At 36.2% G+C, this 48,278-nt stretch carries 50 protein-coding genes and 2 tRNA genes; 1 reads left to right on the top strand and 51 read right to left on the bottom strand.

All coding sequences use genetic code 11. The features are described from left to right. Positions 1-317 precede the first annotated feature (317 nt). The 42 genes from lysS to metG form a co-directional block, all read right to left on the bottom strand. Entirely contained in the window at positions 318-1,817 is a 1,500-nt protein-coding gene (gene lysS / locus DN389_RS24785; protein ID WP_000369672.1) for a lysine--tRNA ligase, read from the bottom strand. A gap of 159 nt (positions 1,818-1,976) precedes the next feature. Further along, on the bottom strand, positions 1,977-2,975 hold the full coding sequence (dusB, locus tag DN389_RS24780; protein ID WP_142343577.1) for a tRNA dihydrouridine synthase DusB: 999 nt from the start codon (positions 2,973-2,975) through the stop codon (positions 1,977-1,979). 23 nt (positions 2,976-2,998) lie between these two features. After that, entirely contained in the window at positions 2,999-3,202 is a 204-nt protein-coding gene (locus DN389_RS24775) for a helix-turn-helix domain-containing protein (RefSeq protein ID WP_000387029.1), read from the bottom strand. Then, positions 3,154-3,669, bottom strand: a complete 516-nt coding sequence (gene folK / locus DN389_RS24770; protein ID WP_001059453.1) for a 2-amino-4-hydroxy-6-hydroxymethyldihydropteridine diphosphokinase — start codon at positions 3,667-3,669, stop codon at positions 3,154-3,156. Before folK ends, DN389_RS24775 begins: the two co-directional genes overlap by 49 nt. Continuing rightward, positions 3,666-4,028: a dihydroneopterin aldolase gene (folB, locus tag DN389_RS24765; protein WP_000358076.1), complete on the bottom strand. Its 363-nt coding sequence runs from the start codon at positions 4,026-4,028 to the stop codon at positions 3,666-3,668. Before folB ends, folK begins: the two co-directional genes overlap by 4 nt. Further along, a complete protein-coding gene (gene folP, locus DN389_RS24760) occupies positions 4,029-4,889 on the bottom strand; it encodes a dihydropteroate synthase (protein WP_046958124.1) in 861 nt (286 codons plus the stop codon). Next, positions 4,864-5,736: an aminodeoxychorismate lyase gene (pabC, locus tag DN389_RS24755; RefSeq protein WP_098191162.1), complete on the bottom strand. Its 873-nt coding sequence runs from the start codon at positions 5,734-5,736 to the stop codon at positions 4,864-4,866. Before pabC ends, folP begins: the two co-directional genes overlap by 26 nt. Further along, positions 5,730-6,317, bottom strand: a complete 588-nt coding sequence (gene pabA, locus DN389_RS24750; RefSeq protein WP_000602298.1) for an aminodeoxychorismate/anthranilate synthase component II — start codon at positions 6,315-6,317, stop codon at positions 5,730-5,732. Before pabA ends, pabC begins: the two co-directional genes overlap by 7 nt. A 5-nt stretch (positions 6,318-6,322) precedes the next feature. Next, a complete protein-coding gene (pabB, locus tag DN389_RS24745; RefSeq protein ID WP_001189683.1) occupies positions 6,323-7,720 on the bottom strand; it encodes an aminodeoxychorismate synthase component I in 1,398 nt (465 codons plus the stop codon). A gap of 219 nt (positions 7,721-7,939) precedes the next feature. Then, entirely contained in the window at positions 7,940-8,863 is a 924-nt protein-coding gene (gene cysK / locus DN389_RS24740) for a cysteine synthase A (RefSeq protein ID WP_087983740.1), read from the bottom strand. Between the two features lie 113 nt (positions 8,864-8,976). Then, a complete protein-coding gene (hslO, locus tag DN389_RS24735) occupies positions 8,977-9,852 on the bottom strand; it encodes a redox-regulated molecular chaperone HslO (protein WP_075313525.1) in 876 nt (291 codons plus the stop codon). A gap of 6 nt (positions 9,853-9,858) precedes the next feature. Further along, a complete protein-coding gene (locus DN389_RS24730) occupies positions 9,859-10,647 on the bottom strand; it encodes a type III pantothenate kinase (protein WP_000578367.1) in 789 nt (262 codons plus the stop codon). 224 nt (positions 10,648-10,871) lie between these two features. Beyond that, positions 10,872-12,773 carry an ATP-dependent zinc metalloprotease FtsH gene (gene ftsH / locus DN389_RS24725; RefSeq protein WP_001079657.1) on the bottom strand — a complete coding sequence of 634 codons (1,902 nt, stop codon included), beginning with the start codon at positions 12,771-12,773 and terminating at the stop codon, positions 10,872-10,874. Between the two features lie 85 nt (positions 12,774-12,858). Continuing rightward, complete coding sequence (hpt, locus tag DN389_RS24720) at positions 12,859-13,401, bottom strand: hypoxanthine phosphoribosyltransferase (RefSeq protein ID WP_000981845.1); 543 nt, start codon at positions 13,399-13,401, stop codon at positions 12,859-12,861. Next, positions 13,398-14,828, bottom strand: a complete 1,431-nt coding sequence (tilS, locus tag DN389_RS24715; RefSeq protein WP_149237712.1) for a tRNA lysidine(34) synthetase TilS — start codon at positions 14,826-14,828, stop codon at positions 13,398-13,400. Before tilS ends, hpt begins: the two co-directional genes overlap by 4 nt. A 233-nt stretch (positions 14,829-15,061) precedes the next feature. Then, the gene (gene spoIIE / locus DN389_RS24710) at positions 15,062-17,533 is read right to left on the bottom strand and encodes a stage II sporulation protein E (protein WP_142343578.1); all 2,472 of its coding nucleotides are present in this window, start codon (positions 17,531-17,533) and stop codon (positions 15,062-15,064) included. A 260-nt stretch (positions 17,534-17,793) separates the two neighbouring features. Further along, positions 17,794-17,865 (bottom strand) — tRNA-Glu (locus DN389_RS24705). A gap of 13 nt (positions 17,866-17,878) precedes the next feature. Further along, a tRNA-Met gene (locus tag DN389_RS24700) sits at positions 17,879-17,952 on the bottom strand. 160 nt (positions 17,953-18,112) lie between these two features. Further along, entirely contained in the window at positions 18,113-18,601 is a 489-nt protein-coding gene (locus DN389_RS24695; protein ID WP_000021454.1) for a S1 domain-containing RNA-binding protein, read from the bottom strand. An 87-nt stretch (positions 18,602-18,688) separates the two neighbouring features. Then, on the bottom strand, positions 18,689-19,048 hold the full coding sequence (divIC, locus tag DN389_RS24690; protein ID WP_001208737.1) for a cell division protein DivIC: 360 nt from the start codon (positions 19,046-19,048) through the stop codon (positions 18,689-18,691). Continuing rightward, complete coding sequence (gene yabQ / locus DN389_RS24685) at positions 19,045-19,698, bottom strand: spore cortex biosynthesis protein YabQ (RefSeq protein WP_000059764.1); 654 nt, start codon at positions 19,696-19,698, stop codon at positions 19,045-19,047. Before yabQ ends, divIC begins: the two co-directional genes overlap by 4 nt. Continuing rightward, positions 19,695-20,003: a sporulation protein YabP gene (yabP, locus tag DN389_RS24680; protein WP_001059101.1), complete on the bottom strand. Its 309-nt coding sequence runs from the start codon at positions 20,001-20,003 to the stop codon at positions 19,695-19,697. Before yabP ends, yabQ begins: the two co-directional genes overlap by 4 nt. A 58-nt stretch (positions 20,004-20,061) precedes the next feature. Beyond that, the gene (locus DN389_RS24675; protein WP_001234876.1) at positions 20,062-20,337 is read right to left on the bottom strand and encodes an RNA-binding S4 domain-containing protein; all 276 of its coding nucleotides are present in this window, start codon (positions 20,335-20,337) and stop codon (positions 20,062-20,064) included. Positions 20,338-20,351: 14 nt separating this feature from the next. Next, positions 20,352-21,812 (bottom strand): bifunctional methyltransferase/pyrophosphohydrolase YabN, encoded by a 1,461-nt coding sequence (yabN, locus tag DN389_RS24670; protein WP_000014264.1) that lies wholly within the window; start codon positions 21,810-21,812, stop codon positions 20,352-20,354. 12 nt (positions 21,813-21,824) lie between these two features. Continuing rightward, positions 21,825-23,426 carry a putative polysaccharide biosynthesis protein gene (locus DN389_RS24665; RefSeq protein WP_088121091.1) on the bottom strand — a complete coding sequence of 534 codons (1,602 nt, stop codon included), beginning with the start codon at positions 23,424-23,426 and terminating at the stop codon, positions 21,825-21,827. Positions 23,427-23,658: 232 nt separating this feature from the next. Continuing rightward, on the bottom strand, positions 23,659-24,195 hold the full coding sequence (gene spoVT / locus DN389_RS24660) for a stage V sporulation protein T (RefSeq protein WP_000648312.1): 537 nt from the start codon (positions 24,193-24,195) through the stop codon (positions 23,659-23,661). A 136-nt stretch (positions 24,196-24,331) separates the two neighbouring features. After that, positions 24,332-27,862 carry a transcription-repair coupling factor gene (mfd, locus tag DN389_RS24655; RefSeq protein ID WP_000579706.1) on the bottom strand — a complete coding sequence of 1,177 codons (3,531 nt, stop codon included), beginning with the start codon at positions 27,860-27,862 and terminating at the stop codon, positions 24,332-24,334. A gap of 105 nt (positions 27,863-27,967) precedes the next feature. Further along, positions 27,968-28,192 (bottom strand): anti-sigma-F factor Fin family protein, encoded by a 225-nt coding sequence (locus DN389_RS24650; RefSeq protein ID WP_000399441.1) that lies wholly within the window; start codon positions 28,190-28,192, stop codon positions 27,968-27,970. A 70-nt stretch (positions 28,193-28,262) separates the two neighbouring features. Beyond that, the gene (pth, locus tag DN389_RS24645) at positions 28,263-28,823 is read right to left on the bottom strand and encodes an aminoacyl-tRNA hydrolase (RefSeq protein WP_078183735.1); all 561 of its coding nucleotides are present in this window, start codon (positions 28,821-28,823) and stop codon (positions 28,263-28,265) included. A 72-nt stretch (positions 28,824-28,895) separates the two neighbouring features. Continuing rightward, positions 28,896-29,849 (bottom strand): ribose-phosphate diphosphokinase, encoded by a 954-nt coding sequence (locus tag DN389_RS24640; protein ID WP_000107420.1) that lies wholly within the window; start codon positions 29,847-29,849, stop codon positions 28,896-28,898. Positions 29,850-29,867: 18 nt separating this feature from the next. Beyond that, positions 29,868-31,247 carry a bifunctional UDP-N-acetylglucosamine diphosphorylase/glucosamine-1-phosphate N-acetyltransferase GlmU gene (glmU, locus tag DN389_RS24635; RefSeq protein ID WP_000071045.1) on the bottom strand — a complete coding sequence of 460 codons (1,380 nt, stop codon included), beginning with the start codon at positions 31,245-31,247 and terminating at the stop codon, positions 29,868-29,870. A 325-nt stretch (positions 31,248-31,572) separates the two neighbouring features. After that, positions 31,573-31,866: a septation regulator SpoVG gene (gene spoVG, locus DN389_RS24630; RefSeq protein ID WP_000454042.1), complete on the bottom strand. Its 294-nt coding sequence runs from the start codon at positions 31,864-31,866 to the stop codon at positions 31,573-31,575. A gap of 152 nt (positions 31,867-32,018) precedes the next feature. After that, positions 32,019-32,393, bottom strand: coding sequence for a RidA family protein (locus DN389_RS24625; RefSeq protein WP_000869826.1), 375 nt, complete (start codon positions 32,391-32,393; stop codon positions 32,019-32,021). A 124-nt stretch (positions 32,394-32,517) separates the two neighbouring features. Continuing rightward, on the bottom strand, positions 32,518-33,366 hold the full coding sequence (purR, locus tag DN389_RS24620; RefSeq protein WP_000702481.1) for a pur operon repressor: 849 nt from the start codon (positions 33,364-33,366) through the stop codon (positions 32,518-32,520). A gap of 54 nt (positions 33,367-33,420) precedes the next feature. Continuing rightward, positions 33,421-34,290: a 4-(cytidine 5'-diphospho)-2-C-methyl-D-erythritol kinase gene (ispE, locus tag DN389_RS24615; protein WP_000772096.1), complete on the bottom strand. Its 870-nt coding sequence runs from the start codon at positions 34,288-34,290 to the stop codon at positions 33,421-33,423. Between the two features lie 196 nt (positions 34,291-34,486). Then, positions 34,487-34,666 (bottom strand): acid-soluble spore protein SspF, encoded by a 180-nt coding sequence (gene sspF / locus DN389_RS24610; RefSeq protein ID WP_090918113.1) that lies wholly within the window; start codon positions 34,664-34,666, stop codon positions 34,487-34,489. 91 nt (positions 34,667-34,757) lie between these two features. Then, entirely contained in the window at positions 34,758-35,018 is a 261-nt protein-coding gene (gene veg / locus DN389_RS24605) for a biofilm formation stimulator Veg (protein WP_098191168.1), read from the bottom strand. A gap of 238 nt (positions 35,019-35,256) precedes the next feature. Then, positions 35,257-36,120, bottom strand: a complete 864-nt coding sequence (gene yabG / locus DN389_RS24600; protein ID WP_001173738.1) for a sporulation peptidase YabG — start codon at positions 36,118-36,120, stop codon at positions 35,257-35,259. A gap of 110 nt (positions 36,121-36,230) precedes the next feature. Beyond that, entirely contained in the window at positions 36,231-37,109 is an 879-nt protein-coding gene (gene rsmA, locus DN389_RS24595) for a 16S rRNA (adenine(1518)-N(6)/adenine(1519)-N(6))-dimethyltransferase RsmA (RefSeq protein WP_088121089.1), read from the bottom strand. After that, a complete protein-coding gene (rnmV, locus tag DN389_RS24590) occupies positions 37,106-37,663 on the bottom strand; it encodes a ribonuclease M5 (RefSeq protein ID WP_000692830.1) in 558 nt (185 codons plus the stop codon). The genes rsmA and rnmV overlap by 4 nt, the downstream gene beginning before the upstream one ends. Positions 37,664-37,857: 194 nt before the next feature. Next, entirely contained in the window at positions 37,858-38,625 is a 768-nt protein-coding gene (locus DN389_RS24585; protein WP_000895837.1) for a TatD family hydrolase, read from the bottom strand. Between the two features lie 165 nt (positions 38,626-38,790). Continuing rightward, the gene (metG, locus tag DN389_RS24580; protein ID WP_098191169.1) at positions 38,791-40,773 is read right to left on the bottom strand and encodes a methionine--tRNA ligase; all 1,983 of its coding nucleotides are present in this window, start codon (positions 40,771-40,773) and stop codon (positions 38,791-38,793) included. Between the two features lie 520 nt (positions 40,774-41,293). Between metG and DN389_RS24575 the strand changes: the two genes are divergently transcribed. Continuing rightward, positions 41,294-41,578 carry an AbrB/MazE/SpoVT family DNA-binding domain-containing protein gene (locus DN389_RS24575; RefSeq protein WP_000843039.1) on the top strand — a complete coding sequence of 95 codons (285 nt, stop codon included), beginning with the start codon at positions 41,294-41,296 and terminating at the stop codon, positions 41,576-41,578. 20 nt (positions 41,579-41,598) lie between these two features. Here the strand turns inward: DN389_RS24575 and rsmI are convergent, their stop codons facing one another. The 9 genes from rsmI to DN389_RS24530 all read right to left on the bottom strand — a co-directional run bounded on the left by rsmI (position 41,599) and on the right by DN389_RS24530 (position 48,103). Continuing rightward, entirely contained in the window at positions 41,599-42,474 is an 876-nt protein-coding gene (gene rsmI / locus DN389_RS24570; RefSeq protein WP_000267812.1) for a 16S rRNA (cytidine(1402)-2'-O)-methyltransferase, read from the bottom strand. Beyond that, a complete protein-coding gene (locus DN389_RS24565) occupies positions 42,443-42,733 on the bottom strand; it encodes a GIY-YIG nuclease family protein (RefSeq protein ID WP_000414343.1) in 291 nt (96 codons plus the stop codon). The genes rsmI and DN389_RS24565 overlap by 32 nt, the downstream gene beginning before the upstream one ends. Further along, the gene (locus tag DN389_RS24560; RefSeq protein ID WP_088079977.1) at positions 42,720-43,460 is read right to left on the bottom strand and encodes a tRNA1(Val) (adenine(37)-N6)-methyltransferase; all 741 of its coding nucleotides are present in this window, start codon (positions 43,458-43,460) and stop codon (positions 42,720-42,722) included. The genes DN389_RS24565 and DN389_RS24560 overlap by 14 nt, the downstream gene beginning before the upstream one ends. Positions 43,461-43,581: 121 nt before the next feature. Continuing rightward, positions 43,582-43,935 (bottom strand): DNA replication initiation control protein YabA, encoded by a 354-nt coding sequence (yabA, locus tag DN389_RS24555; RefSeq protein WP_000412057.1) that lies wholly within the window; start codon positions 43,933-43,935, stop codon positions 43,582-43,584. Positions 43,936-43,949: 14 nt separating this feature from the next. Beyond that, positions 43,950-44,777: a PSP1 domain-containing protein gene (locus tag DN389_RS24550; RefSeq protein WP_000272429.1), complete on the bottom strand. Its 828-nt coding sequence runs from the start codon at positions 44,775-44,777 to the stop codon at positions 43,950-43,952. Between the two features lie 5 nt (positions 44,778-44,782). Then, on the bottom strand, positions 44,783-45,766 hold the full coding sequence (gene holB / locus DN389_RS24545; protein ID WP_046954526.1) for a DNA polymerase III subunit delta': 984 nt from the start codon (positions 45,764-45,766) through the stop codon (positions 44,783-44,785). Between the two features lie 35 nt (positions 45,767-45,801). Further along, positions 45,802-46,428 (bottom strand): dTMP kinase, encoded by a 627-nt coding sequence (gene tmk, locus DN389_RS24540; protein ID WP_098191171.1) that lies wholly within the window; start codon positions 46,426-46,428, stop codon positions 45,802-45,804. A 1-nt stretch (position 46,429) separates the two neighbouring features. Continuing rightward, positions 46,430-47,851 carry an aminotransferase class I/II-fold pyridoxal phosphate-dependent enzyme gene (locus DN389_RS24535; protein ID WP_149237711.1) on the bottom strand — a complete coding sequence of 474 codons (1,422 nt, stop codon included), beginning with the start codon at positions 47,849-47,851 and terminating at the stop codon, positions 46,430-46,432. 72 nt (positions 47,852-47,923) lie between these two features. After that, complete coding sequence (locus tag DN389_RS24530; protein ID WP_000647291.1) at positions 47,924-48,103, bottom strand: sigma factor G inhibitor Gin; 180 nt, start codon at positions 48,101-48,103, stop codon at positions 47,924-47,926. Positions 48,104-48,278: the final 175 nt, after the last annotated feature.

The raw sequence follows: 48,278 nt of genomic DNA, 5'->3' as shown, positions 1-48,278 counted from the left end.
TTCAGTTTTCAAAGAACTAATCTGCCGCTCAGAAGCGACTTTATTAATATAACATTTCGTTATATTTTCGTCAACAACTTTTTTCAATAAGTTGTTTTTCGTTTGTTTTGCTTGTTACCTTTCGTGGCAACGAATATAAATATACCAGTTTGATTATTAAAATGCAATAGTTTTTCTAATAAAATTTTTAACTTAGTAAAAAAGTATAAAAACAGCACATTTCTTCTATATAAATATAATTTCTCGCACCATCAAGAGCTACTATCCCTACGTAGCTCATAATCAAATAAAAAAAGCTTTGGAGAAATCTCCAAAGCTTAGTCTTGTTTATGACGCATAGCAGGGAATAATAATACATCACGAATAGATGGTGCATTCGTTAACAACATAACAAGACGATCAATACCAATTCCTAGACCACCTGTAGGAGGCATACCGTACTCAAGAGCTTCAATATAATCATCATCCATCATGTGAGCTTCATCATTACCTTGTTCGCGCTCTTTTAATTGCGCTTCAAAGCGTTCTTTTTGATCAATCGGATCATTTAGCTCAGTGAATGCATTTGCATGTTCACGTGCAACGATAAATAATTCGAAACGATCTGTGAATCGTGGATCTTCGTCATTCTTTTTCGCAAGTGGCGAAATTTCTACCGGATGACCGTAAATAAATGTTGGTTGGATTAATTTATCTTCTACTTTTTGTTCGAAGAATTCGTTTATAATATGACCAACTTCCATCGTATCCTTAATACCTACATTATGTTCTTTTGCAAGTTCACGCGCTTCTTCTACACTCATTGGATTCCAGAAATCTGCTCCAGAATGTTCCTTGATTGCATCTACCATATGAAGACGTGTCCATTCTGGTTCTAGATTAATTTCATAATCACCATATTGGATTGTTGTTGTACCTAGTACTTGCTTCGCAATATGCGCAACCATATTTTCTGTTAGTTTCATAATATCTTTATAATCAGCATACGCTTCATATAATTCAATCATTGTAAACTCTGGATTATGACGAGTTGATACACCCTCATTACGGAATACACGACCGATTTCATAAACTTTTTCTAACCCACCCACAATAAGGCGTTTTAAATGAAGTTCAATTGCGATACGCATGTATAATTCCATATCTAACGCATTATGGTGCGTAATGAAAGGACGCGCAGAAGCTCCACCTGCAATTGCATGCATCATAGGTGTTTCCACTTCAAGATAACCATTGTCATCTAAGTATCTTCTCATTTCACGAATGATTTTACTGCGAGTAACGAATGTTTCACGGCTTTCCATACTTGTGATTAAGTCTAAGTAACGTTGACGGTAGCGTTGTTCAACATCTTTTAATCCATGATATTTATCCGGTAATGGACGAAGAGATTTCGTTAATAGTGTAAAGCCCGTTGCTTTCACCGAAAGTTCTCCAACGTTCGTTTTGAACACTTTACCTTCAATACCTACTAAATCACCTAAATCTGCTGTTTTAAACAATTCGTACTCTTCATCTCCAACAGCATCTTTACGAACATAAATTTGAACTTGTCCATGTAAATCTTGAATATGTGCAAATCCAGCTTTTCCTTTACCGCGTTTTGTCATAATACGACCAGCGATAGAAACAGAGATTTCTTTCTCTTCTAATTCTTCTTTAGAGAACTCTCCATATAAGCTTAATAAGTCATTTGTTGCATTTGTACGTTCAAATCGTTTACCAAACGGATCGATTCCTTGCTCACGTAAGTTATGTAACTTTTCACGACGAACAAGCAATTGGTCGTTTAATTCTTCGTGGTTCATGTTATCCATGGTATTGATATCACTCCAGCTCTATTAATTTTTACAATATATACAGTATAGCATTTTCTACTCAACTAGAAAAACTGCCAGCAACTAGCTGGCAGTTCTTCTTTCTTTCACGTAATTATAGGAAGTGTATAGAAGAATGTCAATCTTCCCTATCTATTATTAACCAACGTGAATTGTTTGTTGTTTCGCTTCTACTTCTTCTACAAATGCACCTAATACATTCGCAAGGTCCTCACGCGTATTACAAGCATTGATACCATTACGTACAGTTGCATTACCACGAACACCCTTTAAATACCAAGCTGCATGCTTTCTCATCTCTCTTACAGCGACATTTTCGTTCTTTAAATCGATAAGACGATCTAGATGCAACATACATACGTCAATTTTCTCACGCACTGTCGGTTCCGGCATTAATTCACCTGTTTCCAAATACTTTACCGTACGATAAATCATCCACGGGTCCCCAAGGGCAGCGCGACCAATCATAACACCGTCTACACCAATTTCATCAAGCATACGCTTTGCATCTTGTGGCGTTTCGACATCACCATTTCCGATAACCGGGATATTTACAGCTTGCTTTACTTGTTTAATAATATCCCAATCCGATTTCCCTTCATACATTTGTACTCGTGTACGTCCATGAACTGCTACTGCTTGTCCGCCAGCACGCTCAACAGCTTTTGCATTCTCAATTGCAAAAATATGATCTGCATCCCAACCAATACGCATCTTAACTGTAACCGGCTTTTCAACAGCATCTACAACTGCCGCTACCATTTCATATATTTTATTTGGGTCTAAAAGCCACTTTGCTCCCGCGTCACACTTAATGATTTTCGGTACTGGGCAACCCATATTAATATCAATAATGTCTGCTGTCGTATATTTATCTACGTATTTCGCAGCATCTACAAGAGTTTCTTTCTCTCCACCAAAAATTTGTAAACTTAATGGCTTTTCTCTTTCATCAATATATAACATATCTAATGTTCTTTTGTTATTAAGTAATATCGCTTTATCACTTACCATTTCAGCACAAACTAAACCTGCACCAAATTCTTTTACTGTCAAACGGAATGCAGAGTTACACACTCCCGCCATCGGTGCTAATACAACCGGGTTTTTCATCTCAATATTTGCAATCTTTAACACTCGACTTACTCCTTCCTTCATAGTCACTTCGGCATTAATTCCTCCACTGAAACCTTTAATGCCTTAGCAACTTCCACTACAAAATCTTGGGAAGGCGATCGATTCCCTCTCTCAACTTCACCTAAAACAGATACAGATACCCCTAACTCTTTCGCAAAACCTTCTTGTGTATAACCTTTTAGCTTTCGAAAAGCACGAATGCGTCTTCCCCATTTTTCTGCTTCCATACCGTTACTCCCTCTCGCCTTTTCATTTCTTCTACTTGTGAACGTGAAATGTTTTGTTTTATATCTTGATTAATCTCTAACAACGGAACGATAACAAAAGCTCTTTCGAACATCCGCGGATGCGGAACAATAAGATTCTCTGCTTCAATATTTTCTTGATTATATAGTAAAATGTCAAGGTCGATGGTCCTCGGACCCCATCTAATTTCCCTTTTTCTTCCTAAATCATTCTCTACTCTTTGTGTAATTTTCAATAATTCTTGCGGTGATAAATTGGTAGAAATTTTTATAACTAAATTTAAAAAGCAACTTTGGTCAGTATAGCCAACTGGCTCTGTTTCATATACAGATGAAATATCGTTAACTTGGATATACGGGTTTTTGTTTAAAAACTGAATCGCTTCAGTTAAATACGTATAACGTTCTCCTATATTTGAACCTAATGCAATGTAAGCTATATTATTCATGGACGTTCTCTCGTAATTTCCACTGCTACAGCACGATAATGCCCAGGTATCGGCGGATCTGGTTTAATTACTTTAATTGTACAACGGAAAATACTCTCATATTGTTTTAATATATCTGCAGCGATATTTTCAGCGATACTCTCTACAAGCTTATACGTTCTATCTTCAACAACTTTTCTACATAACTCGAAAAGCTCTCCATAATTGACAGAATGCTCTAAGTCATCACTTTCTCCTGCCTGTTTCAAATCCAACTCCACCGTTAAGTCCACTTTAAATCTCTGACCCAATTTATTTTCCTCTGGGAATACACCATGATAACCGTAAAACTCCATATCATGAACATAAATTTTATCCAATTACTTTACCCCCTTACCAATCATCGCATCCATCATCTTAGCCATACGTGCCATTTCCTTCACATCATGAACACGAACAAACTCACAACCCTTTTCAATGCCGAGACAAACGGTAGCTCCTGTTCCCTCAAGACGTTCCTCTACCGGTAAATCTAACACATGTCCAATAAAGGACTTTCTTGAAGTACCTAAGAGAACTGGATAACCCAGTACGTTTAACTGTTCTAAATTACGCATCGCTTCTAAATTTTGTTCAGGTGTTTTAGCAAAACCGATGCCTGGGTCTAAAATGATATTCTCATCTCGCACGCCAGCATCTTTAGCAATTTTGATGCTTTCATATAAATCAGCAATCATATCAGCCATTAAATTGCGGTAATTCATGTTATCGCGATTATGCATCAAGATAATAGGTACATCGTAATGAGCTGCAACTTCAGCGATTTTCGGTTCCGCCTTCGCTCCCCAAACGTCATTAATAATATGAGCGCCCGCTTCGATTGCTTGTTTTGCAACTTCAGCTTTATACGTGTCGATAGAAATAGGTAATTCCACTTCTTTTGCAACCGCCTGAATCATCGGAACAACTCGCTTTATTTCTTCTTCCACCGATACTTTAGCAAAACCCGGGCGAGTAGATTCACCGCCGATATCAATAATATGAGCACCTTCATCTCGCATTTCTTTCGCATGGCGCACCGCAGCCTCTAACTCGTTGTAACTCCCACCATCAGAAAACGAATCTGGTGTTACATTTAAAATCCCCATAATTAAAGTTTTTTCATTTAAGTTCAATGTATATTCGCCGCAGCGCAAATCATAATCCCACTTCAAACTACACATCTCCTCTTCGCAATTCATTTCTGCTCCACAATTTCTCTCTCTGCATTTCATAAAGACTCATAAACCTTTTTGTAACCATACCTACTTTACCCGGGAAATCTCGTCCCTCTATATGATAAAGCGGGACAATTTCTTGAATCGAGTTTGTTACGAAGACTTCATCAGCTGAAAGTAATTCATCTTTTGGAAAGAAACCTTCCTTCACTTCGATGCCCAGCTCTTCAGCAACCTTTATAATAAACGCACGAGTGATACCATTTAAAATCCCTGTTTTTAGCGAAGGTGTATACAAAATATCACCTTTCACGAAAAAGAGATTCGAAACAATACCCTCTGCAACATAACCTGTTTCAGTAAGGAAAATACCTTCCTTATTCACAACATTTCCAATTTCACGTTTTCCTAAAATGTTATTTAAATAATGATGAGACTTTAAGCGAGACGCACCCTCTGGTGTATTTCGCACTTGCTTTAAAACGACCCCTTCTTTTTCCACTACATCTTCGGGGGCTGCTAAAGGTTTTATAAAAACAATAACAGACGGCTCTTCATACATTTCCGTTTGCAATCCAATTTCATCTATACCCGCTGATACATTAAAACGTACATATGCATGCTCTAATTCATTCTTAACGAGTAAATTCTTCAAAATAAGCAGTACTTCATCTTTCGTCATTGTCCATTTAATTTGCAATGTATCCAGTGCATCTATTAAACGGTCATAATGATCATCCAATAAGAAAGGATGACCATTATAAATACGAAATGTCTCAAAAACTCCAAGACCATATAAATAACCATGATCATAAGGAGAAATTCTCGCTTCACTTGCTTCTACATACTCACCATTTACGTAAATTAACATGATGTCACACTTGGGCTGTATTTACGAATGAAATTCTGCAACAACTCTTTCCCGTGGGAAGTCATAATTGATTCTGGATGGAACTGTACACCTTCAATCGGTAATGTTGTATGACGGAGCGCCATAATTTCCCCTTCTTCTGTCCAAGATGTTACCTCTAAGCAATCAGGTAACGTCTCTTTCTTAACGATAAGGGAATGATAACGTGTCGCAGTAAACGGATTAGGGATATCCGAAAAAATCGTTTTTCCGTCATGATGCATAAGCGACGTTTTCCCATGCATTAAGCGCTCCGCACGTATAACCTCTCCGCCAAACACTTGTGCAATGGATTGATGTCCAAGACAAACCCCAAAAATCGGAATCTTTCCAGCAAAGTATTGAATAACCTCCATACTAATACCCGCTTCATTAGGACTACACGGACCTGGCGAAATCATTAAAAAGTCTGGTTTCATATTCTCAATATCTGAAATAGTCACTTCATCGTTACGTTTAACAACAAGCTCTTGTCCAAGTTCTCCAAGAAACTGCACTAAATTAAATGTAAAAGAATCATAATTATCAATCATTAATATCATTTCTCTCACCTAACCGTTTCTTCGCTACGTTCTTTTGCACGCCATAAAGCAATCGCCTTTTTTAACGACTCTTTATATTCATTTTCCGGATTCGAATCAATTACAATTCCCGCTCCTGCTTGTACATGCGCTTTTCCATCTTTAGCAAGCAGTGTTCTAATTACAATATTCAATTCTGTATCTCCAGAATAACCGATCCACCCGATTGAACCTGTGTAAATCCCTCGGCGAACAGGTTCTAATTCTTCAATAATTTCCATCGTACGTATTTTCGGGGCACCAGTAATTGTTCCCCCAGGGAATACAGCCTTCACTAAATCAAAAGCATCTTTATCTTCTTCCACCTCACCACGCACATTAGAAACAATATGCATAACATGTGAGTATTTCTCAATTACCATAAATTCATCTACTTCTACAGTGCCATATTTACAAACACGCCCTAAATCATTTCGTTCTAAATCCACAAGCATGACGTGCTCTGCTCTTTCTTTTTCATTCTCAATTAATTCTTTTGCTAATTCTTCATCCTCTTGCTCATTCGCCCCTCTAGATCTCGTTCCAGCAATCGGTCTTGTACTTACTTCGGTTCCCTCTTTCTTAATTAGCAACTCTGGCGATCCACTAACAATTTGAAAATCCCCGAGCTCCAAGTAACCCATATATGGAGATGGATTAATCTCACGAAGACTTGTATAGATTTCTAGCGGGTGTGTTTGTAACGTTCTTTCTTGCCTTGTCGACAAGTTTACTTGGAACACATCACCAGCCCCAATATATTCTTGAATACATTCAACTGCCTTCATAAAACTTTCTTCTGTAAAAGCAACTGTTTCACTTTTCTCTTCAGGGCATGCAAAAGGTATATTCACTTCTGGCGCTTCTGTCGCCCAAAGAATCTTCCATTCATTTAATCGCTCTTTTGCCTCTTCATGCTTATCTACATAATGTGTAATAATCCATAATACTTTTTCTTTTTGATCATAAACAAACACATCATCAAATAATAAAAAGAATATATCAGGTATATTAATGTCATCCTCCGCATGGGAAGGGAGTTTTTCAATATAACGGATGCAATCATAACTAAAGTAACCAATTGCACCACCTTGAAATGGAGGGTATTCCGGATTATAGTCCGTTTTCCATCGCTCCATATATTCCTGCATTAAATCTAATGGGTTTCCTTGTTTTATTGTTTCCTTACCACTTTCGCTTATATGTAACGTTTCACCCTTCCCTCGGATTACCGCTACTGGGTTCAACCCCACAATGTTATAACGACCGCCACGTCCACTCTCTAACAAAATATGTTGCGGTTTATCCTTAGAAAGAAATTTATACTGCTTAAAGAAATCTAACTGATATGGAATAGAAAGCGCTAAAGATTTTCTTCGTTGCATATCAACACCCCGTCTTCTTTTATCCCACCCTCTTAGATTAACCACCTCAAACTACATTCGTTATATATATAAAGTGGTTATACTCGAAGGCTAGTGAAAATAAATTAATTATACTACCTCTTATTTTACATGAAGTTTTCTAGTCATTCACTCTTTTCCTATTTCCAATCCAAAAAGAAAAAGCATCCTTTTCAAGGATGCTTTTTCAATCACATATAATTAAGACTCAAATTGATAAAGCGGTGTACTTAAATAACGTTCACCGTTACTTGGGATAATAACAAGTACCTTTTTCCCTTTACCTAACTTTTTCGCAATTTCTGTTGCTGCATAAATAACTGCTCCAGAAGAGATACCCACTAAAATACCTTCCTCTTTAGCCACTCTTCTTGCATATTCAAATGCTTGCTCTGCTTTTACTTGAATAATTTCATCATATACCTCTACATCCAATGTCTCTGGGATGAATCCCGCACCGATTCCTTGGATTTTATGTGGACCCGGTTTCCCACCAGATAGTACTGGTGAATCCGCAGGTTCTACTGCATAAATTTTAATATCTTTATACGCTTCCTTCAGCACTTCACCAGCACCAGTAATCGTTCCACCTGTACCAATACCTGCAATAAACGCATCTAATTGGTCACCCATTTGTTCAACAATTTCTGGCCCTGTTGTTAAACGATGAATTTCTGGATTCGATTGGTTTTTGAACTGTTGTGGTATAAAGTAGCCATGCTCTTTTGCTAATTCAGTCGCTTGACGAATCGCTCCACCCATTCCTTCAGGCCCTGGAGTCAATACTAATTCCGCACCGTAAGCACGTAATAAATTACGACGCTCAATACTCATTGTTTCTGGCATTACTAAAATTGCCTTATATCCTTTAGCGGCCGCTACCATCGCTAAACCAATTCCTGTGTTACCACTTGTTGGCTCAATGATTGTATCGCCTTCTTTTAATAATCCTTTTTTTTCAGCATCTTCAATCATAGCTAATGCAATACGATCTTTAACACTGCTCCCTGGATTCATAAATTCTAATTTTAAGTATATATCTGCGCTGTTTGATTCTACGATGCGGTTCAACTTAACGATCGGCGTTTTCCCGATTAATTCTGAAACTGATTGTGCCACTCGCATTCCTGTCACTCCTAACACCGAGTATTTTTATTGGTTTTATCTATATTTAGATTTTGTCAGAAAATTCCCTGTTTGTCAATCTATTTAGAGGGTGGATTCCCTCACTTCCCTTATTACAAACTCTCAATTAAATTTGTAATATCTTCTTTAGAGAACTTATATCGCTCATTACAGAAATGACAATGAACTTCTGTCTCTTCTTCTTCTTCGCGAATTTGCTCTAACTCTGTTTTACCTAAACTAATTAACACACTCTCAATACGTTCGCGTGAGCATGTGCAATTAAATTGAACATCCATCGTTTCTAACACTTTCACTTTATCTTCTCCAAGAACTGCATACAGTAACTCTTCTGGAGAAAGCCCTTGTTCAATTAACGTTGATACAGGAGGAATCTTCTGCAAACGATCTTCAATGAATGAAATTGTTTCTTCCTGTGCACCTGGCATAATTTGAAGGATAAATCCACCTGCCGCTAATACGCTGTCATCTCCATTTACAAGAACGCCAACTCCTACAGAAGAAGGTGTTTGCTCAGAAACTGCAAAATAATACGTGAAGTCTTCCCCTAATTCTCCTGAAACAATTGGAGATTGACCAATAAACGGCTCACGCATACCAATATCTTTAATTACTGTTACAAATCCCTCAGTACCTACCGCTTGATATACACGTAATTTCCCTTGTTCCGTTCCTTCAAAATCAACATGTGGATTCGTTACATAACCACGTACATCCCCATTTGCATGAGCATCTACTAAGATAGGACCAATCGGACCATTACCTTCTACCTTAATCGTTAACTTTTGGTCACCTTTTAACATCGCGCCCATCATTGTACCTGCAGTTAAAGAACGACCAAGTGCTGCCGAAGCTGTTCTCCATGTATCATGACGTCTTTGCGCCTCACTTACTGTGTTTGTAGTACGTACACTATATGCACGCACTTCTCCATCAAATGCTAACGCTTTTACTAAATAATCTTTCATACTCATTTATTCACCTTTCTCATGCTGTAAATTTGCATTACGCTCGTATAACATATACAAACCTTTTAATGTTAAAAATGGATCTACAACATCAATTACATTCGATTCTTCTGAAATTAATTTCGCCAATCCACCTGTTGCAATAACTTTCGGTTCTTGTTTAGCTTCCTCTTTCATACGCTTAACAATACCTTCCACTTGTCCAACATAACCATAAAGAATACCAGATTGCATTGCACTTACCGTATTCTTTCCAACAACACTGCTTGGTTTTGTAATTTCAATACGAGGAAGTTTTGCCGCTCTACTATATAAAGCCTCTGCTGAAATCATAATTCCCGGCGTAATAACCCCACCCATATAATGCTTTTCTTCGTTAATATAACAATATGTAGTAGCCGTACCGAAATCGACAATAATAAGCGGACTTCCATACAAGTGGATTCCTGCTACCGCATTTACAATTCGGTCCGCGCCTACTTCACGTGGATTTTCATATTTAATATTTAGCCCCGTTTTTATTCCAGGACCTACTACAAGCGGTTTAATTTTAAAATACTTTTCACACATGCGCTCTAATGCAAACATAATTGGTGGTACGACTGAAGACACGATAATACCTTTCACATCTTCAAACGAAAGACCTTCATGCTCAAGCAACTGCTTTACAAGCATTCCATATTCATCTTCTGTCTTATGACGATCTGTTTCCATGCGCCAATGTTGACGAAGTTCCCCCTCTTCAAACACGCCTAGCACAGCATTTGTGTTCCCTACATCCAATACAAAAATCATATTCTCACCACTTATCTTATTTAATCTATATTTGTGCAGTATGTATAAAACTTATAAAAACATCATATCACACATACTTATATAATCAGCTTTTCTATCCTCATCATTTTACAAAAAGATTACGCTCTATTTCAATTTTTAATACCAGATTTACTTAAATTTTTTTCTACTTCATTTCGTTCCACAAATAAAAAAAGGAGTGACCATCGTCACTCCTTCATCTCTTACTTATCTTCTGATTCTTCATCGTCCTTCTTCATATTGATGTTTACTTTCACATCATCTGAAGATGTTGGACGCTCTGGCAATCTGCCGTAATCATATAAATGATTGATTTGCTCTGCATCTAACGTTTCTACTTCAAGTAACGTTTTCGCAATAATATCTAGCTTATCACGTTTTTCAGTAAGAATTTGTTTCGCGCGAGCATAACATTCTTTTATAATAGTTTGCATTTCCACATCGATTTCATGTGCAATTGCATCACTGTAGTTTTGTTCTGAATGGAAGTCTCTTCCTAAGAACACTTGACCACCTTGTGAGCTACCGAATTGCATCGGTCCAAGCTTATCACTCATACCGAATTCCGTAACCATACGTCTTGCAATACCAGTCGCACGTTGGAAGTCGTTGTGAGCACCTGTACTTGCTTCACCAAACACAATCTCTTCAGCTACTCGACCACCAAGTAAACCAGTGATTTTATCAAGTAACTCTGGTTTTGTCATGAAGTAACGATCTTCTTTCGGAAGCATTACTGCATATCCACCAGCTTGACCACGAGGGACAATTGTTACTTTATGAACGATATCTGCTTCATCAAGGACAACACCAATTACAGTATGGCCAGCTTCATGGAATGCAACGATATTACGTTCTTTTTCAGAGATAACACGACTTTTCTTAGCTGGACCTGCAATAACACGATCCGTTGCTTCATCAATGTCACTCATATCAATTTTCTTCTTATCTTGACGCGCAGCCACTAAAGCAGCTTCGTTTAATAAGTTTTCAAGATCCGCACCAGAGAACCCTGGTGTACGAGTTGCAATTGCTCTTAAGTTGATATGATCATCAAGCGGTTTATTACGAGCATGTACTTTCAGCACAGCTTCACGGCCATTTACATCTGGACGATCTACTGTAATTTGACGGTCAAAACGACCTGGACGTAATAACGCTGGATCAAGAATATCAGGACGGTTTGTTGCAGCGATGATAATAATACCTTCGTTTGCACCGAATCCATCCATTTCAACAAGTAATTGGTTCAACGTTTGCTCACGCTCATCATGGCCACCACCAAGACCTGCGCCACGTTGACGTCCTACTGCATCAATTTCATCAATGAAAATGATACAAGGAGCATTTTTCTTTGCATTTTCGAATAAATCACGTACACGTGATGCACCGACACCGACGAACATCTCTACGAAATCAGAACCACTGATAGAGAAGAATGGAACGCCTGCCTCACCTGCAACGGCACGTGCTAGTAAAGTTTTACCTGTACCTGGAGGTCCTACTAATAGAACACCCTTCGGAATACGGGCACCAACTTCAGCGAACTTACGAGGATCTTTCAAGAATTCAACTACCTCAACAAGCTCTTGTTTCTCTTCATCCGCTCCAGCAACATCTCTGAAACGAACTTTTTTCTTTTCGTCATTATATAACTTCGCCTTACTTTTCCCGAAGTTCATAACACGGCTACCGCCGCCCTGAGCTTGGTTTAATAAGAAGAAGAATAAAATGAAGATAATGACAAACGGAATGATTGAAGTAAAGAACGTTACCCAAGCACTTGTTTCTTCTGCTGGTTGATACTTAACTTCAGCACCTTGCGCTTTGTCATTAATTTTCTTTTGTAATTCCTCAGTATTTGGTGCATAAGTAACAAATTGTTCTCCTTGGCTAGAGTTGTTAAATTGTCCTTTTACCTCAAATACACCATTTTTCGGTTGAAGTTGCACATTACGCACTTCACCTTTTTCTAGTTTAGTAATGAATTTATCGTAGCTAACTGATGTCGTTTTTTGTGTCGAACCATTAAAATAGCTCACGATTCCAATTACTACTAGGAATATCAGTAAATAAAAGATGGTATTACGGAAGATACGATTCATTCCTAACCTCCTCTCACGGCATAAACACTATAGTAAATCGTAACATAGAAAAACTTTCCTATACAATTGTGACGCCTGTATTTAATTAATTTGAGTAAACACTTGGTTTTAATACTCCTACATAAGGAAGATTACGGTACTGCTCTTTATAATCTAATCCATACCCTACAACAAATTCATGTGGAACAGTAAACCCAACATAATCCGCTTTCAAATCTACCTTACGGCCTGTCGGCTTATCTAATAACGTAACAATTTTTACAGACTTCGCTTTACGATATTTGAATAGGTCTACTAAGTAACTTAGCGTAAGACCGCTATCAATAATATCTTCAACGATTAAAATATCGCGACCCTCTACAGAAGTATCAAGGTCTTTTAAAATTTTCACTTCGCCTGTTGAAACAGTAGAGTGACCGTAACTAGATACAGCCATAAAATCCATTTCAAGATATGTATCTGTTCTCTTTAATAAATCTGCCATGAATGGCATTGCGCCCTTTAATACACCAATCGCAAGAGGTATTGTGTTTTTATAATCCTCTGCAATAACCGCACCTAATTCGCGCACCTTTTCTTGTATTTGTTCTTCAGAAATTAATACTTTTTCGATATCTTGATTCATCATTTCATTATCCTCCCGGAAGACTCCTTGCTTTTGTAGTGAATAATCATATATTTATCCTTCTTTGCCGCCTCTTTCGAGATAGCAAATGCAGATCGCTTCAACAAGGGTACCCAAATAATATTCCCACTTGCATCACAAACGACCGGCCATTCTTCTCTTTTTTCTCTTGGTACTTTTGCTTCGATAAAAATAGTTTTTATCTTTTTTGTGCCATTCATACCTTGTATTGACATGCGATCTCCATTTTCTCTAGAACGAATACGAAGTGGATATGATATATCATTATACTTAGCAACAAATACTGTTTCATTCATGTTACTTGGTATGTCTTCGCTCACCTCTGTTACAAGCCTATCCCCGTTCGATAGCGTAATGGTCCCGGGCACTGATAAATCTTGTAAAAAAGGAGAAACAATTTCTTGTTTAAATCCAAAGCTACACTCCTCGTATTCGCGAACAATTTTTAAATCACCTGGGAAATCAAGTGAACCCGAAGGTTGTGCCCGCTTAAAAAACTCGATCACTTTGTCAATATGTATAGAGGAAAGAGAAGATGGAATCTTATATTCATAAAGATAGTTTAATATTAGTTGAATCCCTCTTCTTTGTAAAGGCATAGACATGGATTCAAAGGCAGGAATTGATAAGCTAATTTGTTTATCACTTTTTTTTGTAATTACTTTATTCATTTTCTCAAAAGCTAATTCCTGCAAATACGCCTCATCCTCTTGCACTTGCATGCTAAATTTTTGGAATTTCTCATGCACTTGTGAATTTTCTTCTTTCAAATGAGGAAGAACATATTTACGTAATCGATTCCTTGTATATACTTCCTTTTTATTACTTGGATCTATACGGGGAATTATTTTTAGCTTATTACAGTAATCAACAATCTCTTCCTTCGTTACTCCAAGTAACGGCCTAATTAAATATCCATTATGAAAAGGACGCTTCACTGCAATTCCTGCATATCCTTTCGGAGTACTCCCTCGTACAAGGCGCATTAAAATCGTCTCTACTTGATCATCACCATGATGTCCAAGAGCTACATATCTCGCATCATATTTCTTCATTATTCTTTCCAAAAATGCATATCTGCATTCTCTAGCAGCAACCTGTGCATTCATTCCGTGTTGCTGTTGATATTGCGACACATTAATCCTTATAGTTTCGCAAATAACTCCCAGCCCTTTACAAAGGTCCTGCACAAACTGTAGGTCCTCATGAGATTCATCACCTCTAAACATATGATCCACATGTGCCACTACAATTTTAAACTGTTTTGCTGCTCTTTTTTCTAACAAATAATATAGAAGAGCCAAAGAGTCAGGACCACCAGAAACCCCTACAACAATTGTTGAACGTTCCTTTAATACATCATGCTGCTTTACAAAGTCATCTACCTTTTCAACAAATGCATCTTTCAACTTCGTAATCACCTTTCATTAAACAAGAACAGCAACGTTAGTTACCTTGTTTATAATGGTACAACTTTTACAAACATTGTGCAAAAAAAAGATATACAAAAATTACATTTTTATCTTACATCATCCGTGCATATTCACAAAAATAATAACATTATCTTTTAAAGTAAAAAAACCTAGGCATCCACCTAGGTTTTTAGAAAGAAACAGTGATAAAGAAACATCATACTTAAAATTTATTGTGCCTGCATTCCTACAATTGGAATCGTAGCCCACTTCGGCATATTTTTCTTCACTTTCGCCACAACGATAGTCATATCGTCATTTATATAACCATCACAAGAGCGAATCACCTCTTCCATAATGATATCAGCAATTTCTTGCGGATCTTCGGTTTGTAATTCTTTAATTTTTCGTTTCATCCATAGTTCATGATTCTCTACATGTTGCGCTCCCTCGAAAATCCCATCGCTCATCATAATAAGGATATCGCCCGTTTTTAATTGTTCACCTACTACATCAACTTCAACATCCTCAATAATGCCCATCGGCAAATTACTTGCCTCAATTTTCAAAATATTATTTGCGCGTTTAACAAAACTCGGCGTCGATCCAATCTTTAAAAATTTCGCACTCGCATCCCGCAAATCCACCATAGCTAAATCTAACGTCGTAAACATCTCTTCTGTTGTTCTTAAAGAAAGAATAGAATTGATAGATTTAATCGCTATTTCCTCATCAATGCCTGATTGAAGTATTTTTTGTAATAATTTTACCGTTTCTTTACTCTCCATATGAGCTCTTTGCCCATTTCCCATACCATCACTAATTGCAAGCGCATATTTACCAACACTTAAATCCATCATCGCATAAGAGTCACCAGAAACAAACCCACCGCCTTTTGCAGCTGTGGCCAACCCAGTATCAAGAGAATACGTTTTTGCCGAACCAAATGATATTAAGCTGTGGCCGTTCGGATAAGAAGATTTTTCTTCATGTTTAACAACAATATTTTCCTTTAGAATGTCAGAAAGCATCGGCGCAACTAACTTTTCACATTCTCCATGTTCATTAGATGCAACTGGAATCAACATTTCAATATCAATACTTCCTCTATCTAAACAATATATATCAACATGCTCTACTTCTACGCCAAAATCACGAAACGCTTGCATAATCTGTTCTTCCTGCACTTGATGATTTTCTCGTTCTCTTTGGATTTCCTTAGCAAAATCCTCCATAACTTTTGATACACCTAATAGTTGCTCCGCTACTATTCTACGGTTTTCTTTCATTTGTTTTCGTAATTTTTGTCCTTCATAGAAGTGATCTAATTCACCCGCTACTAAATCCGTCACTTTCTTCCCTCTCACACAATGCTTGTCCCATTCACGAACTAACTTCCGATTATGCTGCAACGTCCCCTCTTCCGTTTCACTCATTATTTGTTTCATATAATCGTACGTTTTGTCGAAATTAACTACCCAGCATTGGTCCTTTTTAAAGCATGTTTGACATGTTTTTGCAGTAATTGTACTTAAGAACAAATCCGCTTCTGTCTCTTTATCTTCCTCCTCCACATATCCATATATAGAAAAGCTATTAGATAAAGCAGCAAATACATTGGCAAATTGATTAATTTTATTCGCTGTAACATCACGCATCCTTCTTAAATACTGTTGTTGATCTTGCGAATGTTCCTGTGTGCCTGGCATGAATTTAGCAATACGATCCATAACAAGTTTCGGTGTTAATAAGAAGAACATAATCGCCACACCAGATTCAATTAAAGTTGTCACAATGTTTGTTTGCTTGTCTACATATAGCGTAATCAAGCTCGTCCCAATTAATAAACCTAAACTAACACCTAAACGCTTCCCTTCTTTTAACAAACCACCAAGCAACCCAGAAAAAGCGAGTAGACTAAGTTGAGACAAGCTGGAGACATTGGCTAAACTTAATATTAATCCAGTGACGACCCCCACTGTAGATCCTGTAGCAGCCCCCGCGATAAATGCAAACACGAGTACTAAATACCTAGTAAAAATATGTTGAATAGAAGCGTCATATACAAACCAATCTGTTGTACCTGTTAAAACAGATGCTAGTAATATAATTAAACAAACAATTTCTTCTGTCTCTAGCGCTTGTTGTTTACCTTTTCGTTCTACTAAAAGCGGAACACTTTGTAAAAATATCATAGTTAATACGAAGCTAAGCCCTGCCTCAATCGTACTAACGAGTAAATCGTACATGGTGACGGTTTGTTGCGCGAAATATACGACAACTAAATGTGCGGTTAATGCGGAGATAAATACTTGGAATGGAACAAGTCCAACAGTTTTACGTGTAAACCGACTAAAGAAGATATTATAAATGAAGAAAGTAAAAATAGATGCAAAGGTAAAGAATAAATTATCTATCGAAACTGAAAGTGCGCCCCCCATAAGAGCCAAGAACGCGAGCGGCATTTTATCCCGCTTCATAACATAAACAGCAGCAAAAAACGGCAGTGCAAACGGTAAAATGTTTGTTAATATATATGCTCGTCCCAAAAGAAAACCAATAACAACAATAATAAATCCCCATCTAAAGAAAACCTGTTCAAACTTCATTCGCAACTTACTCGTCCACTTTACTGCTCCAAGCTGACTCTCATTCATTGCCAATGCACTTGTATTCATAGTATTCCTTCCTGCTTTAGGCATATTTTTAACACCACCTGCATAGTTTAATTACTGTCATTATAAAAGATGATTATTGGGATTTTTGTCAAAACAACAGTTTTCACTTTTATAATCGTTCGACTTTTTATTCGAAATAACTCTACATATATACACGGTATGTAATTTATTCTCACTATTTTAATTGAACATTCAGAAAATATAGGGTGATTTTGTAGAAGTGTTGTATGTCTTAATTTATTTAACAAAAAAAGATCATGCAAATTTGCATGATCTTTTTAGGATGACCCGTACGGGATTCGAACCCGTGTTACCGCCGTGAAAGGGCGGTGTCTTAACCACTTGACCAACGGGCCGTTAAATTAAATATAGCGGCGGAGGGGATCGAACCCCCGACCTCACGGGTATGAACCGTACGCTCTAGCCAGCTGAGCTACACCGCCATGTCGTCTTATTTAACGGACAATTAGTATCTTACCTCAGATATATTTTAAAGTCAACACATCTTGAAAACTTTTTTAAAAATATATTTTCACATATAAAAAAGCACCCCGAGCAATCGCCCTGGGTACCTCTCTATATGCTAAGAATTAAACGTTCTTATTATCCGCGACGTGCGCCACGGCCACCACGTTTAGACTCTGTGTTACGCTTTAAAGAAGTTAAACGATCTTCACTGTCCTTTAAGAAACGTGCCATCTTTTGCTCGAATGTTTCTTTTGGAGCTCGTTCGTTACCGCCGCCACGGTTATCTCTGTTGAAAGAACGATTACGTTGTGGACGTCCAGAACGTTGTTGATCGCCACCGCCACCGCGTTGGTATTCACCACGTGGACGATCTCCTTCTGTTTTTTCACGCTCTTTCGCTTTTTTAATAGATAGACCGATCTTACCATCTTTTTCAACGTTAATAACTTTTACTTCTACTTGGTCGCCCACTTTTAAGTGATCGTTAATATCTTTCACATAATTATCAGCAACTTCACTAATATGAACAAGACCCGTTAAGCCTTCTGGCAGCTCCACAAAAGCCCCAAAATTTGTAATACCTGTTACTTTACCCTGTAACTTGCTGCCTACCTCGATTGACATAAAAAAAATGCTCCTCCTTAGTGGTTAAAAAGTCAAATTTTACTTTATTATATATAATCCTAAAATATAGTGTCAATAAGACATACTCTACTTAGAAACAGGAAAAATTATCTCCCCTTTTCCAGAGAAGAAATAATCCCTTCTAGCAATCTTTAATACGTACTCTTCATCATTTAACTTTTGAACTTCGTCTTTTAGACTCTTTTCTTTATTCGTTAATGAATCCAGTTCTTTTTTCATGTCCTTAACTTTTGCTTCTTTTGCTCTAATGGAACTGTTTTGTTGATAAAACGTTACACTAATACTCGCAATAATTGTAAAAGCAAAGACAAGAAAAACCGCTAAACGGCGATAAAGTCGCTTCCTGTTCTCATCCGTTTGTATTATATGCTCTTTAACAGGATTTGGACTCTGTTTTTCGATTGTTCTTTGTCTCAGTTCCCTCATTTCCGAGGTCCCCCTAACTTCTTTTTTATACGCCCCCATAATTGGAAGATGTGTCCCTTCAATTTTGCTATATATTGCAGGAACCCTACATGTTTCATTATAAAAAGTTTAACACGATTAGGGAGAAGTTTCCATATGAGCGAAGCAATAAATCGAACAGGCCAGAAAAAAACTTTCCATATGAAAAGTAATATCCAAATCACCATTTTCCATAACACATGTCCAATTGAAAGCAGTATACGAAATAAGAATAATATAAATGCAATAAATAGCTGCGCTATAATAATAACAGGTTTTATCATGAGTAGCTTTATAATTTGAACAAAAAAGTGTGTTGTTTGCATAAAAATATAGATGAGAAAATTTAACAGTCTCATGTATATTGCTTTCAATAAGCTTTGATATGCCGCAAAACCACATAATAATGCCAAAAATACATATATACGTAGTTCAGCTTCATTTACAAGAAGCAGTACATAAAAAACGAATAATGCTTGGACAATCCAAAATAGTATATCATGTATAAATACAAGCCAACGTTTACGTTCTTGCCGCTTTAAAAATCGTTGGTATGTATCTAAAGACGCTCCAATCCAAGCACCCATTCCGATCATTGAGAGCATCGTATACAACTGAATTGTTAGGCTCATTTAAACAACTTACTAAAGAATCCTTTAGTTTTCTCCCCTTGATTCTCATCAATATACAGCATCTCATGAACTTTCCCTTTAATCGATACAACACCTTTTTCTACATCTAAATTTTTCATTTGCAAATTTTGACCACGAATTGTTAAAAAACCCATTACGGTCTCAAGTAAAAACTCCTCGCTATCAAAACTCTCTACCTGCTTTACACCGGTAATATCAATTACACGCCTGCCACGCATAATAATATCATGCTCTACCGAAACATTTTGTTGATTAGAAGACATAGGTGAGTAACCATTATTCACGTAAATCCCCCCATAGATTTATACTAGCTAATAGTAATGTATGAAGGGATAATTGATTTTAGAACAAGCCTTCTTCAGCCTTTACTTTTTCTTCGCGAACTAAACTATACATATTTGCTGCATCTTCTTTTTTAGTCGTTTCTTTCAATTCGTTTATTTTTACAGTTACTATTTTTTGACCAAAACGAATTGTTAATTCATCAGCTACTTTTACATCTGAACTCGCTTTTGCCACTTGACCATTAATTGATATTCTTCCTTGATCAGCTACTTCTTTCGCTAATGTTCTTCTTTTAATTAAACGTGATACTTTTAAAAACTTATCTAGACGCATATCAAATCCCCCTATTAACGCTCTGTTTGTTTTGCCTCTTCCCATAAAACGTCTAACTGCTCTAATGATAAATCTTGCATCTCTTTATTCATTTCAGCTACCTTTGCTTCCATGTATAAGAAACGACCGACGAATTTCTCATTCGTTGAACGTAACGCCTCTTCGGGATCTATTTTATAATGACGAGCTATATTCACAAACGCAAATAGTAAATCGCCAAATTCACCTAACATTTTCGCCTCATCCATATTTGTAACTTCTTGTTGGAACTCTTGCCATTCTTCTAAGGCTTTCTCTATCATCGGTTGTACATCAACCCAATCGAAACCAACTTTGCCAGCTTTTTTCTGGATTTCATAGGCGCGTAGTAACTGTGGCAAACTTTTTGGAACCCCATTTAAAACAGATTCTTTCACGAATCCTTTTTCTTGTTTTTTAATTTCTTCCCAATTGGCAATTACTTCATCGGCATTATTTACATCCGTATTCCCAAATACATGCGGGTGGCGGCGAACCATTTTCTCAGATAAAGTTCGAATAATATCATCTATAGAGAACCAACCTTCATCCTCCCCGATTTGAGCATGCAACATAACTTGTAATAATATATCACCCAGTTCTTCTACTAAATGATCATCATCCTCTTCATCAATTGCTTCCAACACTTCATAAGCTTCCTCAATTAAATACTTCTTTAAAGATTGATGTGTTTGCTTTTTATCCCACGGACAACCATTCGGCCCACGAAGGTCTGCAATAATTTCTCTAAGCACATCAAACTGTTGATACAAGGACGCACGTTCTTTAACTGGTGGTACATATACACTCGTTAAATTATTCAACTCTGTTTCATGATCTAACATGTACAACGGCACCTTTTTAACTTGTTCAAATGAAGTCCCTGCAGCTGTTACGATATACACTTCATAATCATCTGATAGCATCTCCATTAATGTTAATTTCACATCAGATGCAACGAATGCGTCATATACTTGGCAAAAGATTAAATGTTGACGTAATTCTAATTGTCCTCTTTCAAATGATGTGGCGTCAATTAATTGGAATCCCTCAATCGGATCAATCTTTAGACTTGCAAACATAGGATCAAGGAAACTTTGTCCACCTTCAATGCGCACTTCAACATTCGCTACTTCGCCTTTTTCCAACAGTAGCTGAACCGTTCTTTCCGCTACAAGCGGATGCCCTGGCACAGCATAGATGATTTCTGTGCCTTCAGCTTGTTCTAGCAATGTATTTGCGATTGTTTCATATACAATTTCAAATGTATCATGCGCTTCATATACACTGTCAAAGGCTGTATATTGTATACCTTCTTTCTCCAACTCTTCTATAACAGGATGTTCCTTCGTTCTAACAAACATGTGATCTGCTTCTTTTATTTTTCGATATACACCCATCGTTAACTGATCTAACTCACCAGCACCTAATCCTAAAATAGTAATGATTCCACTCACAACCTGCCACCTCTATCCACTCTTCTTCAATGAACCTTCTTTTTTCTCTTTTTTCATAACGGTTCCTATTTCCGCTTTTGTAAATACACGTAATTTTAAAATTAAAAACACATATGTTAATCCACCGATAGCTACACCTAACAATGCCTCAAGTGTTGCAATTCCTCTATGCCTTGTATCAATCACTAATCCAGACATTTGCATCACACGTATAAATATTATTAATACAAACCCCATACCGATACCACTAATAATTACACCTAACATATTACGCTTATCGATAAGCGATTCGGATACAGCTTGCATAAGTAATGCACTATTTAGCACAGAAATTACAATTAACGCAACTAGTGTTGCAATTGCAGCTCCCTTCACACCAAAATACGGCATTAATGTATAATTTAAAGCTAACTTTAAACAACCCCCAAATATAACGAATATTGCTGGTTTTAATGTTTGTCCTAACCCTTGCAAAATAGAAGCAGTTGTAATCGACAATGAACTAAATAAAATAGATAAAGATAAAATGGATAAAACATCTGACCCATCACTATTTTCAAACAACATAATATTCGTAGGCTGAATAATACAAGTTAATCCAATGGCAGCTGCAAATCCAATAACAAATGTTATTTTCATTGCTAACTTTACCTTTTCTCGAATAAAGGAAAGATCTCCTCTTTCCTTCGCCGCTGTAATAATTGGAATAAGTGACAATGAGAAAGAAGTTGTCACGACAGTACCTAATTGCATAAGCGGGATACTTCTGTCGTAAACACCTTTTAATACCTTTGCACTTTCAGCTTGCTCTCCTGCCCCAATAAGTAAGGAATAGAAGGAAATGGAATCAGCCATTTGTATAAAAATAAGTACTAAGTTACTAACACAAATCGCCAATCCCTGCCAAAACAGAATTTTAATGATCCTCTTTTTTCCCTTAATTCTCTTTACACTCTTGAAAAATATAGAACGAAAGTCATGACGCATATAAAGTACAAGTACGATAATCCCAATCAGTCCGCCTGCGATTGAACCTAACATAGCACCTGCACCGACTGTATATAAATCAAATCCGCGAGCAATTAGGAATAGAGATAAAAATACAATAATAGAAACACGAATTGTTTGTTCTATCACTTGCGAAACAGCTGTTGGCATCATATTATTGAACCCCTGAAAATATCCTCTTGCTACAGATAAAAACGGCATCAATATGAATGAAAATGAAATAACACGTAATAACTTATCTAAGTGTATATCACCCATGGCTGCTGCAATTGTTTCGGCACCAAAAAACAATGTAAAAAAGCCTACGAAACCAATTCCTAATAAAAACCAAAAAGATACACAGATAATTTCTTCTGCTTCTTGTTGTTTCCCTCGCTCTAATCGTTCCGCAACCATTTTTGAAATTATAATGGGGAATCCATAAGTAGCTAAAATTAAACAAAATCCATAAAACGGATAAATTTGTTGGTAAATATAAAAACCAATATCACCCGCTATATTTTGATATGGAATACGGTAAAAAGCGCTTAATACCTTTGTAACAAAACTTGCGATTGTTAATATAATAGCCCCACGCCAAAAGGCTTGATACTTCTTCGATTCCATACAAGAAAACTCCTTTTTCTATTCTCACCCCTCGTATTATATCATAAAGAAAAGGACAAGCTTCCTTGCCTACACGAGTAATAATACGTTCGCGCAACGATAGAAATGTTCAACGAAAAAAGGTAGCAAAGCGCTACCTTCATTCAATATACATATATCTCCAAATATTTGATTTCTCAAGAAGAAATATCATAATTAGGAAAGATTGCTACTTCTAAAATTCGATATAGCCTTACTGCTCCATTTGTTTCGCTAAAAAGCTTGCAGCTGTATTTACTGACTTATGCTCTACTTCACTTATAATAGCCTCTTTAGAGAAGATAACAACAGCTCCAATTGGATCCCCATTCGCAACAATCGGGCCAATTGTATAGGAACTCACTTTTTCTGTTACTCCATCAATAATTGAAATTTCGCTTTCATCTGTCATAATTACAGACTTACGCTCTTCCATTGTCTTCTCAATTAAATCGCCAACACTTTTATTTAAGTATTCTTTTTTAGATACGCCTGCTACTGCGATAATAGAATCACGATCGCATACAAGCACATTATGTCCTAAGCTATCGTATAAAGCTTCCGTATATTCCTTTGCAAAATTACCTAGTTCACTAATTGGAGAATATTTTTTCAAAATCACTTCTCCATCGCGATCAACAAATATTTCTAGTGGGTCTCCTTCTCGAATACGTAAAGTTCTACGAATTTCCTTCGGGATTACTACCCTACCTAAATCATCAATTCGACGTACGATTCCAGTTGCTTTCATTCTAATGCTGCCTCACTTTCTACTGATGATCAAAGTGGTGAATTTACCTGTTCATGTAAAAATCACCAACTGTTAGACATAGTATTTTACACATTAGTTCTTCTATGCACGCCGAATTGTATTTTTTTATCTTATATTAGGCATTTATGACTTCTTTTTTTACATCTGGTAGGCCTTTTAATAAATTTTCAGCAATTGTTAACCACTTCGATGTCTCTAAGCCATTTGTTTTCATAACGATTTTCAATTGCGATCCTTCCATTCCTAGACCAATCATACGTCCAAAACTATTTCCAAGCATGAATAATTTTCCACCATCAATATTTTGACTTGCTTGTTCTGAGAACAGAATTGTCACTTCAAATTTATTTTGCTTAATTAACTCAATTTGTTCTTTCATTGCCAATACTTTAATATTTGCAATTTGCAATAAGTAACCAACTTCTTGCGGGTAATCACCAAATCTATCTATCATCTCTTCCTGCAACTCTTCAATATCCTCAATTGCAGAAACACCTCTAAACTGTTTATACATCATAATCTTTTGTTTACTATCTGAAATATAAGCATCTGGTAAATATGCATCTACTTCTAAATCAATTTCAACATTAACTGTATTTTCAACCCCATCTGTTCCTCTACGCTGTTCAATTGCATCTTTTAACATTTGAGAATATAGATCAAATCCGACAGAATCAATAAATCCATGCTGTTCGGCTCCTAACAAGTTACCTGCACCACGAATGGATAAGTCTCTCATCGCAATTTTGAAACCTGATCCAAGCTCTGTGAACTCTTTAATGGCTTGCAGACGCTTCTCTGCAACTTCTGATAACACTTTATCTCGTTTGTATGCAAAGTATGCATATGCAACACGATTAGAACGTCCAACACGACCACGAAGCTGATACAACTGCGATAATCCCATACGATCTGCATCAAATACAATTAACGTATTTACATTCGGAATATCTACACCCGTCTCAATAATTGTTGTACTTACAAGAACATCATGCTGCCCTTCTAAAAACGATAGCATAACAGACTCTAATTCACCTTCGTTCATTTTCCCATGTGCATACGTTACACGCGCGTCTGGAACTAACATCGAAATTTCATCTGCTTTTCTTTCGATATCCTCCACACGATTATATAGGAAGTAAATTTGCCCACCTCTTGCAAGCTCTCGTTCTATCGCTTCTCGCATTAACGCTGGATTATACTCTACTACATACGTTTGGACTGGGAAACGATTTTCTGGTGGTGTCTCAATAACAGATAAGTCACGCACACCAAGCATAGACATATGGAGTGTACGCGGAATCGGAGTTGCCGTTAATGTTAACACGTCAACATTTGCTTTTAATTGTTTAATTTTTTCTTTATGCGTTACACCAAACCTTTGTTCTTCATCAATAATAAGAAGACCTAAATCTTTATAAGTAACATCTTTAGATAAAATACGATGCGTTCCGATTACGATATCTACCGTACCATCTTTTAAGCCTTTAATTGTTTCATTTTGCTGTTTTCTCGTACGGAATCTACTTAATAATCCTATGTTGATTGGATAATCTTGAAAACGCTCTCGAATTGTTTCATAGTGTTGTTGTGCAAGGATCGTTGTCGGCACTAAAATTGCAACTTGTTTTTCATCCATAATTGCCTTAAATGCCGCACGGATAGCTACTTCCGTCTTTCCATATCCTACATCACCACAAAGAAGCCTATCCATCGGACGTCCACGTTCCATATCTTTCTTAATCTCGTCAATAGAACGTAATTGATCCTCTGTCTCTTGATATGGGAAAGAAGATTCAAATTCTTGTTGTTCTGCCGTATCTGGTGTATATGCATAACCCTTTGAAGCTTCGCGCTCAGCATATAGTTTAATTAGGTCATCCGCAATATCTTGTACAGATTTTTCAACTTTCGTTTTGACCTTTTTCCAATCATTTCCGCCCAATTTATAAACTTTAGGATCCTTACCTTCAGATCCTACATATTTCTGCACTTGGTCAATTTGTTCAATTGGAACGTATAACTTATCATTCCCTTGATATTTAATATTCAAGTAATCTTTATGAACACCATTAATCTCTAGTGTCTCGATACCTAAGAATTTACCTATACCATGATTTACATGAACTACATAATCTCCAACTTTTAATTCCGAATAACTTTTAATACGTTCAGCATTAGATAACTTCTGCTTACGTTGTGATTTTTTAACTTTTTTATGAAAAAGCTCTTTTTCAGTAATAACAACAAGCTTTTGCATCGGCATTTCAAATCCTGCATGTAAATCACCTACAGCAATTTGTAACCTTCCAGGCAATAATATATCTGTGCCCTCTACGATATCTGCCTCAATATCATAATCACTTAAAATATGTTGTAGTTTTTTTACACGTTCATCATCTGTGCCGAGTACAACAGTCGTAAAATGCCCTTCGTTCCATCTATCAATTTCAGTTTTCAACAACTGCATCTGCCCATGGAAATCTTGCATTGTTTTACATGTCACATTCACAATGTTTTGCGGATGTGTATGTGCTATATGACGTAAGAATAACGTTAAATATACAAAACTTCTTTTTTTATGATGAAGAAATTCCTCAAACGAGTGTGAGAAAGATAAATCTTGAATAATTGTTCCCTCACCAAGAAGTGATATATACCATTCCGCCTCTTCCGTTTCAAGATGTGATGCCGTTTCTTGAATACGGGAAATCTCATCTAAAACCACAATACCATCTTCTGGTAAATAATCTATCAGACTAGCAGGTTCTTTATAGAAAATAGATAAATATTTAAACATCTGTTCTATACTTTGCCCGTTTTTTAACATCTCAATTTCATGACTTACCGTTTCAAGCACTGTAGTCTTCAATTTATCATCGGAAAGTTTTTGCATCGTCTTAGTCAAGCCTTCCTCAAGATGCTCAATTCCCGACTTCAATTCTTCCTGTGAAAATAAAAACTCTGTTGCTGGACCAAATCTAACACTTTCTTTTTTATCTTGAGAGCGCTGTTCATCCACATCAAATAATCGAATAGAATCAACTTCTGTATCGAAAAATTCAATACGAAATGGTAATTCTTCAGTTAATGGGTAAATATCTAATATTCCCCCGCGCAAACTGAATTCCCCAGGAGCTTCTACCATCGACTTACGCTCATAACCAATATGATGTAAAGTATGCAAGAATGTATCTAAATCAATCTCTTGCCCTAGATTGATTTCGATTTGCCTTTGCTTCCACAACTCTTTCATTGGTAAAAATCTGCGTAGTCCTGCAACTGGCGCTACAATAATCCCGTTCTCTCCTGCCGCTAAACGATTCAATACTTCAATACGTTGCGCCTTCAATTCTGGGCTTGCAACACCAATTTCTGATGCTATCAATTCATTTACTGGGTATAACCACACATCTTTTTCACCAAGTAACGCCACTAAATCTTCATGCACTTTTTGTGCTTGATATAAATTATGCGTCACAATAAGTTGTGATTTTTTTGTTTTTTTATATAAGGCCGCCATTAATAACGAACGAGAAGAGGTTGCCATACCTGATACAAGTTGTTCTTTTAAACCATCTTCTAGTCCATTAATAACCGATTGGATCTCTTCATTTTTATAAAATTGCTCTAATAAACCTATCATTTTCAAAACCCCTCTCAACATAAAGAGCAAGCCACTATATTTTATGCAAATATTTTGGAAAAAGAAAACAGAAAAATGCTTTGGACATGCCAAAGCGACAACATTTTATTGCAGAAATTTTTCATATTCATAATACTCAGGATAAGATGCGAGCGTTTCTTGACACGATTCACAAATCGTTTTTATATATATATTTCCATTCTCATGAAAATGAATCATCTCTACTACTTCTTGCTCTGTTAGTTGAAATAAAACGTCGCTATACACTTTTTCTGCGGTAACGGAGCCTACATTACTCCCGCAATGTCTGCAATAATAATACCCTTCCATACTAGCCTCCTAAAAATCCAATTACTACTAGTATGGGTAAAAGCAAGACAAAATATTCCCAATCATACCCTTAACTATTGAAGGTATTCATGATTTGAAGAAAAGGTTTATTTAACCATTCTTCACATGCATCCGCTGCTTTTTCAATAGAATGACTCACATCAGGAATTTCTTCCGATGTAAAACGTCCTAATACGTAATCTACTACCTTCATGCCATTTTTCGGACGATCAATTCCCATGCGGATACGTTGAAACTCTTGTGTTCCTAAATGTGAAATTGTTGATTTCACACCATTATGTCCACCAGCACTACCTTTCATACGAAGGCGTAATTTACCTACAGGGATGTCTAAATCATCGTACAGAACAACGAAGTCCTCAACATCAATTTTATAGTAATCCATGAGTGGTCGAATACTTTCCCCAGATAAATTCATATATGTAAGTGGCTTTAATAAGATTACTTTTTCTCCATTAACAAATCCTGCACCAAATATTCCTTTAAATTTTTGTTCATTCAAAGAAATATTCCAACGCTTCGCAAGTTCATCAATCGCCATAAATCCAATATTATGCCTTGTTAATTCATATTCTCTACCCGGGTTCCCAAGTCCTACTATCAATTTCATTCTTGTACCACTACTTTCTTTTTTCGATACGAAAAGACGTAACCAATCTTGGTTACGTCTCATTCTATCCAATTAATTGAATAATACACTTACAGATTCTTCTTCGTATACACGAATGATTGCTTCTCCGATTAGTGGAGCAACTGAAAGTTCATGTACTTTGTCGATTTTCTTCTCTTCTGGTAATACGATAGAGTTCGTTACAACTAACTCTTTAATATTTGAGTTTTGGATACGCTCAATTGCTGGACCAGATAATACTGGGTGTGTACAGCAAGCATATACTTCAGAAGCACCGTTCTCAACAAGAGCGTTTGCTGCTAATGTAATTGTACCAGCTGTATCAATGATGTCATCAATTAAAATTGCTGTTTTACCTTCAATATTACCGATAATGTTCATTACCTCTGATACGTTCGGACGAGGGCGACGCTTATCAATAATAGCGATTGGTGCTTTTAGACGATCTGCCATTTTTCTAGCACGAGTTACCCCACCGTGGTCAGGTGACACGATTACGATATCTTTAAGACCTTTTGTTTCAAAGTAATCTGAAAGAATCGGTACACCCATTAAGTGGTCGATTGGGATATCAAAGAACCCTTGAATTTGTGGAGCATGTAAATCTAGAGTGATTACACGAGTTGCACCTGCTGTTTCAAGCAAGTTTGCTACAAGTTTCGATGTAATTGGTTCACGAGAACGCGCTTTACGGTCTTGACGCGCATAACCATAGTAAGGAATAACAATATTAATTGTTTTTGCAGATGCACGCTTTAATGCATCGATCATAATAAGTAATTCCATGATATGTTCGTTTACTGGGAAGCTTGTAGATTGAATAATGAATACATCGCAACCACGGATACTTTCTTCAATGTTAATTTGAACTTCTCCATCACTAAAACGATCAACAGAACATTTTCCTAGTCCTACTCCAATGTGCTTTGCAATTTGCTCAGCAAGTTCCTTATTAGAGTTTAAAGAGAATACTTTCAAATTAGAATTTAGATATTGAGTCGACATCTAGATTAACCCTCCACATTATGATTTTTTCTTATTCAGCAATTGATCAACATAGTCTTCTTTGTTAACTTGACGTGCACGTGCTACAGATAATGCTTTTGATGGAACATTCTCTGTAATTGTAGAGCCTGCTGCCACATAAGCACCATCTTCAACTGTTACAGGAGCAACAAGGTTTGAATTACATCCAATAAATACCCCGTTACCAATCACAGTTTTGAATTTATTCTTACCGTCATAGTTCACCGTAATTGAACCACAACCAAGATTCACGTCTTCTCCAACTTGTGCATCCCCGATATAACTTAAGTGTGAAGCTTTACTTCTATTACCAAAAACAGTTTTTTTGATTTCCACGAAGTTTCCAACGCGTACTTCATCTCCAATAACTGAATCTGGGCGAATATGTGCAAATGGACCAACCGATACTTCTGTACCAAGTTTACTATCATGTACAGTAGATTGTCGAATTGTCGTACGATCTCCAATTTCACTATCGCGAATTACTGTGTGCGGTCCAATTTCACAATCAGAACCAATTACAGTATTCCCCTCAATAATTGTTCCTGGATGAAGAACTGTATCACTACCGATAATTGCATCAGCAGAAATATACGTGTTACTTGGATCAATAATTGTAACACCATTTACCATGTTTTTACGGTTGATACGGTTTTTCATAATAATTTCCGCTTGCGATAGAGCGACTCTGTCGTTAACACCTAACGTTTCATCGAAGTGCTCTGTTTGATAAGCCGATACGATATGACCTTCATTTTTTAAAATCTCAATAACATCTGGCAGGTAATATTCACCTTGTACGTTATCATTTGAAACTTTAGAAAGTGAGGCGAATAAAGCTTTATTATCAAAACAATACGTACCTGTATTGATTTCTTTAATAGCTAATTCTTTCTCATTTGCATCCTTATGCTCAACAATCTTTTCAACATGACCATTCTCATTACGAACGATACGACCATATCCAGCAGGTTCTTCTATGTAAGCTGTTAGCACCGTTGCCATTGCCCCTGCTTCTTTATGTTGCTGAAGCAATGCTTCCATCGTTTCAGCAGTTATTAGCGGCGTATCACCACAAATAACTAAAGTTGTTCCTTCTTCATTTGCAAGTACACTTGCAGCTTGATCGACAGCATGTGCTGTACCAAGTTGTTCTGCTTGTAATGCAAACTCACTTACGTTTCCTAGCTGTTCTTGTACCATTTCAGCACCATGTCCTACGACTGTTACAAGTTTCTGCAATCCTAATTGCGTTACTTGATCGACAACATGCTGTACCATAGGTTTTCCACATACAGGATGAAGCACTTTGTATAGCTTAGACTTCATACGTGTGCCTTTGCCTGCAGCTAGAATCACTGCAAATCTGTTTGACATATAGACCCTCCATCGCAACCTATTTATCCATTAACGATATTATCCTAAATCATCATATATTTCAAGAAACACATTTTAACTATTAAATTTTACCATAATTCTTATACGATGTTTTACTCTTTAGTATCTTTTTTAAGAAATAAGCTATACTATTTAAAATGATTTTGAAAAAATTAGAAGTTTTCCTCTTCACTTTAATAAATTCAGAATTTTCCGTACGAAAATAGATAAAACCACAAAAAAAAAAACAAACTCCTGTAAATGCTTACAGGAGTTTGTTGCAAAATTATAGGGATTTCTTTAAAAAGCCCTTTTCATTCGAATTTTACGAAGCACCCGCTTCTTCAAACTCAACCTCTTCTAACTCGCCTAAACGATGATACTCTGTTAAAACCGCATCTTGAATTTTAGAGCGTGTATTGGAATTAATTGGATGTGCAATGTCACGGAATTCTCCATCTGGAGTACGTTTACTTGGCATTGCTACAAATAATCCATTATTACCATCAATTACACGAATATCATGAACAACAAATTCATGGTCTAGAGTAATAGAGGCAATTGCTCTCATGCGGCCTTCTGTGTTTACGCGGCGTAATCTTACGTCAGTCACTTCCATCTTGTGTTCACCACCCTTTTCTAAATAAGCGATATATTTGTATAAATTCCACAAAATTTCTATTTTCCCTTTAATTTTTTAAAAATTTTTAAGATAAAAATTTTTAATGTAATTGAATATAGAGATTAGTGGAGGTTATCGCTTACAAAAGATTACTTAACTAGGGCAATTACTTCGATTTCAATTGAAACATCTTTCGGTAATTTTGCTACTTGTACACAAGAACGAGCTGGCTTATGAGTAGAGAAATAAGAGCCGTATACTTCATTAACAGCATTAAAATCATCCATATCTTTTAAGAATACTGTTGTTTTTACTACTGTATCAAATGAAGCACCTGCTTCTTCTAATACCGCTTGTAAATTTTGAAATACTTGCTCTGTTTGTACTGTCACGTCTCCTGCTACAAGCTCTCCACTTGCAGTTAACGGAATTTGTCCTGAACTGTAAAACATATTATTTACAATAATCCCTTGTGAATATGGTCCAATTGCTTGTGGTGCATTGCTTGTTTGAACAACTTTCATATTTTTTCACCCTTTTATTATTTATTTTTACTCTTTAAAAATAGTGCACGAAAAGCAGTTTGTCCATCTATTTTATAATTTATAAATAGAATAAAAAAAAGATAAAGCGATCTGCTTTACCTTTTTACTCAGCCTCTACAAGCCCTTCATCAAATGGTGCCAGTGAATAATTTCCCTTTTCCACTTGAATCGCTTTTTCTTTCACATCAACTTCTGATAGACGAATTAATGATACAAAATTATTAATTAGTCGTTCTTCAATATCCGTGGATTCTACTAATACACCAATACCAACAACATTAGCCTTAAACTCTTCTAACATACTCATCATACCTTGAATTGTCCCGCCAGCTTTCATGAAGTCATCAATAATTAAAACATTTGATCCCTCTGGAAGGCTACGCTTTGCTAACGTCATTGTTTGAATTCGCTTAGAAGAACCTGATACATAGTTAATACTAACAGTTGGGCCTTCTGTTACCTTATTATCTTTCCTTGCAATTACTACCGGTACATCTAAGTAATTTGCCACCGCATAAGCAAGTGGAATCCCCTTCGTTGCCACCGTCATAACCGCATCAATTGGTTGCCTAGCAAAAACAGAAGCAAACAAACGACCTGCGCCATTAATATGGCGAGGATTACTTAAAAGATCTGTCATATATAAGTAACCACCAGGCAAAATACGATCTGGATTTTCAAATAAGCTACAAAGCTCACCAATAATTAGATCTGCCTCTTCCTCACTTATATATGGTATATATTTCACTCCTCCTGCTGCTCCTGGTACCGTTTGCAATGTGCCGACCCCTTGTTGTTCAAACGTTTGCTTAATAATAACTAAATCTTCACTAATGGAAGACTTAGCTGATTGATACCTTTCAGCAAAAAAAGTGAGAGAAACTAGCTGACGAGGGTTTTGTAACAAGTAATACGTCATATCGACTAATCTTGTACTTCGTCTAATTTTCATACTCTCACCTCAAATCACGAATATTCTAAACAAATCATAACGTATTATACGTCTTTATTCAAGCGTTTCTCGCTCTCCTAATAAACGTACTGCGTATACTTGTTCACAAAATCCTTTTAATCCGTTATATATACGATGCATTCGCGAATCATGGTGCACAAGACCAAATACGGTTGGGCCACTTCCACTCATTAATACGGCATCCGCCCCAAATCGCTTCATCTGTGCCTTAATACGTGCAACTTCAGGATGCATCGCAAACGTTACATCTTCTAAAACATTACCAACAGTATCACAAATCCCTTTGTAGTCCCCAGCATTTATGACGTTAACCATTTTATCTACATTTGGATGTGTAACTCGATTTAACTTTAAATTTCCATACACATCAGCAGTAGATACACCAATATGGGGTTTTGCCAAAATAACCCAACAAGAAGGTGGAGTTTTTATGTGCTCAATTTGCTCTCCTCTTCCAGTGGCAATTGCTGTCCCACCATATACACAAAACGATACATCTGATCCGATTTTTGCGCCAAGCTCTGCTAACTGATCAATTGTAAGCCCTAAATTCCATAATTTATTAAGGCCACGTAATGTCGCTGCTGCATCACTACTTCCACCTGCTAATCCAGCTGCTACTGGAATCGTTTTTTCAATAGTAATAGATACGCCTTTTTTCACATTAAACTTCTCTTTTAATAATTTCGCTGCTTGATAAGCTAAGTTTCTTTGGTCGTCTGGGACATACCGATTATGGGATAAAATTTCAATACGGTCTTCTGCTAATTCCATTAGTTCTAAACGATCCGCTAAATCAATTGTTGTCATAATCATTTTCACTTCATGATATCCGTCTTGTCTTTTTCCCAGTACATCTAACGACAGATTAATCTTTGCTGGTGCTTTCACTAGTAGCTTCAATCTATTCACCCACTCTATGTACTCAATCTTTTATCGTTTATTTTACCATAAATTTATAGTAAGACGATGACACTTCCCTAATTATAACGAAAAGCATTCAGAATGAAACTACTTATGTAAAATGATGGCACCTTTTCGAGTACAAAAAGCCGAGGAATCACTCCTCGGCTACCGTAGCATAGAAAGTATCTTACAACTACTGGTTTTGTTTCATTAATTGCTGTTCTGCAATTTCTATAGCACGTTTCACCATGTTACCAGCATCTTTCGCACGAATTCCGCCCCAGCCTTCTTTCTGAACAACATCATAAAAGCCTAGCTCTTTTGCAAGCTCTTCTTTAAATTTATTTGACATGACACCTCTTCGTCTACTCAATGCAGAGTCCCTCCTTATTTTGCTACGGTATAATTAGTATGCAAAATAATATAGCTTTTCATTTGTGGGAATATATGTAACGATACATGAATTATAAAATCACTTCATTATGAGGTTCACCATAAAACGTTAACTCTACTGTCTCTGTTAAAACATCCGCATAGCTATATGATACACGTTGCAACGCATCTTCTTGCTGATCCAATTGTACAACAAAAACAGAACGGTACGTTTCTGCAAGTACACCTGATTGTTCTACTGTTTTTCTTCTCCCACTATTTGCCCTTAACATCAGTCTCTGTCCAAGATGGTGATCTAATTCGCTTTTAATTTCATCTAAACGTTTTGACATATACTTCGTTACACCTCGCTGTAATTTAGATTGAACACTTAAAACACGATATATCTATCCCAATTATTAACCGCAACTCACAGACAATATCATTATAAAAGCATCATGCGTTCAAATAGATAGAAGAAATACTATATTGTAAAAGTATCATTATGTAGTCTGCGCGTTCTTGTCTCTTTTTATCCAAGCTGATTTAAATCCTTCCCATACAAAAAAGCAAGATACATATGTACCTTGCTTATTCTTCATAATGTTGAAAGGGTAATCCAGTTCGTAAAATCCCCCTCGTCTCAATCCCGCCAAGTCCCTTTTCGCCGGTAATCGTATTACGTACAACATCCCATACATTTACTCTTTCCATAAATGACGTAAAACTAATTTTACCAACCACATATACAGGATCTAGTGCGTGAATATTAATTCTAGATGGTGAACTAGCAAAGTTAGCACCCGCTCGAATTAATGCTTCAAAGTGTGATTGGCATGCCCCAGCAAAAATAACGAGTTGATCCAATGATGGATATTTTTTTCTCACTTCTCGAACAGCCTGTACAAAATGCCTTGAATGCCTATATGCTGCTAAATCTCCCTTTACCCCTTTTGATTTTGTATATGCATCGTGCCCCGTAATAACTAAAATGTCTGGACGAAAATGATCTATTAAATCTACTACCTTTTCATGCATCTCTGTTTCTTTACAATGAATACCTTGTACAGGAACACCAATTTTATTATATAAGTCTAAGCACTTGCGCAAATATAACGGGTCCCCATCTATATGCAATACACGTCCTGGCATTTGAAAATAATTCACCTCACTTGTATATCCACCCGTTGAAGTGTGTTCATGCCTTTGTTTCATTAATACATAATCTTGTTGAAACAAACGATACGTACGCTCCATCGTTTCTTTCTCACGCTTCGCTCTTTTTTTATGCTCTCGTTGATCTATACTAATTAAATCTTCAAGTGGCGCATCTGCCACCAGTCTAATTTCCTCTCCAAATAATATAGCTATCTCGCCTTTTATTTCTATAATACGAAAAAGGATATCCCTATTATGAGAATATCGTTCCACTAATTCTCCAACATGTAAAGCCATTCTCCTACCTCCAAACTCATTAGGCCATCTTACCTGTTTTTAAAGTATGAATGTAGGAGAGGAAAGGTGACAAAAGGGACAGTTCAAGTTGAACTGTCCCTTTTCTATTCTTATGACAATTTATGAAGAACTAATACATTACTTAATGTTGCAAACTCCTCGATAGATAGCGTTTCGCCTCTTCGTTTTGGATCAATTCCCACTTCTGTTAAAATTCGATCCAACAGCTCTTTATCTTTCGGGAAACCATTTAAATTATTTGATAAATTATTCATTAAAGTTTTACGACGCTGTGCAAAACTTGCTCGTACTACTTCAAAGAAGAATGTCTCATCTGTTACTTCTACAACTGGTTTCGGGCGCTTTAGGAGACGAATAATCGCAGAATCAACATTTGGTTGTGGCACAAACACTGTACGTGGTACAGTCATAACTGTTTCCACCTCTGTATAATACTGAATAGCAATGGATAAAGAACCATACTCTTTCGTTCCAGGTTTAGCAGCTAAACGATCTCCAACTTCTTTTTGCATCATAACAACAAATCCACGAACCGGTAATTTCTCTTCCAACAATTTAAATAAAATTGGCGTTGTAATATAGTACGGTAAGTTCGCTACTACCATTACATCTTGCCCTTCCTCAAATTGCTCACTAAACACCTCATGTACATCTGCCTTTAGTACGTCTTTATTTATAACTGTAACGTTGCTATATGGAGCTAACGTCTCATCTAAAATCGGTAATAACCTCTGATCAATTTCAAAAGCTACTACTTTTTTAGCACGCTTCGCTAATTGTTCTGTTAACGCACCGATACCTGGTCCAATTTCAATTGCACCACTTTCTGAACCAATTTCAGCGTGATCGACAATACGATTTAATACATTCGTATCAATTAAAAAATTTTGTCCTAAACTTTTTTTGAATGAAAATCCATACTTTTCAACAATGTCTTTCGTACGATTTGGCGTTGCGATATCCTTCATTTTCTTTCCTCCTGTATGACTTGCTTATAAGCTTCTGCAAAAGATTCTTTTGAAACTTGAAACATTTGTAAACGTTTATGTAACTGTTTTGCGTTTGTATAACCAATCTTTAATAGCTTACCCATTCTTTCTCTGCGACTCTTTGCCATTTCTCCGCCCACTAAGCCTGCATCGACTAAATCGCTCCAACTAATTTCACTTGTGTAAGCTTCCATTTCTTCATGTATATTCTCTAAAGCACGGCGAATTGATTCATTAGAAGCATGTTCAATCCCGACACCCTTTTTCCTTTTGGCAAGTGCTTCTTCCTTCGGTAAAAAAGCATGTTTACATCCAGGCACCTTATCAGAAATAATTTTTCGAATACGCTCTCCAGGATAATCCGGATCTGTGAAAATAATAACGCCCCGTTTTTGCAGCGCTAATTTAACTTGCTCAATAACATGATCACCGATTGCTGAACCGTTCGTTTCAATTGTATCCGCATCAACAGCACGCTTAATCGCAACTGTATCATCTTTACCTTCTACAACGATAATCTCTTTAATTTTCATGCTTGCCTCCACACTCGTTTCGTCTCTACTTAGTAAAACAAAAAAATGACGACTTTTCCATTATTATTTTCCCCATTCTTACATTTTAAAAAATAGAATGTCCAAAACTTTGTTCTCTCTCCTTATTGTAACACTTCCTCATTCGCCCTTATTTTTTCACAAAAATAAAAAAGAATGGGTTCTCCCACTCCTTTTTATTCAACACCAAATAAAGTTTTTGCATTTTTTGTTGTTATTTCTGCTACTTCCTCATAAGAAATTCCTTTTAAATTCGCAATTTCTTCTGCTACGAGTTTTACATAACTCGGTTCATTTCGCTTTCCTCGAAATGGATGTGGTGTTAAATATGGACAATCTGTCTCTATTAACAATTTCTCTAATGGAATCTCCACAGCAACTTCTTTCGGCTTCTTAGCATTTTTAAATGTAACTGGTCCGCCTAATGAAATTAAAAAGTTCATATCAACACATCGCTCTGCTACTTCTACGCTGCCGCTAAAGCAATGCATAATGCCTCCCACTTCAGCTGCATTCTCTTCTTCTAGAATATCAACAATATCTTGAGTTGCATCGCGGTTATGTATAATAATCGGCAATTTCACTTTTTTAGCTAATGCAATTTGTTTACGGAATACTTCCTTCTGTATTTCTTTTGGAGACTTATCCCAATGATAATCTAATCCCATCTCTCCAAGTGCAACGACTTTAGGATGAGAAGCAAGTTCTTCTAACCAAGCTAGATGTTCTTCTGTCATGTCAATTGCATCAACTGGATGCCATCCAACCGCAGCGTAAATAAAATCATAAGTTTCAGCTAATTCAATCGCCTTTTTTATCGTTACTTCATCAAAACCAACAACAACTGTATAGGTAACTCCCGCTTCTTTCATTCGTGCAATAACCTCTTGCAAATCTTCTTCAAATTGCTCTGCATTCAAATGTGAATGTGTATCAAACAACATAATACATAACTCCTTTTATATTGAAATCAAGTTTATTCTAAAAAATAAGCTCTTTAATAACTTAACGATAACAATACTATAATTTTAATGCAAAAATAGAGAGTGTAAAAAGAAAAAAGACGCTTCACACATGTTACACGTGAAACATCTCTTTTCTTGTCTTAATTACTTGATTTTTGTACCGTTTGGTAGATTTTGGTCGATTGATGCTAATGACAATACGCCATTCTCTTCACCCGCTAAAATCATACCTTGTGATAATTCACCGCGTAATTTTACAGGTTTTAAGTTTGTTACACAAATAACCTTTTTACCTTTTAGGTCTTCCGGCGAATAGAATTTTGCAATTCCTGAAACAACTTGACGCTTTTCTGTACCTAAATCCAGCTGAATTTTTAACAACTTATCTGCTTTTTTCACAGGTTCAGCTGATAGTACTTCAGCTACGCGTAATTCTACTTTAAAGAAATCATCAATTGTAATTTCTTCTGCTTTCGGTTCTTCTTCTTTTTTCTCTTCTACTTTAGGAGCAGCGCTTTTCATTTGTTCTTTAATGTACCCTACTTCTACTTCCATTTCTAAACGCGGGAAAATCGGGTTTCCTTTTTCTACTTTTGTTCCAGCTGGAATACAGCCAATTGTAGATAGGCTTTCCCAAGATTTATGTGCCTCTTCAGTAAGTCCAAGCTGAGCAAACATCTTACTTGGCGCTACTGTTAGGAACGGCATAAGCATAATACCTGTTTGACGAAGCACCTCTGCTAAGTGAGCCATTACAGAAGCTAATTTTTCACGATCATTCTCATCTTTCGCTAATACCCACGGTTGTGTTTCATCAATATATTTATTTGCACGGCTAACCAATTGCCAAATTGAGCTTAGCGCTACAGAGAATTCCATATTCTCCATTGCCTCTTCTACTTTTTTCAATGTATCTTTTGCAAACGTTACTAACGTTTCATCGAATTCCGTTACATTTTCTTTAAATGCAGGGATTTCTCCGTTAAAGTACTTATCAATCATAGCTACTGTACGATTTAATAAGTTACCTAAGTCATTTGCTAAATCGAAATTAATGCGCTCCACAAATCCTTCTGGTGTGAATACGCCATCAGATCCGAATGGAACTTCACGAAGTAAGTAATAACGTAATGCATCTAATCCGTAACGATCGATTAAAGTAACTGGATCTACTACGTTTCCTTTTGACTTACTCATCTTTCCATCCTTCATTAAAATCCAACCATGAGCAAAGATTTTTTTCGGAAGAGGTAAATCTAATGCCATTAAAATGATTGGCCAATAAATTGTATGGAAACGAACGATTTCTTTTCCAACTAAATGTACATCAGCTGGCCAGAATTTCTTATACATCTCTTCATTTTCTGTTCCATAACCTAATGCTGTAATGTAGTTAGATAATGCGTCAACCCATACGTAAATAACGTGTTTCGGGTTACCTGGAACACGAACTCCCCAGTCAAATGAAGTACGAGAAACAGCTAGATCTTCTAGGCCTGGTTTAATGAAGTTATTAATCATCTCATTCTTACGAGACTCTGGCTGAATGAAATGTGGATTATCTTCATAGAATTTTAATAGTCTGTCGACATATTTACCCATTCTAAAGAAATACGATTCTTCACGAACAAGTTCTACATCATGACCACTATCTGGGCTTTTTCCTCCAACTACTTTTTCACCTTCCATAATTGGATCTACTAATTGATGCTCTGTATAGAATGTCTCATCTTGTACAGAATACCAACCTTCATATTCATCAAGATAAATATCACCTTGATCTACTAGTTGCTTGAAGATTTTTTCAACAACATCTTTATGACGATCTTCAGTTGTACGAATAAAATCATCATAAGATATATCCATTTTCTCCCAAAGTTCTTTAATTCCTGCAACAATGTTATCCACATATGCTTGTGGTGTAACATTTAATTCTTCTGCTTTCTTTTGGATCTTCTGTCCATGCTCATCAGTTCCTGTTAAATAATGAACATTGTATCCTTGCATACGCTTATATCGTGCCATCGCATCTCCTGCTACTGTTGTATAAGCATGTCCAATGTGTAATTTTCCACTTGGATAATAAATTGGGGTAGTAATATAAAAGGACTTATTTTCCTCTGTCATTGTTTTGGACCTCCCGGATAACCTCATATGTATTTATAAATAGTATATCAAAAACTTATATATAAAGTGAAACTTTAATCTGTGTGGGGGTGTTCACTCCTGCGGATTATTAGCCCGCACCAATCAGGCTTTTACGAGCAATCCGACTCCAACTTAACTTCTTTGCTCCACCCAAATTTTAAATTTAGAATCTTACTGCTTGGCAAATAGCGGGATAAAAATGAGTTAATACTTAATATCTTTATCATCTATTGCTCATATTTCAAGAAAATATACAGTCCTTACTTACAATCTATAAATTTTTCTGAAAATAAAGTTAAATAATAGTAGAAATTACTCTCATTCTATTATATATAAGAAGTAAGAAATCTATAAATCTTTTTAAAAAATATAGAATTAAAGAATTGACGGAAATGTAAATGATTGGTATCATATGTCCATAGGGTATTTTGTCGAAAAATGACGAATCTAGAAAATAGACTCGAAACTTATAAACTATTTCTTTAGGAGGAAAAGAATTATGAAATCTACTGGTATCGTTCGTAAAGTTGATGAATTAGGTCGTGTAGTAATTCCAATCGAATTACGCCGTACTTTAGGTATTGCAGAAAAGGATGCTCTTGAAATCTACGTTGATGACGAGAAAATCATCTTAAAAAAATATAAGCCAAACATGACTTGCCAAGTAACTGGTGAAGTATCTGATGGTAACCTATCTTTAGCTGAAGGTAAAATTATCTTAAGCAAAGAAGGCGCTGAGCGAATCTTAAACGAACTTCAAGATTATATCGAAACAGCAAAATAAGCTTCTCAATTATGAGAAGCTTATTTTTTATCGACATGATAGATTTGATATACATCGCGTTTCGACAAATCTCGATCTTTAGCGACTGTTTTTATTGCCTCTTTTGAATTCATACCTTTTTCGTTTATATAATGTTCAATATGATCATATACCGAAATAGATTCCCACCATTGTTCTTCCGGGGTAGGTTCTTCCGTTGAACCAGCTACTAAAATACAAAACTCGCCACGAACTTCATTTTGTTTCGTCCACTCAATTGCTTCCTCAACTGTTCCACGAATAAATTCCTCAAATTTTTTCGTTAACTCTCGACATAATACAATTTCTCTATTTCCCAACACTTCTTGCATCGAGATTAAAGTATCATCTAAACGATGGGGCGCTTCATAAAACATCATTGTAGTTTGTACATAACGAAGCTTCTCTAACTCCATTTTTCTTTCTTTTTTATTTCTTTGTAAAAATCCATAGAAATAAAATTGTTTTGTTTCAAGACCTGATGCAATTAATGCTGTAAGGGCTGCATTTGCCCCAGGAAGCGGGATTACATGATACTGTTCTGCTACAGCCTCTACAACAATATCGTAACCTGGATCGGAAATACAAGGCATACCAGCATCACTAACAAGTGCTACAGTCTTTCCTTCGTCTAACTTCCCTAATATTTTCTTACCACTTACTTCCTTATTATGCTCATGGTAACTCATAACGGGGGTTTCAATTTCGAAATAATTACAAAGTTTTTTCGTTTGTCTCGTATCTTCAGCAGCAATTAAATCAGCTTCTTTTAAAATTCGGATTGCACGAAATGTCATATCTTCTAAATTTCCAATAGGAGTTGGTACTAAATATAAAACTCCCTTTTCATTTTGTTGAAAGCTTTTTTGTTGCCACATAGCGTTCTCCTTTTTGCATATATTCTTCTTTTTGTTTTCTATTTAACTGCTTAAAATAATACTCTGCTTGCATAGCTGTACGCTTATCTTCATGAAATTCTATGTATTTTAAAACAACAGGAAGTCTAGCACGCGTATACCTAGCCCCTTTTCCACTATTATGGGTCTGAATCCGCTTCTCTATATGATTTGTATATCCAGCATAATAACTTCCGTCAGAGCACTCTACTACATAAAAACAATGCTTATTCTTCTCCATATAAAATTGAACGAATCTCCTTTGTATATTCATTATTTGCTTCATATACAAAAAGAGGGGGCAATATTTTCAAATCTGCGTTTCCATCCTTAATTCCTTCAATTAACAATGTATTCGCTTCTTTCCCTGCCTTAGGATAAACAAATCGTACACGCTTTGGTTCAATTTTGTATTTACGCATTAATGTAACAATATCTAGCAAACGACCTGGACGATGTACAAATGCTACTTTCCCACCTTGCTTTACTAACTGACTACTTGCAGATACAACATCCTCTAATGTACACATAATTTCATGACGAGCTATCGCTAAATGTTCATTCATATTTTTCTCAGAAGTTGCAGGTGTTTGAAAATAAGGGGGATTACATGTAACTACATCATATTGATGACGTCCAAGTTTCTCCGGCATATCTTTCAAATCCCCATGTATTAAGTGAATTCTTTCTTCTAACTTATTGTATTGAACGCTTCTGATTCCCATATCATATAAACGTTCTTGAATTTCTACACCTGTAATGTTTCCCTTTGTTCTTGTACTTAATAAAAGGGGGACAACTGCGTTACCTGTACACAGATCAAGTACATTACCTTTTTGAATCGGCACCCAAGCAAAGTCTGCAAGTAAAACAGCATCTAACGAGAAATTGAATACTGATGGGCTTTGTACAATCTTCATATCTTGCGCTAATAAGTAATCTAAACGTTCATCTTCATATAAATTCATATGTTACTCCTTTTCTTACACTTAACCTACCCTATTTCATCTTCTACTAATAAAAAAACATATTTCATTCTACTCTCATGTATAAAAAATTACCTTTCCAATTATCATTGGAAAGGTAATTTCACTTTTTATTTAAAAATGACAGGCAGAATAAACAATCTCCCTCTTTACGTACACTTCCATAATGCAGATTACAAATATGAAAACCTTCTTGATATAGCCTTGCTAAATTATCATAGCCTTCGCCAATATCAGTTGTCTTCGGCTTCACTTCTTTACGTTTTTGAGTTTTTTGTTTTTCCTTAATCTGCACTTCTTCAAAGCGGTGTCGCAAATTTTCATTTTCCATTTTTATATGTTGGTTCTCTTCCAACAACTCTGCAAGATGTTGTTTTAATTCTCCCAACTGTTTGTATAAATGTCCAATTTGCTCTTCCATACTAGAAACCGATGCAAAAATATCTTTTTTCTCCACAAGCACCCACCTCATTAATCTGTGGTTTGACTCGAAACGACCCCTTTATTCACTAACTCATCTAACGTATATTCTACTATCCGTTCCTTGTCTACTAGTTCCACTTGAATTAATCTTTCTAAAATATTTAATCCGATAACACGGCCAGTACCATGCGGGGTTTGTATACGTTGATCTAAATCAGGAAGTTGTTCCTTTGCTGCCTCATATTCATCATTCTCATATTTTAAGCAACACATTAAGCGACCACATAAACCAGAGATTTTTGCAGGATTTAATGATAAATTTTGATCCTTTGCCATCTTAATGGATACAGGTTCAAAATCTCCTAAAAAAGTAGAACAACAAAGCATACGACCACACGGACCAATACCACCAAGCATCTTCGCTTCATCACGAACACCAATTTGTCTTAGTTCAATTCTTGTCCTAAAAATTGCCGCTAAGTCCTTCACTAGTTCGCGGAAATCAATCCGACCATCCGCAGTAAAGTAGAAAATAATCTTATTGCGATCGAACGTATACTCTACATCTACAAGTTTCATATCAAGATTATGCTCTACTACCTTTTGCTGACAAACTTGATATGCTTCTTTTGCAGCATGTTTGTTCTCTTCAACAATGGTACGATCATTTTCATTTGCAATACGAATAACCTTTTTTAGCGGTAATACAACGTCGTTTTCATCAACTTGCTTTTTGGTAATAACTACTTTTCCGTACTCAATACCTCTTACTGTTTCTACAATTACAAACTCATTTTCAGAGATATCGAACTGATTCGGATCGAAGTAATACACCTTTCCGGCCTTCTTAAAGCGAACACCTACTACATCATACAAAACGGTCATCCCTCCTGCAACCGCAACACTAACTGTTCGAACACAAGCTGCGCATTTACATTAGCGTTGATTCTATTTTTTGCCTCTAATATATTAAAGAGAGCTGATACAATGCGCTTCTGAGCATAGGAGAAAGATTCAAACATCTCTTTCTGCTCATGAAAAACAAGACGATCTTCTTCTCCAAGTTGAACATATAATAAATCCTTATAAATAAGGAGCAACATATCTAAACCTTGCTGTAATTGTTCTTTCTCTCTAAAGTGTTTCCCCCATTTTTCTTGTACAAAAAAAATAGAGGCTTTATCCTTTTCGAGCGCTTCACATAATTTTATCACTAAAGCTCGTGCTTGTGCAAACCATTCATCACTACATAAAGCTAAAGCTTCATCAAAACTATTCGTGAGTTGCGCAGCAAGTGTCGATAAAGATGCCGTAATACCTTCATCCTGTAATCTTCTAATTAAAGATTCCGTAGGTAACGGTCTAAATGTAACAACTTGACAGCGAGATAAAATCGTATTTAAAATTTGATGACTTTGTTCAGTAAGTAAAATAGCTGTTGTATCACTACTTGGTTCTTCTAAAAATTTTAAAAGTGTATTCGCTGCATTTGCTGTCATACGATCTGCGTGCTCAATAATATATACTTTTTTATTTGCTTCTAATCCTGTTTTTGAAAACTCTTCTTGTAAATCATGAATTTGCTGTTTCTTAATAGATAATCCGTCTGGTTTTACAATATGTAAGTTAGGGTGGTTACCTGAATCAATTCGCTTACAATTTGTACATACGTGACAAGGCTCTACCCCATTCCGCCCAGAACAGAGGAAACTCTTTGCCATTTGAATTGCCGTTGCAAACTTTCCAGTCCCTTTCCCTCCCTCTAACAAGTAAGCGTGGGATATACGCTCTTTTGCAATGCTATTCATCAACATTTTTACACCGATGGGTTGTATAGCAGAAAGCTGCTCCCACGTCTTCGTCATAATGCATACCTCACTTATTTCATTCTTTCCTTCTATTATAACAATTTATCTTCTATAATCTGAACAACTTCTTCTATAAGTTTTTCCATTGGTTGATCAGCATTTACCAATACAATACGATCTGAGAAACGTTCTACAACTTGTAAATATCCTTCACGGACACGTTTATGGAAAGAGATATCTTCCATATCTAATCGATTTACTTCACGTCCTGCATTTTTTTCAATGCGAGCTAAACCAATCTCTGGTTCAATGTCTAGGTAAATCGTTAAACTAGGCATACAGTCCTCTGTTGCGAAACGATTTATTTCAAATACTTTATCCATACCTAACCCTCTTGCATATCCTTGATACGCTAAAGAGCTATCTATAAAACGATCACATAATACAAGGTAGTCCTCGTTAAGTGCCGGCATAACCTTTTCCACCAAATGTTGTCTACGTGCAGCAGCATACAGAAGCGCCTCTGTACGTGCTTCCATCATCGTATATTCTTGTTTATGTAAAATTGTTCTAATATCCTCTGAAATTGCAATGCCACCTGGTTCTCTCGTCGCCATTACCTTTTGTTCTTTTTGTTCAAAGTACGGCAATAAACTTTTAATTAACGTTGTTTTACCCGAACCTTCTGGACCTTCAATTGTTACAAATAATCCCTTCATTCTAAAACCTACTTTCTATATCATACACTTTCATATATTTCGTGTTACCTTGAAAACGAGCGCCTGATTGCTCTAAATACATAATTTGCTCTTTATGTTCTGAAGTAACTCTTTCTCCATACATAATCAATGGAATTCCAGGTGGGTACGGAATTACCATTTCTGCCGCTATCATCCCAACTGCTTCTTCTACAGATACTACTTTTGTTTCATATCCTTCCAGTTGTTTATATGTATACGGTAAAGGAGAAAATTCTCCTTTATAAGTATAACGAATAGATTCCTTCTTGTCTTTCACCTCATAATATCGCAATGCCTCTCGGATCATCTCTATAGCCTTCATATACTCCTTATTTACTTGCAAGGGCAAAATAAATAGGACATTATATGGATCCGCCATTTCTGTATATATACCGACCTTTTCAAATACAGACTGTAATTCGTATCCTGATAACTGACAACGTGTCTGTACAGTAACCTTTAACTCGTCTTGTAATGGATATTGTAAAATAGCTATTTGTGGAATAGAACACAATTCGTCTTTAAATCCCCGTAAAAACTCGACAATTTCATCATGTCCCTTTTCTTTTATACGTGCTATTGTAAAGCGTGCAATATCAAGAGAAGTCATAATTGGATACGATGGACTACTAGATTGTAGCATACTTAAATAGGTAGAAACTTTTTCTTCTTTCACTAAGCGACTATTTATATGTAAATAGGACCCCATTGTCATCGCGGGTAATGTTTTATGTGCAGAATGAACTACAATATCTGCACCATATGCTAATGCTGACTTTGGAAATGCTCCCCCTAAACAAAAATGGGCTCCATGTGCTTCATCTACTAAAACAGGGATTTTATGTGCATGTGCATAAGCGATGCTTGCCTCTAGATCCATCCCCATACCATAATAATTAGGATGCGTTAAAATGAGTGCTTTAGCATTTGGATATTTTTCAATTGCTTCCTTAATAATTTCATCATGAATTCCCACTGGTACATTATAAGCTTCATCAATCCATGGATCTAAAAAAATTGGATTTGCGCCCGCTAATTTTAAACCATTAATAATTGATTTATGACAATTTCTTTGTACAAGAACAATATCATGTTCTCCACAACAAGACAAAATCATTGCTAGGTTCCCTACTGTTGAACCATTAATTAAAAAATAACTTTTTTTCACTCCATATACATCAGCTAATAACTGTTGTGCCTCATCTATACATTCAAACGGACTATGTAAATCATCTAACCCTGACAACTCAGTTACATCGATAGATAGTATATTTTTAAACTCCCCTACAGCTTCCTGAGGGAAGTTTAAACCATTTTTATGACCTGGAACATGAAAGGATAACGGCCCTCTTTCTTTAAACTCTGTTAATGCCTCATATAAAGGTATGCGATTTTGATTCATCTATATCTCTTCCTTATTATTTCATTCTTCCTCTATTATACAGAACAAAAAAAATAATAGGCATATGCCTATTTAAAAATATGATACTTCTAATTTCCGAAGCTGTTTTAAATAATATATATACTTCGGATCATTTGTCTCCGTATTCACCATATCCTTTTCACATTCATAACATATTAAATTATTATAAACATATATCCCTTCTTTTCTTTCTGTCTCACAAACAATACAAACTTCATTTTGTGCTTTCATAACCTTCCCTCCCTATTTAAATGGACATATTTTATACTTCTATTCCTTAACAATTTACATAAAAATATACATCCACCTCTTATATAATATGATTAACCCTTGGGCAACGTGTTTGTATTACCATTACTTCTTTTTTTCGTACTGTTTGAAAACACAAAAAAACACAAGTCAAAAG

This window comes from Bacillus sp. AY3-1 (genome assembly GCF_008368785.1).
Taxonomy (GTDB): Bacteria; Bacillota; Bacilli; order Bacillales; family Bacillaceae_G; genus Bacillus_A; species Bacillus_A wiedmannii.
This window is presented reverse-complemented; position numbering and strand designations above follow the sequence as displayed.

Coding starts and splice junctions, on each gene's coding strand:
- lysS (WP_000369672.1), bottom strand. CDS start 1,817: ATGGATAACATGAACCACGAAGAATTAAACGACCAATTGCTTGTTCGT.
- DN389_RS24775 (WP_000387029.1), bottom strand. CDS start 3,202: ATGGAAGCAGAAAAATGGGGAAGACGCATTCGTGCTTTTCGAAAGCTA.
- folK (WP_001059453.1), bottom strand. CDS start 3,669: ATGAATAATATAGCTTACATTGCATTAGGTTCAAATATAGGAGAACGT.
- folP (WP_046958124.1), bottom strand. CDS start 4,889: ATGAATTGCGAAGAGGAGATGTGTAGTTTGAAGTGGGATTATGATTTG.
- pabC (WP_098191162.1), bottom strand. CDS start 5,736: ATGTTAATTTACGTAAATGGTGAGTATGTAGAAGCAAGTGAAGCGAGA.
- pabA (WP_000602298.1), bottom strand. CDS start 6,317: ATGATATTAATGATTGATAATTATGATTCTTTTACATTTAATTTAGTG.
- pabB (WP_001189683.1), bottom strand. CDS start 7,720: ATGCAACGAAGAAAATCTTTAGCGCTTTCTATTCCATATCAGTTAGAT.
- cysK (WP_087983740.1), bottom strand. CDS start 8,863: ATGCGAGTGGCACAATCAGTTTCAGAATTAATCGGGAAAACGCCGATC.
- hslO (WP_075313525.1), bottom strand. CDS start 9,852: ATGAAAGATTATTTAGTAAAAGCGTTAGCATTTGATGGAGAAGTGCGT.
- DN389_RS24730 (WP_000578367.1), bottom strand. CDS start 10,647: ATGATTTTTGTATTGGATGTAGGGAACACAAATGCTGTGCTAGGCGTG.
- ftsH (WP_001079657.1), bottom strand. CDS start 12,773: ATGAATCGTATCTTCCGTAATACCATCTTTTATTTACTGATATTCCTA.
- hpt (WP_000981845.1), bottom strand. CDS start 13,401: ATGATGAATCAAGATATCGAAAAAGTATTAATTTCTGAAGAACAAATA.
- spoIIE (WP_142343578.1), bottom strand. CDS start 17,533: ATGCCTAAAGCAGGAAGGAATACTATGAATACAAGTGCATTGGCAATG.
- DN389_RS24695 (WP_000021454.1), bottom strand. CDS start 18,601: ATGTCAATCGAGGTAGGCAGCAAGTTACAGGGTAAAGTAACAGGTATT.
- divIC (WP_001208737.1), bottom strand. CDS start 19,048: ATGAGGGAACTGAGACAAAGAACAATCGAAAAACAGAGTCCAAATCCT.
- yabQ (WP_000059764.1), bottom strand. CDS start 19,698: ATGAGCCTAACAATTCAGTTGTATACGATGCTCTCAATGATCGGAATG.
- DN389_RS24675 (WP_001234876.1), bottom strand. CDS start 20,337: ATGCGTCTAGATAAGTTTTTAAAAGTATCACGTTTAATTAAAAGAAGA.
- DN389_RS24665 (WP_088121091.1), bottom strand. CDS start 23,426: ATGGAATCGAAGAAGTATCAAGCCTTTTGGCGTGGGGCTATTATATTA.
- spoVT (WP_000648312.1), bottom strand. CDS start 24,195: ATGAAAGCAACTGGAATCGTACGTCGAATTGATGATTTAGGTAGGGTA.
- mfd (WP_000579706.1), bottom strand. CDS start 27,862: ATGATAGGTTTATTAGAGCAATTTTATAAAAATGAAGAGATCCAATCG.
- DN389_RS24650 (WP_000399441.1), bottom strand. CDS start 28,192: ATGGAAGGGTATTATTATTGCAGACATTGCGGGAGTAATGTAGGCTCC.
- pth (WP_078183735.1), bottom strand. CDS start 28,823: ATGAAATTGATAGTAGGACTTGGGAACCCGGGTAGAGAATATGAATTA.
- DN389_RS24640 (WP_000107420.1), bottom strand. CDS start 29,849: ATGTCGACTCAATATCTAAATTCTAATTTGAAAGTATTCTCTTTAAAC.
- glmU (WP_000071045.1), bottom strand. CDS start 31,247: ATGTCAAACAGATTTGCAGTGATTCTAGCTGCAGGCAAAGGCACACGT.
- spoVG (WP_000454042.1), bottom strand. CDS start 31,866: ATGGAAGTGACTGACGTAAGATTACGCCGCGTAAACACAGAAGGCCGC.
- DN389_RS24625 (WP_000869826.1), bottom strand. CDS start 32,393: ATGAAAGTTGTTCAAACAAGCAATGCACCACAAGCAATTGGACCATAT.
- purR (WP_000702481.1), bottom strand. CDS start 33,366: ATGAAAATTAGACGAAGTACAAGATTAGTCGATATGACGTATTACTTG.
- veg (WP_098191168.1), bottom strand. CDS start 35,018: ATGTCAAAACGTTTAGATGAAATTAAAAGCGAATTAGATCACCATCTT.
- yabG (WP_001173738.1), bottom strand. CDS start 36,120: ATGGCTTTACATGTTGGAGAATTAGTGGAACGATATTCTCATAATAGG.
- rsmA (WP_088121089.1), bottom strand. CDS start 37,109: ATGAAGGATATCGCAACGCCAAATCGTACGAAAGACATTGTTGAAAAG.
- rnmV (WP_000692830.1), bottom strand. CDS start 37,663: ATGAAAATTAAAGAGATTATCGTTGTAGAAGGTAAAGATGATACAGTT.
- DN389_RS24585 (WP_000895837.1), bottom strand. CDS start 38,625: ATGTTGTTTGATACACATTCACATTTGAATGCAGAGCAATTTGAAGAA.
- metG (WP_098191169.1), bottom strand. CDS start 40,773: ATGACAGAGGAAAATAAGTCCTTTTATATTACTACCCCAATTTATTAT.
- DN389_RS24575 (WP_000843039.1), top strand. CDS start 41,294: ATGAAATCTACTGGTATCGTTCGTAAAGTTGATGAATTAGGTCGTGTA.
- rsmI (WP_000267812.1), bottom strand. CDS start 42,474: ATGTGGCAACAAAAAAGCTTTCAACAAAATGAAAAGGGAGTTTTATAT.
- DN389_RS24565 (WP_000414343.1), bottom strand. CDS start 42,733: ATGGAGAAGAATAAGCATTGTTTTTATGTAGTAGAGTGCTCTGACGGA.
- DN389_RS24560 (WP_088079977.1), bottom strand. CDS start 43,460: ATGAATTTATATGAAGATGAACGTTTAGATTACTTATTAGCGCAAGAT.
- holB (WP_046954526.1), bottom strand. CDS start 45,766: ATGACGAAGACGTGGGAGCAGCTTTCTGCTATACAACCCATCGGTGTA.
- tmk (WP_098191171.1), bottom strand. CDS start 46,428: ATGAAGGGATTATTTGTAACAATTGAAGGTCCAGAAGGTTCGGGTAAA.
- DN389_RS24535 (WP_149237711.1), bottom strand. CDS start 47,851: ATGAATCAAAATCGCATACCTTTATATGAGGCATTAACAGAGTTTAAA.
- DN389_RS24530 (WP_000647291.1), bottom strand. CDS start 48,103: ATGAAAGCACAAAATGAAGTTTGTATTGTTTGTGAGACAGAAAGAAAA.